The sequence below is a fragment of the Arthrobacter gandavensis genome, from assembly GCF_039528575.1.
Classification (GTDB): Bacteria; Actinomycetota; Actinomycetes; order Actinomycetales; family Micrococcaceae; genus Arthrobacter_B; species Arthrobacter_B citreus_B.
Window position 1 is genome coordinate 1,018,576 of record NZ_BAAALV010000002.1, and the last position, 57,671, is coordinate 1,076,246.

Sequence of the window (57,671 nt, forward strand, 5' to 3'; positions counted from 1 at the left end):
GAAGCGGGGGTTTTTGCGTTCGGTGGGTTATTGGCGCGCTAGGAGAGCGGGTCGGTGATGTCCGTGACGGTTGCGTCCAGGACCGCGAGGAGGGCGTCCCCGTCCACGAAGAGGCTGGCTCCGTGCTCGCCGGCTCCCATCGATACACGCCGGCCCCGAATGCCCGGAGCAGCAAAGACGGGCCACGCCACAGTACTGCCCAGCGGAGTGATGGTTCCGCGGGCGTAGCCGGTGGCCTCAAAGGCTTCCTCGGCAGGCGGAAGCATCAGTTTGTTGGCGCCCGCGGCCGCCCTGAGCTTGGGCCAGGAAATCTGGGCGTCTCCGGGAACCAGGACAAACAGGTACTCCCCGGCCCGGCGCCGGACAACGAGTGACTTCACGATGTCCGCCGCGGTGATGCCAAGCATCGCGGCTGCTTCGGCCAGGCTGGCGGCGGCAGGCCTGTCGATGACCTCAACGTCCAGCCCGAGGCGGTCCGCAGCCGCCAGCACCCGGTCACGGCCGGTTGGGGAAGACTCCAAACCTAGAGCCTGTACAGCAGCAGGGCTTCACCCTGGCCGCCGCCTCCGCAGAGCCCGACGGCGGCACGCCCGGAACCTCGCCGGTTCAGTTCGTGCGCCGCGTGCAGTGCCAGCCGTGCGCCGGAGGCACCGATCGGGTGGCCGAGGGCTATCGCCCCGCCGTGGATGTTGCAGTCCTCCAAATCGACGCCGAGTTCCTGCAGCGACTGCACGGCCACCGAGCCGAAGGCCTCGTTGATCTCGACGAAGTCGAGGTCCGCCGCGGTCCAGCCGGCCCGCTTGAGCGCCTGGGAAATGGCATTGGAAGGCTGTGAGTGCAGGCTGTTGTCCGGGCCCGCGACCTGACCGGGCATCCCGACGGCGGCGAGGACGGGCAGCCCCTGTTCCTCGGCGAAGGCGCGTGTGGTCAGGACCAGGGCGCTGGCGCCGTCGGACAGGGGAGAAGAGTTGCCCGCCGTGATGGTGCCTTCCGGATCGAACGCCGGCCGCAGCCCGGCGAGGGTGTCCACAGTCGTGGAGGGCCGGATACCTTCATCGGCTGTGAGCACCAGTGGATCGCCCTTGCGCTGGGGAACGGTGACCGGGGCGATCTCGACGTCGAAAATTCCGGCTTCGGCGGCTGCGGCAGCACGCTGGTGGGAGGCAGCCGCCACCTCATCCTGGGCGGTGCGGCTGATGCCCAGGGCGGTATTGCCCCGTTCCGTGGAGACGCCCATGGATTCGTTATCGAAGGCGTCCGTCAGGCCGTCGTGAGCGACCGAATCAAGGACGGACATACTGCCGTAGTTCCAGCCCTGGCGCGAACCGGGCAGCACATGCGGGCCGCGTGTCATGGATTCCTGGCCGCCGGCCACCACCACGGTTGCTTCGCCTCCGCGGATCAGGCGTGCCGCGTCGATGACCGCGGCGAGTCCGGAGAGGCAGACCTTGTTGACGGTCACGGTGGGTACATCCCAGCCAAGGCCTGCCTTGATGGCGGACTGCCGGGCCGGGTTCTGGCCGCAGCCGGCCTGTACGACGTGGCCCATGATCACGCTGTCCACCTGTGAGGCGTCCACACCGGAACGCTCCAGGGCGCCGGCTATGGCGAAGGCGCCAAGTTCGACGGCGGTGAAGGAAGACAGCTGGCCGTTCAGCCGTCCCTGGGGGGTCCGCGCCCCGCCGACTATGACAACCTCGGGCGCCGCCTCAGTTCCTGCGAATGCCTCAGTTCCTGGAAATGCCTCAGTGCTCATGCCGCTAATCCACTTTCATAGAAGGTGATCCGTTGGTCCTGCGGATTTTGCCTTTAGGCTACCCGCTTGCCGTGGCGTGGGACACATCCGGCCCCCGGCAGGCTTCCGGTTTTGCCTCCGCCGGGGAGCGGGCGCGGAATCCGCGGAAAGAAATCGCGCGGATCCGCCTGACTTGGGGTACTCTATGTGGGTAGCCAAGCGTCATATCGGTTCGCTGGCACCGCCCGCAGCTCCCCGACAGGAAGCCGCAGCGCAGGAACTTTGAAGTTTCCCGCTGCAGGATCCCGGGTTGAGCTGGCAGGGGTTTCGATTACCGGGTAGACTTCTGTGTCCCCAATGCCCTATAGTAGATATTTGCTTCCCTCTCTTAACCTTCAGCCTTCATATAGCGGTGGGCTGTGTCACGGGCCAGGCGGCGTCCGAAGTGTTCACGCAGGCGTTTTACGCCCAGCAAAGGACAATCACGGCGCCCGGGACCGCCAGGACGCACGCGGACCAGGTCCGTCAGTGCAGAGTGGGAGCGCGAAACACGCCTGAAGGTCTGTGGAAGGATCCCTCTTGGTCGCCTCGAGCACCTCTAATAATGCAACCGCTACCACTCCGGAGAACGCAGCTTCCCGGATTTCATTCGCAAAGATTCACGAACCGCTGGATGTTCCCAATCTTCTTGCCCTGCAGACGGACAGCTTTGACTGGCTCGTAGGCAATGAGCGCTGGAAGGAACGCCTGCGGAAGGCCCAGGAAGAGGGCGACGCAGGTTTCGCCACCACCTCGGGCCTCGCGGATATCTTCGAAGAAATTTCCCCGATCGAAGACTTCCAGGGCACCATGTCCCTGAGCTTCTCGGAGCCGGAATTCGCTGATCCGAAGTACACCATGGCCGAGTGCAAGGACCGGGACGCAACGTACTCGGCACCGCTGTATGTCAAGGCCGAGTTCATGAACAACAACACGGGCGAAATCAAGCAGCAGACCGTGTTCATGGGCGACTTCCCGCTGATGACAGACAAGGGCACCTTCGTCATCAACGGCACGGAGCGCGTCGTCGTCTCCCAGCTGGTCCGTTCCCCGGGCGCCTACTTTGAGCGCGCCGCCGACAAGACCAGCGACAAGGACATCTACACCGCGAAGATCATTCCTTCCCGCGGTGCATGGTTCGAACTGGAAATCGACAAGCGCGACCAGGTGGGCGTCCGCCTGGACCGCAAGCGCAAGCAGTCCGTAACCATCCTGCTCAAGGCCCTTGGCTGGACCGAAGGCCAGATCCTGGAAACGTTCGGCGAGTACGACTCGATCCGCGCCACCCTGGAGAAGGACCCCACGGAGACCCAGGAAGATGCCCTGCTGGACATCTACCGCAAGCTCCGTCCGGGAGAGCCGCCCACGGTCGAGGCTGCCAAGACGCTGCTGGAGAACCTGTACTTCAACCCGAAGCGCTACGACCTGGCAAAGGTTGGCCGTTACAAGATCAACCGCAAGCTCGGCGTCGAGAAGCCCATCGGCGACTCCGACGCCTCGGTCCTGAACATCGATGACATCGTCGCGATGATCAAGTTCCTCGTGGCACTGCACGCCGGCGAGAAGACCATCCCGGGCAAGCGCGACGGCCAGGACGTGGACATCCGCGTTGAGGTCGACGACATCGACCACTTCGGCAACCGCCGTATCCGCGCTGTCGGCGAACTGATCGAAAACCAGATCCGCACCGGTCTTTCCCGCATGGAGCGTGTTGTCCGCGAACGGATGACCACCCAGGACGTCGAAGCGATCACGCCGCAGACCCTGATCAACATCCGTCCGGTCGTCGCTGCGATCAAGGAGTTCTTCGGAACCTCCCAGCTTTCGCAGTTCATGGACCAGAACAACCCGCTGGCCGGCCTGACCCACAAGCGCCGCCTTTCCGCGCTGGGCCCGGGCGGTCTGTCCCGTGACCGTGCAGGCATGGAAGTCCGAGACGTCCACCCCTCGCACTACGGACGTATGTGCCCCATCGAAACCCCTGAAGGCCCGAACATCGGCCTGATCGGTTCGCTGGCTTCCTACGCCCGGATCAACGCCTTCGGCTTCATCGAGACCCCGTACCGCAAGGTTGTGGACGGCGTCGTCACCGACCAGGTTGATTACCTGACCGCCGATGACGAAGTTGAGCGCACGATCGCACAGGCAAACGCCCCGCTGCGCGAAGACATGCACTTCGAAGAGGACCTCGTCCTCGTCCGTGCCCGCGGTGGATCCGGCGAGCCCGTGCTCGTTGAGCCCGAAGGCGTGGAGTACATGGACGTTTCCCCGCGCCAGATGGTGTCGGTCGCAACGGCCCTGATTCCGTTCCTCGAGCATGACGATGCCAACCGTGCCCTCATGGGTGCGAACATGCAGCGCCAGGCCGTGCCGCTGCTCCGTTCCGAGCGTCCCGTCGTGGGCACCGGCATGGAGAAGTACGCAGCCATCGACGCCGGTGACTCCGTCACCGCCGCCAAGGCCGGCGTCGTCACCGAGGTATCGGCTGACCTTGTCACCGTCATGAATGACGACGGCACCGAGACCAGCTACCCGATCATGAAGTTCGCGCGCTCGAACCAGGGCAACGCCTACAACCAGCGCGTGATCGTCTCCGAAGGCACCCGCGTTGAGGTCAACGACGTCATCGCCGACGGCCCCTCCACGGACCAGGGCGAACTGGCGCTGGGCAAGAACCTGCTCGTTGCGTTCATGTCCTGGGAAGGCCACAACTACGAAGATGCCATCATCCTCTCGCAGCGCATGGTCTCCGACGATGTCCTGACCTCGATCCACATCGAGGAGCATGAGGTTGACGCCCGCGACACCAAGCTTGGCGCCGAGGAAATCACCCGCGACATCCCGAACGTGTCCGAGGAAGTCCTCTCCCAGCTCGACGAGCGCGGCATCATCCACATCGGTGCCGAGGTTGAAGCAGGAGACATCCTGGTTGGCCGCGTCACTCCGAAGGGCGAAACTGAACTCACCCCCGAAGAGCGCCTGCTGCGCGCCATCTTCGGCGAGAAGAGCCGCGAAGTCCGCGACACCTCCCTGAAGGTTCCCCACGGCGAGTCCGGAACCGTCATCGGCGTGCGCATCTTCGACCGCGACAACGACGACGAGCTGCCCCCGGGCGTGAACCAGCTGGTCCGTGTCTACGTGGCACACAAGCGCAAGATCACGGACGGCGACAAGCTGGCCGGCCGCCACGGCAACAAGGGCGTCATCTCCAAGATCCTCCCGATCGAAGACATGCCGTTCCTGGAAGACGGCACCCCCGTCGACATCGTCCTGAACCCGCTGGGTGTTCCGGGCCGAATGAACGTCGGACAGGTCCTGGAAATCCACCTAGGCTGGGCTGCCAAGCAGGGCTGGAAGATCGAAGGCGAGCCGGACTGGGTCAAGGACCTGCCCGCGCTGCCCCGTGAAACCGGTCCCACCACCGTTGCCACCCCGGTGTTCGACGGCGCCAGCGAGGACGAAATCACCAACCTCCTGGACTCCACGAACGTCACCCGCGACGGCGACCGCCTGATCGGTGCTTCCGGAAAGGCCCGTCTGTTCGACGGCCGCTCCGGCCAGCCGTTCCCGGATCCGATCTCCGTTGGCTACATGTACATCCTGAAGCTGCACCACCTTGTCGATGACAAGATCCACGCACGCTCCACGGGTCCGTACTCCATGATCACGCAGCAGCCGCTGGGTGGTAAGGCACAGTTCGGCGGCCAGCGCTTCGGTGAAATGGAAGTCTGGGCCCTGGAAGCCTACGGTGCCGCTTACACCCTGCAGGAACTGCTCACCATCAAGTCCGATGACATCCACGGCCGCGTCAAGGTCTACGAAGCCATCGTGAAGGGTGAGAACATCCCGGAGCCCGGCGTTCCGGAATCGTTCAAGGTGCTCATCAAGGAAATGCAGTCGCTGTGCCTGAACGTGGAAGTCCTTTCCACTGAAGGCAACACGATTGAAATGCGTGACTCGGATGAAGAAGTCTTCCGGGCCGCGGAAGAGCTGGGTATTGATCTGTCCCGCGCAGAGCCGAGCTCAGTAGAAGAGGTTTAGGTTTTCCATCCCGGCTGGCGCCGGGAGGCCCGGAACGGCGGCAACGAAATTCCGCAGCTCGCAGAGCTCGCTCGAAATATTAAAGCCGCCTAACCCGGACCACCCGGCGCCGTTGGGGTAGTCACCTTAGTTCTTCCCGTACCCGAGACATTCAGATTTAGAGAACAAGAGAGAACAGGGACCCATGTCCAACGATTCCACGTTCGGCCTCATGCGAATCGGCCTTGCCACTGCGGACGAAATCCGCAACTGGTCTTACGGCGAGGTCAAAAAGCCGGAAACCATCAACTACCGAACCCTGAAGCCGGAGAAGGACGGTCTTTTCTGCGAAAAGATCTTCGGTCCTTCCCGTGACTGGGAGTGCTACTGCGGCAAGTACAAGCGCGTACGCTTCAAGGGCATCATCTGTGAGCGCTGCGGCGTCGAAGTTACCCGCGCCAAGGTTCGCCGTGAACGGATGGGCCACATTGAGCTCGCCGCTCCGGTAACCCACATCTGGTACTTCAAGGGTGTTCCCTCCCGCCTGGGCTACCTCCTTGACCTGGCTCCGAAGGACCTCGAAAAGGTCATCTACTTCGCTGCCTACATGATCACCTCGGTCGACGAGGAGAACCGCCACGCCGAACTGCCGAACCTGCAGGCCGAGCACGACCTGGAGCGCAAGCACCTGGTTGACCAGCGCGACTCCGACATCGCCGCGATCGCCAAGGACCTCGAAGACGAGCTGGCTCGCCTCGAAGGCGAAGGCGCCAAGGCAGCGGACAAGAAGAAGGCCCGCGACTCCGCCGACCGCCAGATGGCCAAGGTACGCCGCGACGCCGACAACAACATCGAGCGCCTCGAGCAGGTCTGGGAACGCTTCAAGAACCTCAAGGTCGGCGACCTCGAGGGCGACGAAGGCCTCTACCGCGAACTGCGCGACCGCTACGGCCTGTACTTCGAAGGCTCCATGGGCGCCGAAGCCATCAAGAAGCGTCTTGAGGACTTCGACATGCAGCAGGAGTCTGAGAACCTGCGCGAAATCATCCAGAACGGCAAGGGCCAGCGCAAGACGCGTGCCCTGAAGCGCCTGAAGGTTGTCAACGCGTTCCTCACGACGTCCAACAGCCCCATGGGCATGGTCCTGGACGCCGTCCCGGTCATCCCGCCGGAACTGCGCCCGATGGTCCAGCTCGACGGCGGCCGTTTCGCGACGTCCGACCTCAACGACCTGTACCGCCGCGTCATCAACCGCAACAACCGCCTGAAGCGCCTGCTGGATCTCGGTGCCCCCGAGATCATCGTGAACAACGAAAAGCGCATGCTGCAGGAAGCCGTTGACTCCCTGTTCGACAACGGCCGCCGCGGCCGTCCGGTCACCGGACCGGGCAACCGCCCGCTGAAGTCGCTCTCTGACATGCTCAAGGGCAAGCAGGGACGTTTCCGCCAGAACCTTCTGGGTAAGCGTGTTGACTACTCCGGCCGTTCGGTCATCGTCGTCGGTCCGCAGCTGAAGCTGCACCAGTGCGGCCTGCCCAAGCAGATGGCCCTGGAGCTCTTCAAGCCGTTCGTGATGAAGCGCCTGGTTGACCTCAACCACGCACAGAACATCAAGAGCGCCAAGCGCATGGTCGAGCGTTTCCGCCCGCAGGTCTGGGACGTACTGGAAGAGATCATCACCGAACACCCGGTGCTGCTCAACCGTGCACCTACCCTGCACCGCCTCGGCATCCAGGCCTTCGAACCGCAGCTGGTTGAGGGCAAGGCCCTGCAGCTGCACCCGCTGGTCTGCGGCGCCTTCAACGCTGACTTCGACGGCGACCAGATGGCAGTCCACCTGCCGCTGAGCCCCGAAGCACAGGCTGAAGCACGCATCCTGATGCTGTCCTCCAACAACATCCTGAAGCCGTCGGACGGCCGTCCGGTGACCCTGCCTTCGCAGGATATGATCATCGGCCTGCACCACCTGACCACCAAGCGCGAAGGCGCAGCAGGCGAAGGCCGTGTGTTCTCCTCGATGGCTGAAGCCATCATGGCGAACGACCTTGGCGAGCTGCACCTGAACGCTCCGGTCAAGATCCGCGTCGAGGGCTTCGTTCCCAGCGACGAGCAGCCGGCTCCGGAAGGCTGGGAAGAGGGCACTCCTGCACTCATCCCGACCACCCTCGGCCAGGTGCTGTTCAACCAGACCCTGCCGGCGGATTACCCGTGGGTTGAGGCTGTTGCAGACAAGGGCCAGCTCTCCAAGATCGTCAACGATCTTGCCGAGCGGTACCCGAAGGTCGTCACGGCTGCAACGCTGGACAACCTGAAGGACTCCGGTTTCTACTGGGCCACCCGCTCAGGCGTCACCGTTGCCATCTCCGACATCGCTGCTCCGATCGACAAGCCGGCCATTATGGAGGTTTACGAAGCACGCGCTGCCAAGGTTGAAAGCCAGTACGGCAAGGGCCTGATCGCTGAAGACGAGCGCCGCCAGGAGCTCATCGACATCTGGAACCAGGCAACCAATGAGGTTGCCAAGGCTATGCGTGACAACATGCCGATCCAGAACAACATCAACCGGATGGTTTCCTCCGGTGCTCGAGGCAACTGGCTGCAGGTCCGGCAGATCGCCGGTATCCGCGGCCTGGTGGCCAACCCGAAGGGCGAGATCATCCCGCGCCCGATCAAGTCCTCCTACCGTGAGGGCCTGTCGGTTCTGGAATACTTCATCGCCACGCACGGTGCCCGTAAGGGTCTGGCCGATACCGCTCTGCGTACCGCCAACTCGGGTTACCTGACCCGTCGTCTGGTGGACGTTTCGCAGGACGTCATTGTCCGCGAAGAGGACTGCGGCACCGAGCGCGGCCTGAACGTTACGATCGCTGTTCCGGATCACAACGGTGAACTGGTGCTGCACGAAGAGGTCGAGAACTCGGCGTACGCCCGTACGCTGGCTACCGACGTCTCCGATGCGGAAGGCAACGTCCTGGCCAAGGGCGGCGACGACGTCGGCGATGTGCTGATCGAGAAGCTGTTCAAGGCCGGCGTCACCGACATCAAGGTCCGCTCCGTGCTGACCTGTGAGTCGGCTGTCGGAACCTGTGCCCTTTGCTACGGCCGTTCGCTGGCCACCGGCAAGACCGTTGACATTGGCGAGGCTGTTGGCATCATCGCCGCACAGTCCATCGGTGAGCCCGGTACCCAGCTGACCATGCGTACCTTCCACACCGGTGGTGTTGCATCGGCAGAAGATATCACCCAGGGTCTGCCCCGTATCCAGGAGCTCTTCGAAGCACGTACCCCCAAGGGCGTTGCTCCGATCTCCGAGACGGCTGGCCGGGTCACCATCGAAGAGACCGACCGCCAGATGCGTCTGGTTGTCACTCCGGATGACGGCTCCGAGGAAATCGCCTACCCGGTCCTGCGCCGTGCCCGCCTCCTGGTTGCCGACGGCGACCACGTCGAGGTTGGCCAGCAGCTGGTTGCAGGTGCAGTGGATCCCAAGCAGATCCTCCGCATCCTCGGCCCGCGCAAGGCACAGGAGTTCCTGGTGGACGAAGTGCAGCGCGTGTACCGCAGCCAGGGTGTGGGCATCCACGACAAGCACGTGGAAGTCATCGTCCGGCAGATGCTGCGCCGCGTGACCGTGATCGAATCCGGCGATTCCGACCTGCTCCCGGGTGAGCTGGCTGAGCGCCGCCGGTTCGAGAGCGAGAACCGCCGCGTGGTCTCCGAAGGACGCCGTCCGGCTGCTGGCCGTCCGGAGCTGATGGGTATCACCAAGGCATCCCTGGCGACCGAGTCCTGGCTGTCCGCTGCTTCCTTCCAGGAAACCACCCGCGTCCTGACGCAGGCGGCCATGGAAGGCAAGAGCGATCCGCTGCTCGGCCTGAAGGAAAACGTCATCATCGGTAAGCTGATCCCGGCCGGAACGGGCCTGCCCCGTTACACCGAGGTCACGGTTGAACCGACTGAGGAAGCAAAGGCCAATCTCTTCACCGGCCCGAGCGCCTTCAGCGACTTCGACTACGCCGGAGTTGACGGTGGCCTGAGCCCCGAGTTCCACGCCATCCCGCTGGATGACTACGACATGGGCAGCGAGTTCCGCTAAAGCTGAAAAGCCAAAGCCGGACCACGCACCGAAGGGAAGGACCCCGCCGAAAGGCGGGGTCCTTCCCCGTTTAACGGACCGGCCCGTTTAACGGACCGGCCCGTTTAACGGACCGGCCCCGCAGGCTGTCACACCCGTTGGCGCAGCGCGGCCGGAACGGGTGGAAGCGGAGGCAGCGCCGTCGTATGCCAAAGTACTGATATGGCCAATTCCCCTTCCGGAGACTCCATGGCGGAGCGCATCGTGCGTGTGATTTCGGCATTCGACGCTGAGCACGCTGCCATGCCCGTGGCGGTCCTGGCCCGCCGGGCAGGGCTGCCGCTCTCTACAGCGCACCGGCTGGCGGGGGAGCTGGTGTCCCTGGCGCTGCTGCAGCGCACGGATAAGGGTGAGCTCCGTCTGGGACTGCGGCTTTGGGAGCTGGCGAGCCGCAGCTCTGCGGCACTGGACCTGCGCCAGGTGGCTATGCCGTTCATGGAGGACATCCAGGCGGTGATCCGCCAACACACCCAGTTGTCCGTCCTGCAGGAGGATGAGGTGCTCTTCATTGAACGGCTCTCCAGCCGCGGCTCGGTGTCCAACTTCGCGAAAGTTGCAGGCAGGCTCCCGCTGCACATTTCCTCCTCCGGGATGGTGCTGATGGCGCACTCGCCCCGGCACGTCCAGGAGGAGTTCCTCAGCCGGCACCGCAATGACCCGCCGCCCTTTCCTGCTGCCGACGTACTCCGGCGGCAGTGGGCGGAGATCCGGCGGGCAGGGTGCGCAACACTGCCCGGGGTTGTCGATCCGGACACAACGGGGATAGCCGTCCCGGTCTTTGGACCGCAGGGTTCAGCGGTGGCCGCCCTGGGCGTGGTGGTTCCGCGCGGGAAAGAGAACACCTCCGCTACCGTGCCTGCGCTGATGACCGCTGCGCGGGGTATCTCACGCGGACTGGGCACCGATTCGGCAGAAGCCGGCCCGCGGAATGAAGGGCCCACTGCCTAGCACCCACGCCGAGAGGACAGTTACGGCCCGTTTGAGCCTTCATAAGAGCCGTAACTGGCCTTTTGGAGGACACGTCTTCTCATTGAATGGGAATGGGGTCGCGTCCGGCATGTGCCGGTCCTCACACTGGGAGTAAGGCCTTCAGGCCCGTTCCTCCCGCCTGTCCCCAAAAGGAGTCCTGCATTGGCTGCAGCCCGCACCGTCCTCAAGACCAAAGTCGGCATTGTTGGAGGTGGTCCCGCTGGGCTGATGCTCTCCCACATGCTGGCCAAGTCAGGCATCGAAAGCATCGTCGTGGAAAAGCGCGACCATGAAACCATCCGCACCACGCACCGCGCCGGAATCCTGGAACACGGCAGCGTCCGGATGCTCACTGAAGGCGGAGTCAGTGACCGGGTGCTGACCGACGGCTACAAGCATGACGGAATCGACCTGCGTTTCGGCGGCGAAAGCCACCGGATCGACTTCGAGGAACTGGTGGGGGAGTCTGTCTGGCTTTATCCGCAGAATGAGGTCTTTGTGGACCTGGCCGCTGCCCGTGAGCGGGACAACGGCGACGTCCGTTACGCAGTATCCAATACCGAAGTGCTCGACCAGACGACGCCGGTCCCCAAGATCCGCTTTACCGATGCCGAAGGCACGGACTTCGAAATTCACTGCGACATCCTGGTTGGCGCGGACGGCTCCCAAGGCATCTGCAAGCGCTCCATTCCCAAGGAACTGCGCACCGACAACTTCATCGAGTACCCGTTCGCCTGGTTCGGCATCCTCACCGAAGCTCCGCCGAGCGCGCCTGAACTGATCTATGCCAACTCTGACCACGGATTCGCCCTGATCAGCCAGCGCAACGACAACGTGCAGCGCATGTACTTCCAGTCCGACCCCAACGAGGACGCCGATGCATGGAGCGATGAGCAGATCTGGGATGAACTCCAGCGCCGCGTCGACGGTCCGGACGGCTTCCAGCTCAAGCGCGGGCCGATCTTCGAAAAGACCGTCCTGAAGTTCCGCTCCTACGTCTGCGAGTCGCTGCGTTACGGCAACATGTTCCTGGCCGGCGACGCCGGACACACGGTTCCGCCCACCGGCGCCAAGGGCCTGAACCTGGCTCTGGCGGATGTGAAGGTGTTGTTCGAAGCGATCGATTCCTTCTATGCCACGAAGTCTCCCGACCTGCTGGACGGTTACAGCGATAAGGCGCTCAAGCGGGTATGGCGGGCGCAGAACTTCTCCTACTGGATGACGTCCATGCTTCACACCCGCCCCGACGCCACGGATTTCGAGCGCAAGCGTGCCCTGGGAGAACTCAACGGCGTGGTCTCCTCCCGCCACGGCCAGGCTTACCTTGCCGAGGCCTACACCGGCTGGCCGGAACACTAGCCCCCGGACCGGTGAAAGCCGGCATATGTTCACAATGTGAACGTCTGTACTAAGAGTGAACACGAGGTGTACTGTGGGTTCCATCCACGGGATGCCTACCCACCGCGGGACGCGACGAGGCGTTCTGCCCTGACAGGAAGAAGGACCATGGACAAGAACACCATGGACACGGACAGCGGCTCCGCCCTTGCGGAAGACCTGTTCGCGGACAGCCACGTCGTCGAGCGCCTGGACGCCGCCGAGGCATCGCAGGACCAGATTTCCGAAGAGATCCGGACCATTCATGAGGCATACCGGAAGGGTGTGGAGAACGGTGCCGCTGAGGAGACCCAGCCGCGCGTGGACTTCCGTCCGTACCGCAGTTCGCTGCTTCGCCACCCCACCAAGAACCTGCACCACACCGACCCGGAGACCATCGAGCTCTGGTCGCCCGCGTTCGGCCACCAGGATGTGCACCCGCTGGAATCCAACCTGACCATCCAGCACAACGGCGAGCCCCTGGGCGAGCGCATCATCGTCCGCGGACGGGTGCTCGACGGCGACGGGCGTCCGGTCCGCAACCAGCTGATCGAGGTATGGCAGGCGAACTCCGCCGGCCGGTACATCCACAAGCGCGACCAGCACCCGGCTCCGATTGACCCGAACTTTACCGGCGTCGGCCGTGCCATCACCGGTGATGACGGCTCCTACGAGTTCACCACGATCAAGCCCGGCCCCTATCCGTGGAAGAACCACTTCAACGCCTGGCGTCCGGCCCACATCCACTTCTCCCTCTTCGGGACGGACTTCACCCAGCGCATGATCACCCAGATGTACTTCCCGGGTGATCCGCTCTTCGCCCTGGATCCGATCTACCAGTCCATTACGGACCAGAAGGCCCGGGACCGCCTCGTTGCTGCCTATGATCACAGCATCACCTCGCACGAGTGGGCCACCGGCTACAACTGGGACATTGTGCTGACCGGCAGCAACCGCACCTGGATGGAAGAAGAGGACGCAGAGTAATGAGCGAAAAACTCACCGCCACCCCCGGCCAGACCATTGGTCCGTTCTACGGCTACGCGCTTCCCTTCGAGAAGGGCGGGGAACTGCTCGCGCCTGGACTTCCCGGAGCCATCCGGCTGCAGGGCACCGTCCGCGACGGTGCCGGAGAGCCGATTCCCGACGCACTGCTGGAAATCTGGCAGGCCGACTCAGAGGGCAATATCCCGCAGCGGACCGGATCACTGGTCCGTGACGGCTACACCTTCACCGGCTGGGGCCGCACCGCAGTGGACAACACCGGCAACTACACGTTCACCACGGTGAACCCCGGTCCCACGGAAGAAGGCTCCGCACCGTTCATCTCCGTAGTGATCTTTGCCCGCGGCCTGCTGAATAAGCTCCACACCCGGATGTACCTGCCGGAAGACCAGGAAGCCCTGGCCAAGGATCCGCTGCTTTCCTCGCTTCCCGAGGACCGCCGCCGGACCCTGATCGCCACCCGCGAAGCAGATGGCGGCCTGCGCTGGGACATCACACTGCAGGGCGAAGACGAGACCGTCTTCCTCGCCTACCCGGGAGCGTAACCCCTTGGCCTTCGCGGAAACTGCCGACTACGGACTCCTGTCGCCGGCATGGGCCGGCACCCGTGCTGCCGCACTGACCTCGGACGAGGCGCTGCTGCAGGCCATGCTCGACGTCGAACTCGAGTGGCTGCGGGTGCTCGCTTCCGCGGGCCTGGTCAAGTCTGGGATTCCCGACGCCGTTGCACCTGCCTGCCAGGCAAGCCGCTATGACATAGCGGACCTGGCGGCCCGGGCGCAGGGCGGCGGGAATCCCGTCATTCCGCTGCTTGCAGATCTGCGGGCGATTGTCCGGGAAGAGGCCCCGGCAGCCGTTGGCCCCATCCATAAAGCTGCGACCAGCCAGGACATCCTGGATTCGGCGCTGATGCTGATGGCATCACGGGCGCTGGAAACCATCCTGGCCGATGCTTACCGTGCACAGGCAGCGTTGGCGGACCTGGCCCGCGAACACGCCGAAACCCTCAGCGTGGCACGCACCCTCACCCAGCATTCCCTTCCCTCCACCTTTGGGCTGAAGGCAGCCCAGTGGCTGCACGGCGTTGGCCAGGCGACTGCCGCCCTGGAAGCCGCCGCCGCGGCGCTGCCGCTGCAGTGGGGTGGTGCCTCCGGCACGATGGCCGCGCTCACTGCGGCCGCCGAATCCTCCTCTGCCTCCCCGCTTGAACTGTCCGCGGACCTTGCGGCCCGCCTTGGGCTCGCAGACCCGGTGGCTCCCTGGCAGACCAACCGCCTGCCGGTTACCGCCCTGGGCGGCGCCCTGGCAGACCTGCTGGCCGCAGCGGGCAAGGTTTCCAACGATGTCCTGCTGCTGAGCCGGCCCGAAATCGGCGAGGTCAGCGAACCGCGCGAGGAAGGCCGCGGCGGTTCTTCGGCCATGCCGCAGAAGCAGAACCCCGTCCTTTCCGTCCTGATCCGCAGTGCAGCCCTGGCCGCGCCCGGATACACCGCCATGCTCCAGGCCGCTGCTGGTGCCGCTGACGACGAACGCCCCGGCGGATCCTGGCACGTTGAATGGCAGGCACTGCGACAGCTGCTGCGGCTCGCAGGGGGAGCGGCCGCAAAACTGGCTGAGCTGTCCGGCGGACTGCATGTCAATACCAGTGCCGTTGCCCGGAACCTCGCCCTGGCCGGCCCGCTGGTTGTCAGCGAGAAGGTCATGGCACGGGTAGCTCCGCTCCTGGATGCAGGCACCCCGGGCCAGGGAAAGAAGAAAATCCAGGCACTCGTATCGCGGTCACTGGCAGGCGAGGACTTTGCCGCCCTCCTGCGCGAAGCGGTACCGGCGCAGGTGCTCAGCGACTCGGAAATCGCCGACCTGCTTGATCCGGCAAACTACATCGGCCAATCCAGCGCACTGATTGAACGAATCATCTCGGCTTACCCCGGAAGGAACAACGCGTGAGCGTCCCCCAGATCAAGGCAACCCAGCTCTCCAACGCCGGTCCCTCGGCGCCCGTGATGATCGCCGGGCCGTCACTGGGCACCTCCGGCACCGCACTGTGGGCCAGCACAGCGGCCCTGCTCGACGGCTTCACGGTTATTGCCTGGGATCTCCCGGGACACGGCAACAGCCCGGCGGCCACTGACGGATTCTCCATCGGGGAACTGGCTGCTGCCGTCCACCAGCTGGTCGAGGACGCCGCAGCGGCAGGGGACATTTCGCGGCAGGCGCAGATCCACTATGCGGGTGTCTCCCTGGGCGGTGCCGTGGGACTGCAGCTGGGACTGGATTTCCCCACCGCCTTCACCTCACTGGCCATCCTCTGTTCCGGCGCCAAAATCGGCGACGCCGAAGGCTGGGAAGCGCGGGCTGAAACCGTCCGGAACCAAGGCACTCCGGCAGTACTCATTTCCTCTGCCCAGCGCTGGTTCGCCGAAGGATTCATCGAGCGGGAGAAAGGCGCATCCGCGGCACTGCTCCATTCCCTGCAGGACGCCGACCGGTTCTCCTACGCCTTCTGCTGCCAGGCCCTGGCGGGTTTCGACGTCCGCAGCCGACTGGCCGAAATCAAGGTTCCCGTCCTGGCCGTGGCCGGGGCCGAAGACGTGGTCACCCCTGCCTCCTTCGCCGAACTGATTGCCGCCGGCGTACCCGGCGGCCGCTCCGCCGTCGTGCCCGATGCCGCGCACCTGGTGCCGGCAGAGCAGCCGGCAGTTACCGCGGAGCTGCTTGGCAGCTTCTTCCGCGCTGCCAAGTAAGAGTTGTGCAGCAAAGCAGCAAAGCAGCGAAGCAGAAAAATGGGTGCACACCGCACCTTGAAGCCCAGAGAACAGGCAAGACAGTGAACGAATCCTCCACCGGCAAAACCCAGCAGGAAATCTACGACGAGGGCATGGCAGTGCGCCGCGAGGTACTGGGCGACGCCCACGTGGACCGTGCCAACGAAGCCAAGGACGGCTTCACCACCGACTTCCAGGACATGATTACGCGCTACGCCTGGGGGACCATCTGGACCCGCCCGGGGCTGGACCGGAAGATGCGCAGCGCTATCACGCTGACCGCCCTGATTGCGCACGGACACATGGAAGAACTGGCTATGCACGTCCGTGCTGCACTGCGGAACGGACTGACCCGGGACGAGATCAAGGAAATCCTCCTGCAGTCTGCGATCTACTGCAGCGTGCCTTCGGCGAATTCGGCGTTCAAGGTTGCCCAGCACGTCTTCGCTGAACTGGACGCGGCGGAAAACTAAGGCTGGCACAAAACGCCAATCTCGGATAAATTCGCATCTTGTACGCATGTTCGCAGATTGAACACTAGTGGCGCTCGTCCTGCGCCGACGGTCCGCGAACACGGGTGCAGCAACCAGCCAAAGGAGCCACGGTGAACCAGGCCTACATTTACGACGCAGTCCGAACCCCGTTCGGACGTTTCGGGGGAGCCCTTGCAGGGGTCCGGCCCGACGACCTCGCCGCACAGGTGATCCGGGCCTCCGTCGCCCGCGCACCGGAACTCGACCCTGAACGTATTGACGAAGTCATCTTCGGCAACGCCAACGGTGCGGGCGAGGAGAACCGCAACGTGGCCCGCATGGCCACGCTGCTGGCAGGCCTGCCGGTGTCCATCCCCGGCACCACCGTGAACCGGCTCTGCGGGTCTTCCCTCGACGCCGCCATGATCGCCTCCCGGCAGATCAACACCGGCGAAGCGGACCTGATGCTGGTAGGCGGAGCCGAATCCATGAGCCGCGCCCCCTGGGTGCTGCCCAAGAACGAAAAGCCGTTCCCCGCCGGTGACCAGACACTGGCCTCCACCACGCTGGGCTGGCGCCTGGTCAACCCCCGGATGCCCAGGGAGTGGACTGTCTCCCTGGGTGAAGCCACCGAACAGCTGCGCGAGAAGTACGGGATCAGCCGTGAGCGCCAGGACGAGTTCGCTGCCAGGTCCCACGAGCAGGCCGCCCGCGCCTGGGACGAGGGACGCTACGACAACCTCACCGTAGCGGTCGACGGCGCCGAGCTGGCGCGCGACGAAAGCATCCGTGCAGGTTCCACCGTGGAGAAGCTCGCCACCCTGAAGACCGTCTTCCGTCCGGTCTCCGATTCCCCAGCCGGCGGCACCGTCACTGCCGGCAACGCCTCACCGCTGAACGACGGCGCCTCCGCAGCCTGGCTGGGCAGCGAAGCCGCGGCCGGGATCCTTGGCCTGGAGCCCCTGGCCCGCATCGCCGGACGCGGAGCAGCCGCCAACGAACCGCAGTACTTCGGCTACGCGCCGGTGGAAGCCGCCAACACCGCCCTCAAGCGTGCCGGGATCTCCTGGAACGACGTTGGTGCCGTTGAACTCAATGAAGCCTTCGCCGCACAGTCCCTGGCCTGTCTTGACGCGTGGGACATCGATCCCGCGATCGTCAACGCCTGGGGCGGCGCCGTATCCATCGGACACCCGCTGGGCGCCTCAGGCACCCGGATCCTGGGCACCCTGGCCCGCCGGCTCGAAGCCACCGGTGAACGGTGGGGCGTGGCCGCCATCTGCATCGGCGTCGGGCAGGGACTCGCCGTCGTACTCGAAAACACCAAAGCCTAGCTCCTGAGGAGAACCGTGCTGAACATTCTGCAGGACGTCGACGAAGCCGTCGCGCCGATCCATGACGGAGCCACCGTGATGATCGGAGGCTTCGGCAAGGCCGGGCAGCCGGTCGAGCTGATCGAGGCACTTCTGCGCCAGGGCGCAAAGGACCTCACAGTTGTGAACAACAACGCAGGCAACGGTGAACAAGGGCTCGCCGCACTGATTGGTGCCGGACGCGTCAGGAAGATCATCTGCTCCTTCCCGCGCCAGTCCGACTCACAGATTTTCGATGCGAAGTTCCGGGCCGGGGAGATTGAACTCGAGCTGGTTCCGCAGGGCAACCTGGCCGAGCGCATCCGCGCCGCCGGTGCCGGGATTGGCGGCTTCTTCACGCCCACCGCCTACGGCACCCCGCTGGCCGAGGGCAAGGAAACCCGCATGATCGACGGCCGCGGCTACGTCTTCGAAACTCCGCTGCACGCAGACTTCGCACTGGTGAAGGCACTCAAGGCCGACCGCGCCGGGAACCTGGTCTACCGCAAGACCGCCCGGAACTTCGGTCCCATCATGGCAGCGGCCGCGAAGAACGCGATCGTCCAGGTACGCGACATCGTGGAAGTGGGAGGGATCAATCCGGAGATCGTCGTGACCCCCGGCATCTACGTCAACACCCTGGTGCAGGTAACCCGCGAGAAAGAACCGGCAGCAGCATGAGCGAGAAGGCAGCGAATACCACCATGAGCGAAAAACTGGACCGCAACTCCCTGGCTGAACTCGTCGCCCGGGACATCGCGCCCGGCTCCTTCGTCAACCTGGGCATCGGACAGCCGACGCTGGTCTCCAACTACCTCAAGCCCGAGCAGCACGTCACGCTGCACACTGAAAACGGCATGCTGGGCATGGGTCCCGAGGCCCGGGGTGATGAGATCGACGGCGACCTGATCAACGCCGGCAAGATCCCCGTCACCGAGCTTCCGGGAGCATCGTACTTCCACCATGCCGACTCCTTTGCCATCATGCGCGGCGGGCACCTGGACGTCTGCGTGCTGGGAGCTTTCCAGGTTTCTGCAACTGGCGACCTGGCCAACTGGCACACCGGCGCACCTGACGCGATCCCCGCCGTCGGGGGAGCCATGGACCTGGCGACCGGTGCCAAGGACGTCTACGTGATGATGTCCCTGTTCACCCGCGAAGGCGTCAGCAAGCTGGTGAAGGAGTGCTCCTACCCGTTGACGGGCGTTGGCTGCGTCACTCGCGTTTACACTAATGAGGCGGTCTTTCTCCTGAAGGAGGACGGCGTCCACGTTCGCGAGACCTACGGGATCAGCTTCGAGGAGCTTGCCGCGAAGGTGGACGTGCCGTTGATCGGCCCGTCAGCCGGTACCGACTAAGACCATCAGCGGGGGAGACATGAGCGAAACCATCGCGGCCAGTGACCAGTTTGTCCAGTCACTGGCCCGCGGCCTGTCCGTGATCCGGGCGTTCGACGCCGAACACGTACAGATGACCCTCAGCGACGTCTCCCGGCGGACCGGCCTAACGCGGGCCACGGCCCGGCGGTTCCTGCTGACCCTGGTAGAGCTTGGCTACGTGCGAACCGACGGCCGGAGCTTTGAACTCACGGCGTTGGTCCTGCAGCTTGGCTACTCCTACCTGGCCGGGCAGTCACTCCCGCAGCTGGCCCAGCCCCTGCTGGAGGATCTTTCCCGCGAAATCCACGAATCGACGTCGGCCTCTATCCTGGACGGCAATGAAATCGTCTATGTTGCCAGGATCCATACCCGCCGGCTGATGACGGTGGGGATCACCGTGGGAACCCGTTTCCCTGCCTACGCCACCTCTATGGGGCGGGTGCTGCTTGCCGGACTCGACGACGCTGCCCTGGACGCGTATCTCGCCGAAGTGGAACTGGTTCCCCTGACCGAGCGCACCATTACCGATGATGCGGCCCTGCGCCGTGAAGTGGGCCGGGTCCGCGAACAGGGCTGGGCCGTGGTGGACCAGGAGCTTGAACGGGGACTGCGTTCAGTGGCGGTGCCCATCTTCAGCCCCGGCGGCGAAGTGATCGCGGCGCTGAATACCTCGATGCAGGCGACCCTGGGCCTGGACGGGCCTACACTGGAGGAGGCGGCGGCGCAGGTGCTGCCCCAGCTGCAGGAGGCGTCACGGAAGATCACCCAGGCGCTGGCAGCCCGTAGCTGAGACCGGCTCCCGCGGGGCCCGGCAGCCCCGGATTAAGTCTGCCGGGATGTCTGCTAGACTGTTAATAATTGTTTGTGTGGCAGTGGATGAAGGCCGCTCGCATGTTTCCTGGATTCCGTCTCCGGGGCGCGGGTGGGGGCCTGTTTCCGGGTTGCAGGGTTCTTGTGCAACGAATGCCACACTTTTGCACGCCTACGGTCGCTTCGGATCACGGAACGTCTCGGGGGTACTGCGGCAACAACTTTGAAAAGCCTCGCTCCGTGACCTGCGTCAAGCCGGCCGGAGCAAGCGCAACCAGAGAATTTTTCTCGAGATAAAACGGAGAACTGATAAGTGCCTACGATTCAGCAGCTGGTCCGCAAGGGCCGCTCACCCAAGGTCTCCAAGACCAAGGCTCCTGCCCTTAAGGGCAGCCCGATGCGCCGTGGTGTGTGCACCCGTGTTTACACCACCACCCCGAAGAAGCCGAACTCGGCTCTGCGCAAGGTAGCCCGTGTTCGCCTCAACGGCGGCGTGGAAGTTACTGCCTACATCCCCGGTGTGGGTCACAACCTGCAGGAACACTCCATCGTGCTGGTCCGCGGTGGTCGTGTGAAGGACCTGCCCGGTGTCCGTTACAAGATCGTTCGCGGCGCACTGGACACCCAGGGTGTCAAGAACCGCAAGCAGGCTCGCAGCCGCTACGGCGCGAAGATGGAGAAGAAGTAATATGCCCCGCAAGGGTCCGGCCCCCAAGCGGCCGCTCGCAGTCGATCCCGTCTACGGCTCCCCGCTGGTCACGCAGCTGATCAACAAGGTTCTCGTTGACGGCAAGAAGTCCACCGCAGAGCGCATCGTCTACGGCGCACTTGCCGGTGCTCAGGAAAAGACCGGACAGGATCCGGTTGCAGCCCTGAAGAAGGCCATGGACAACATCAAGCCGAGCCTTGAGGTCAAGTCCCGCCGCGTCGGCGGCGCCACCTACCAGGTTCCGGTTGAGGTTAAGCCGGGCCGCGCAACCGCCCTGGCGCTGCGCTGGCTGGTTGGCTACTCCAAGGCCCGCCGCGAGAAGACGATGACCGAACGTCTGCGCAACGAGATCCTGGACGCCTCAAACGGTCTTGGTGCTGCTGTGAAGCGTCGCGAAGACACCCACAAGATGGCCGAGTCCAACAAGGCCTTCGCCCACTACCGCTGGTAATTAGCACCACGAATATCTTTTCAGCCCAGGCCCTGCGGCCCGCTTCGGCGGGCCTCAGGGCCGAAGGCCGAATAGGTGACCGGCGGGGCCAGAACCAAAACTAGGGAGTAACCGTGGCACTGGACGTGCTTACCGACCTCAACAAGGTCCGCAACATCGGCATCATGGCGCACATTGATGCCGGCAAGACCACCACCACCGAGCGCATCCTGTTCTACACCGGTGTCAACCACAAGATTGGCGAAACGCACGACGGCGCTTCGACCATGGACTGGATGGCACAGGAGCAGGAGCGGGGTATCACCATTACCTCCGCAGCTACCACGTGCTACTGGGACAACAACCAGATCAACATCATCGACACGCCGGGTCACGTTGACTTCACTGTCGAGGTTGAGCGGTCCCTGCGCGTGCTTGACGGCGCCGTAGCCGTATTCGACGGCAAGGAAGGCGTGGAGCCGCAGTCTGAGACTGTCTGGCGCCAGGCTGACAAGTACAACGTTCCGCGTATCTGCTTCGTCAACAAGATGGACAAGCTGGGCGCCGACTTCTACTTCACCGTCGACACCATCATCAACCGCCTTGGCGCCAAGCCGCTGGTCCTCCAGCTGCCGATCGGTGCTGAAAGCGAATTCGAGGGCGTTGTTGACCTCCTCGAAATGCGTGCACTGACCTGGCGCGGCGACGCCAAGGGCGACGTGACCATGGGCGCCAAGTACGAAGTTGAGCCGATCCCCGCAGACCTGCAGGAAAAGGCCGAAGAGTACCGCGCCAAGCTCGTTGAAACCGTTGCCGAAGCCAGCGAAGAGCTGATGGAAAAGTACCTCGAAGGTGAAGAACTCACCGTTGAGGAACTGAAGGCCGGTATCCGCAAGCTGACCGTCAACTCCGAGGTCTACCCGGTGCTGTGCGGTTCCGCGTTCAAGAACCGCGGCGTTCAGCCGATGCTTGACGCCGTCGTCGCCTTCCTGCCGTCCCCGCTCGATGTCCCGAACATCAAGGGCCACGACATCCGCGACGAAGAGGTCATCCTCGAACGCGCCGCTGACGCAGAAGCTCCGTTCTCCGCACTGGCCTTCAAGGTTGTGACGCACCCGTTCTTCGGCCGTCTGACCTACATCCGCGTTTACTCCGGCAAGGCTGCTTCCGGCGCCCAGGTCATGAACTCGACCAAGCAGAAGAAGGAGCGCATCGGAAAGCTCTTCCAGATGCACGCCAACAAGGAAAACCCGGTTGACGAGATCACCACGGGTCACATTTACGCGGCCATCGGCCTGAAGGACACCACCACGGGCGATACCCTGTGCGACCTTCAGAACCCGATCGTCCTGGAATCGATGAGCTTCCCGGAGCCCGTCATTTCCGTGGCAATCGAGCCGAAGACCAAGGGTGACCAGGAGAAGCTCTCCACGGCTATCCAGAAGCTCTCCGAAGAGGACCCGACCTTCCAGGTCTCCCTCGACGAAGACACCGGCCAGACCATCATCGCCGGCATGGGCGAGCTCCACCTGGACATCCTGGTGGACCGCATGCGCCGCGAGTTCAAGGTCGAAGCCAACGTGGGCAAGCCCCAGGTTGCTTACCGCGAAACGATCCGCCGCACGGTCGAGCGCTACGACTACACGCACAAGAAGCAGACGGGTGGCTCCGGCCAGTTCGCAAAGATCCAGATCGCCATCGAGCCGCTGGATACTGCAGAAGGTGCGCTGTACGAGTTCGACAACAAGGTCACCGGTGGCCGTGTTCCGCGCGAGTACATCCCCTCCGTTGACCAGGGCATCCAGAGCGCCCTCAACGACGGCATCCTCGCCGGCTACCCGGTGGTGGGCATCAAGGCAACGCTGGTTGACGGCGCTTACCACGATGTTGACTCCTCCGAAATGGCGTTCAAGATCGCCGGCCGCCAGGCTTTCAAGGAAGCTGCGAAGATGGCCAGCCCGGTTCTTCTCGAACCGATCATGGATGTCGAAGTCCGCACCCCTGAGGAATACATGGGTGAAGTCATCGGTGACATCAACTCGCGCCGCGGGCAGATGCAGTCGATGGAAGACGCCAGCGGCGTGAAGGTCATTCGTGCCCTCGTTCCGCTGTCCGGCATGTTCGGGTACATCGGCGACCTGCGGTCCAAGACCCAGGGCCGCGCCGTTTACTCGATGCAGTTCAACAGCTACGCAGAGGTCCCGAAGGCAGTAGCCGACGAGATCATCCAGAAGACGCGCGGCGAGTAAGACCCCGCCGGCGTTCCGGTAATCCGGAACGCCGGCCATGTGCGGCCCGTCCCAGGGGGAGACCCGGACGGACGGGCCGCACGGCCAGACTGGGCGGAACCTGCGGGGACCGCGGCACAAGGCAATTTCATCAAATAAACAGCCCCAAGTAGACTTGTATCGGATCAGTTGCGAGAAGCGCGGCTGGTGATTGAGTCTTCTAACCTTTCTAGGAGGAACCCGTGGCGAAGGCAAAGTTCGAGCGGACTAAGCCGCACGTCAACATCGGCACCATTGGTCACGTTGACCATGGAAAGACCACGTTGACCGCTGCCATTTCAAAGGTGCTTGCTGACAAGTACCCTGACCTGAACGAGCAGCGCGACTTCGCTGCTATTGACTCCGCGCCGGAAGAGCGTCAGCGCGGTATCACCATCAACATCTCGCACATTGAGTACCAGACCGAGAAGCGTCACTACGCACACGTTGACGCCCCGGGCCACGCTGACTACATCAAGAACATGATCACCGGCGCTGCTCAGATGGACGGTGCAATCCTCGTGGTTGCCGCCACTGACGGCCCGATGGCTCAGACCCGCGAGCACGTTCTGCTTGCCCGCCAGGTTGGTGTTCCCTACCTGCTGGTCGCGCTGAACAAGTCCGACATGGTTGAGGACGAGGAACTCCTCGACCTCGTGGAAATGGAAGTTCGCGAACTGCTGAGCTCCCAGGAGTTCGACGGCGACAACGCTCCCGTCGTTCGCGTTTCCGGCCTGAAGGCACTGGAAGGCGACCCCAAGTGGGTTGCGTCCGTCGAAGAACTCATGGAAGCCGTTGACAACAACGTTCCGGACCCCGTTCGCGACAAGGACAAGCCGTTCCTGATGCCGATCGAGGACGTCTTCACCATCACCGGCCGTGGCACCGTTGTTACGGGCCGCGCCGAGCGCGGTACCCTCGCTATCAACTCCGAGGTCGAGATCGTTGGCATCCGCCCGATCCAGAAGACCACGGTTACCGGTATCGAGATGTTCCACAAGCAGCTCGACGAAGCATGGGCCGGCGAGAACTGTGGCCTGCTGCTCCGCGGCATCAAGCGCGAAGACGTAGAGCGTGGCCAGGTTGTCGTCAAGCCGGGTTCCATCACCCCGCACACCGACTTCGAGGCCAACGTCTACATCCTGTCCAAGGATGAAGGCGGCCGCCACAACCCGTTCTACTCGAACTACCGCCCGCAGTTCTACTTCCGCACCACCGACGTCACGGGTGTTATCACCCTGCCCGAGGGTACGGAAATGGTTATGCCCGGTGACAACACCGAAATGACCGTTGAACTGATCCAGCCGATCGCAATGGAAGAAGGCCTCGGCTTCGCTATCCGCGAAGGAGGCCGCACCGTTGGATCCGGCCGTGTCACCAAGATCATCAAGTAATTTGATGTTCTGACGCCGGGCCTTTTGGTTCAGCTTTGAAGGGCCCCGCTGCTACGGCAGCGGGGCCCTTCTGCGTTCCCGGGGCGCCGCTTGCCAGGAGGGCGGCGATGTCCGTGCCTGCCTCCAGGCCCTGGGCGAACGCCAGCGCAGCGTTGAGGCCGGCCGCCGAATGCGCCCCGCCGATGACCGTGTGGGGGAGGCCTGCGGCAGTGAGTCCCCGCTGCAGCACCGTGTTCTCCACCTGGCCGGCAGCGATGACGACCGCGTCCGCCGCGATCAGCTCAGCCGACCCGTCCGGTCCTTCTATGAGCAGGCCTTCGGGAACCAGTTCCCGGTAGCTGACCCCCGTGCGCAGGACGGCACCGGAATTGCGCAGAGCCTGGAGTACGGCCCAGCGGGTGGATGGCCCAATGCCTTCCCCAATGCGCGGACCCCGGCGCAGCAGGGTGATTTCCCGGAAGCCCGGCTGCTGCGGGCCGGAGGCCAGATGCTCGCGACTGAACCGGCGGACGGCACCGGACTCGGGCTCAGGCGGCGTGAACGTCCCTTGCTGCAGCAGCAGGTGTGCAAGGTCCACTGCTATGCCGCCGCCCCCGATGACGGCGATGCGGCGCGGCAGTCCTGCCGGGTCCGCGAAGGCCTGATGGTAGTCCAGCACCGTCACACCGGAGCCTGGCAGCTGCACTGTCCGTGGCCGGACACCGGTGGCGTCCACGACGTGGCTGAAGCCCGCCAGGGAATTCGCCGATGCCTTCACTCCGGTATGGACGTGCACTCCCAGCCTTGGGAGTTCGCTGGAAAAATAGCGGATGGTCTGGGCGAAGTCGGACTTCCCCGGCACAACCCGGGCCAGGCGGAACTGGCCGCCGATTTCAGCTTCGGCTTCGAAGAGATGCACCAGGGCGCCGGAGGCGGCCAGCGTCGCGGCAGCCTGCATTCCGGCCGGTCCGGCACCGACCACGGCAACCGGGGTTCCCGGAGGGCCAACGGCCCCGGGGATGCCGGCGGGGAAAACGGTTTCCCGCCCTGCCCGTGGATTCACCAGGCAGGACACCGGCTCGGTACCCAGGGACCGGTCGATGCAGGCCTCGTTGCAGGCAATGCAGGTATTCACCAGGTCGCTGCGGCCTGCCTTCGTCTTGGCGAGGATCCGCGGGTCAGCCAGGAAAGGCCGTGCCATGGACACGAAGTCAACGTTTCCGGCGGCGATCGCAGCGTCGGCCTGTGCCACAGAGTTGATGCGGTTTGAACCGATCACGGGAACCTGGATGCCGCGGCTGCGGAGGTCTGCACGGATCCGGGAAGCAATGGGCAGCCAGGTACCGTGGGGCACGAGTGCCTGGACCGTCGGGAGCCGGGATTCGTGCCAGCCGATGCCGATGTTCAGTGCATCCGCCCCGGCATCCGCGAGGGCCGCGGCCAAGGCACTGTATTCCTCCTGGGGCGCTTCGCCCTGCACGAGGTCTGCTCCGGACATACGGAAAATGACCGGAAAGTCCCTGCCTGCCGCAGACCGGACGGCGGCGAGGACAGCCAGGGGGAAGGCCTGCCGGCGGGCAGCGTCCCCGCCCCAAGCGTCGTGGCGCCGGTTAGTCAACGGGGAAGCGAACTGGTTGAGCAGATACCCCTCGGATCCCATGATTTCAACCGCGTCGAACCCCAAATCCCGGGCCTGCCGAGCAGCCGCGGCGAAGTCCCGGAGGGTCAGCCCAATCTGTTCCTCGTCGAGGGCGAGGGGCAGCGCCCTGGAATAGCCGGACCACACGGCCGAAGGTGCCAGCGGCTGCAGGCCGTAGGTCTCCCTGAAGGCATAGCGCCCGGCGTGGAACAGCTGCAGCGCCAGCATCCCGCCGGCGTCGTGCACTGCCCTCAGTGCCGCCTGCGCGGCCCTCGTGAAAGCCGGCTCACCGCAGACCAGGTAGGTCCGGCCGCCGGACCCCTCCCGGTTCACGGCGGCGCCACCGGTGACGATCAGGGCGGCTCCGCCCGCTGCCCGCTCGGCGTAGAACGCCGCCAGCGCTGCCGGGTCAGCTTCGAAGTTCAGGTGCATGCTGCCCATGATGATGCGGTGCGGCAGCGCCAGCGGACCGATGCTGCCTGCGGCGAACGCGTGCGGATGCCGGCGCACTCCCGGCCGCGGGTCCGAATGCACGCGGTGTCCTATCCCGCTGCCCCGCCGAGAATGGCTTTGGCTATGACGGACTTCTGGATCTCATTGGTGCCCTCTTCGAAGCGCTGGGCACGGGCGTCGCGGTAGACCCGTTCAATGGGCTGGGACTGCCAGTAGCCAATGCCGCCGTGCACCTGCAGGGCCTTGTCGGTGACCCTGCCCAGCATGTCCACGGCGGTCAGCTTCGCCATGGATGAGAGCGCCGGGGCGTCCGGTTCGGCATTCTGCCACGCGGCCGCCGCCGTGAGGGTGAGGGCCTTGGCTGCGGCGATGTCCGCAGCGTTTTCGGCCAGGCTAAAGGCAATGGCCTGCCGGGAGGAGAGCGGTTTGCCGAACGTGGTGCGCCGGGCAGCGTAGTGAAGCGCCAGCTCCTGCGCCCGCTGGGCCAGGCCCACACAGCTCATGGCCACCGAAACGCGGCTGGGGGTCAGGAAGCCGCCGAGGGCGACTGCCAGTCCTTCGCCTTCGGCGCCCAACCGGTTGGCTACCGGAACGGGTGCGTTCGTGAACGTTAGGGACGCGTGGTCGGTGCCGCGTACTCCCATGGTCCGGGACGTATCCTCCACCTCGGCCCCCGGGGTATTGCGGTCCACCAGCAGGGCGACCGTCCCTTCCCTGCCCGTAGTCCCTTCCAGCCGGGCGAAGAGCAGCCAATAGTCACAGCGGACTCCAAAGGTGATCAGGTGCTTGGCTCCGGAGAGGAAATACATGTCTCCGTCGCGCCGGACGGAAGACGTGATGTCCACGCCGCTGCCGTTGGCGGGCTCGGTCAGGGTGAAGGCCACCACCGATTCCCCGGCGACGGCGGGCACAACGAATCTTTGCCGCTGGGCCTCATCCGCAAAAGGATTCATGGCCCGCCAGGTTCCATTGACCACGTGCACGATCATCCGCACCGACGCATGGGAGCGGGAGAACACTTCCATGAGGCCCATCCACTGCAGGAAGCTCAGCCCGGCCCCGCCGATCTCCCGCGGTGCCGCGAGGGAGAGGAATCCTTCGGTCCGCAGCTGTTTCCACAGTTCATCCGGCACGGTGCCCGTCGACTCGATTTCATCCGCCCATGCCTCACCCGGCCCTTGAACCCAATCAGTGACGCGGGTAAGCAGCGCCTGGTACTGCTCTTCGGGGATCGAGCTGCCGCGTCCGTCAGCTCCCGCTGTTCCGGAATTGACGCTGCTGGTCTTCACGCCTCGCTCCTGTCTGTGCCGGCCGGGACATTCGGGGCAAATTGCAGTGCCCTGTCCCGAAGGACGAACTTCTGGACCTTGCCTACCGGGTTTCTGGGGATGGCTTCCAGCAGCTCCAGCCGCTCCGGCCAATAGTGCTTGGCGACCTGGCAGCTGTCCAGGTACCGGGAGATTTCTGCCAGGGTGGGGCTGGCACCCGGGACCGGAACCACAAAGGCACAGGCACGCTCGCCAAGGCGCGGATCGGGCATGGCCGCCAGGGCGACGTCGTCGATGGCCGGATGGCGGTACAGGAGCTGTTCGATTTCGGCGACCGGGATCTTCTCCCCGCCTCGGTTGATGACATCACGCACCCTTCCGGTGATGCGCAGGTACCCGGCATCGTCCAGCGTGGCCAGGTCTCCGGTGCGGTACCAGCCGTCGTCGGTGAAGGCTTCCTTGGTCAGGTCCGGCCGGTCAAGGTAGCCCTCGAACATGGTGGGGCTGAGCAGCTCAAAGTTGCCTTCGGCCCCTGCAGGCAGCCGCTGGCCGTCGTCGCTGACGATCCGGGCCTTCACCCCGGGAAGCAGCTGACCGTCAGTACCCCAGACCAGCGCAGTGTCGCAACCGGGGGAGGACACTGCACCCAGGCAGGTCTCCGTGGTGCCAAAGGCGCCGCAGACCCATGCGCCAAGCACCCGGGTGGCCTGCTCCGCGAGATGCCGGGGAACGCCGGCGCCGGTGTTCACGAAGATCCGCAGGCTCTCAGGGGCAGGCGCCCCGGCTTCCACAGCCTTCACGAGATCGGCCAGGAAAGGGGTGGCTGCCTGCACAAAGCTTCCCTTCCAGCCCTGCAGCAGGTTCAGGGCCCGGACCGGATCCCAGACCGGCTGCAGGATCTGCGGAACCCCCAGTACAAAGGAAAGCCACATGCCGTACAGGAAACCGGTCTGGTGCGCCAGCGGGGAGGGGATGAACACAGTGTCGCCTGCGTGCAGGCCCAGATGCTGTGCCTGCAGCGCGGCGGCACGCGAAAGGGTTGAATGCCGGTGAAGCACCGCCTTGGGCTCGCCGGTGGTACCGGAGGTTAACAGCAACTGGGCTGCGGCATCGGCGGCCGGTGCCGCAGCATCGATCCTCTCCCGGTCAACGATCGTCTCGCCCAGCTCCTGCTCCCAGCCGTGCCAGGTGACGCTTTGGTTCCCCTGGAACGCCGGGGCAGCGCCGCCGATCACCAGGACATGCCGGACATCGAGGTCATACCCAGGGTCCGTCCCGGTGCCGGCAGAGAGTATCCCGGCCAGTTCCTGTGCGTAACGGCGGCCGCGGAATTCTTCAGGGACTACGACGACGGCGGCGCGGGAACGGTGCAGGGCAAACGCCACTTCCCGCTCCCGGAAGATGGGCATGATCGGCGAAGCGACGGCGCCGATGCGCAGCACCGCGGTGCTCAGGAGCACGAACTCAGCCCAGTTGGGCAGCTGGAACGCGACCCGTTCCCCGGGACGCACCCCCAGATCCAACAGCAGGGCCGCCACCTTGTCTGCGCCGGCGTCGAGCTGGGCCCAGGTCAGGTGCCCGGAGTCCTGCGGACGTCCATCCACCACGGCTGTTTGACCCGGACGCTCACGGGCCCACCGGCGCACCCAGTCCGAGGCGGGAACCCGTGATGCTGCCTCAGGCGATGCTGCGGTGCTCCGCGCAGCCCGGGAACGGGAACTCCTGGCCGGGCTGCGCCGGGGCACCGGACCGTCCTCCACCTGCATCCGCAGGCCAAATGAATTCATGGCATCCAGGAACTCCGGATAGGAGATGCGATAGGCATGGGGATAGCTGAGGGTGCTGCGTCCCACGGCTCCGGAGGCAGCGACGGCGAGGGACATCAATACCCGGTGGTCGTTGAAGGAAGAGAGATTTGCTGCCGTGAGGGTCTCCGCGCCCCGTACCACCAGGTCGCTTCCCGCGGTCCTGATGCCCGCGCCCATGGAGTTCAGCTGGGCCATTGCGGCCACCCGGTCAGATTCCTTCAGCCGAACATGGCCGACATTCCGGAAGACACTCTCCCCGTCAGCGCAGGCGGCCATGACGGAGAGGACCGGAAGCATGTCCGGAACCAGCCTGCAGTCGATGTCCGTGCTCTGCAGCCGCAGCCCGTCGTGCCGGATCCGTACCCCGTCCCGGCCGGCGTCGTAATCCATGGGCAGTCCCATGGCAGCAGCAATGTCCAGGAAATGCGCTTCGGGATGGTCTGCCCCGCGGGCAGTGACGGACCGGAGCCCGCGCAGCAGGAGATCGGACGGATGCAGTGCGGCGGCGGCCAGGCCGAAGGCAGCCGAACCGATGTCCTCCGGCATCCGCAGCTGCGCGGGTACCGCCTCCTGGTTGGGTGGTATGTCAAAGCGGTGCCAGTCGTCCCCGACGTCGACCTGAAGGCCGAAACTGCGCATCATCCGGACGGTCAGTTCCAGGTAGGTGCGTTCATTCAGGGTCCCGTCCACCACTACGGAAGTGGGCTGTTCTGCGAACGGAGCGAGCAGCAGCAGACCGGAAATCCACTGGGACAGCGTCCCGGCAATGTGGACTTCGCCGCCGGCGGGCCGGCGGGCCCGCACGCGGATCGGGGGGCAGCCGGTGGGGGAGTCGACGTCGAGCCCCATCTGGGACAGGGCGGCGAGCAGGGGACCGATGGGGCGGCGCTGGAAATACTTTTGGCCCGTCACGGTGACGTCCCTGGTGCCCAGCGCTGCCAGTCCCACCATGAAGTACAGGGTGGTGCCGGAACTGCCCGCAGATACTTCGTTCCGGACCGGCCGGTACGGTCCGCCGTGCACTACGTACGTGCCGCCGTCGATGTCGATCCGGGTTCCAAGCTGGCGGAGCATGGCCACTGTGTAGCGAACGTGGCGGGCATCGGTAAGGCCAGTGATCCTGCTGATTCCAGGGGCTAGCGAGGCGAGAATCAAGGCCCGGTGGGCGTGGTATTTCGAGTTGGGCACCTGTGCTTCACCATAGATGCGCTGCTGGGTTCCCAGGACCGAAAGATACATGGCATTCAAGCCCTTCCGCCGGCTGTCCTTCTCTGGCGGCCACCCCGGGGCCGACGTTACCAGTTGCCCGGAGGGGCCGGAACAGGCCGGAGACGCAGCGGCCCCGAAGCGGCGGCATTGGCCGCCAAGGGACGGACTTTTGAACATGAGGGCATGCCGCCGAGCACCTTCGGCGAAGGCCATCTAGGATGGGCGGGTCTAGTTGTCTAGGGGGAAAGCAGCAGGTCATGGGGGAGTTCATCTTTTTTCTCGTCGTCGCGGGGGCGGGATTCGCGGTGGGACGGCTGACCTCCAGACGGAGGCGAGTTCCCGGCGGAAATGCCTCCGGCGCCTACGGATACGGCAGGACTCTGCCCCATCCCGCGCAGATCTTCGAGGAGGGCTATGCGGCCGGCCGGCGTGATGCCGCCCCCGGTGCGGAACCTTCCGTTACTCCCCACATTTCAGTTACTCCGCACGCTTCCCTTACCCGGCAGGGGACTCCTGCATCGCAGGCGGCGCCTGGACCGGAGACCCGGTTGCCCCCGCTGCTGCTGCCGCCCGTCCCGCCGGCGCCGCGGACTTCCCCCGTTGCCCCGGCTTCCGCGGTGCCTGAGTCCTATGTGCCTCGGCCCGCGGTGCCTGAGTCCTATGTGCCTCGGCCCGCGGTGCCTGAGTCCTATGTGCCTCGGCCCGCGGTGCCTGAGTCCTATGCGCCTCGGCCAGCTGCGCCTCAGTCGCCTAACCCGCCCCTCTCTGCGCCGTCGTCCGGCCCGCCGCAGCGGATGCCTGCCGGTCCCGGCGCACCGGGTCCCGGCAACCCCGTGCTGAGCGAACCGGTTTCCCGGGTTCCCCATGCACCGGTCATCCCGCCTCAGCGCCCGCCGCTGACGGAAGCGGAGCTGACCGAGCAGAAACGACGCAGGGACCTGCGCAACATCAACATCACACTGTATTCGGGCAGCCTCCTGCTGGTGGCGGCAGCTGCCTTGTTCATTGGGATATCCATCCCGGAGCAGGCACGGTTCGCGGGCGTGGCAGCACTGGCGGCGCTCTTCTACGCATCCGGGCTGGTGATTCACTCACGGAAAAAGGCCCTCCGGCCGGCGGCAGTTGCGTTTACCGGCACCGGGCTGGCACTCATTCCAGTCGTCGGCCTGGCGTTCTACAACCTGATCCTTCCGGACCCCGTACTGGCATGGCTCATCACCTCCGTGGCGGGAACGGCAGCCTTTGCCTACGCTGCCGCCCGGCTGGAAAGCCGCGTTGTGTCCTATCTGGCGCTGACGTTCCTGCTCTCCACAGCCCTGGCATCGGGTGCCACGCTGCGCTCCGGGATCGTGTGGTACTTCATCTGCACGGTCCTGCTGGCCACCCTGATCAGCTTGGCCGCCATTCGGAAACCGGGCTGGCTGCTCAATATCTATCTGGAAGCCTTCGTCACCTCACATCGGTTCCTGGTGCCGGCGACCGCCGCAGCCGCCGTCCTGACGGCCCCGGACCTGGGGGCAGGTCCACTTGCCCTTCTCTTCCTGGCCTTTGCCGCCTACTACGGCGTTCTGCTGTGGCAGGGGCCGCAGAACCAGACGCTGCTCCACAGCTACGGCTTGCGGTCGGCCGCTACGGCAGGCTTCGCCATACTCACTTTCCGCCTGACGGACAGCTGGCAGGCAACCCTGCTGGCCGCCGCAGTCCTGCTCGGCGCGCAGACCGGTCTGCTGTTCATAGGCCGGGAGCGGTATCTGCAGTCAGCGGCGGGAGCTGACCTGCCCGGTACGGCACGCAGCAGCCAGCCACCCGGGGACGTGGCAGGGGGAAGCAGGCAGAAGGAAAGGGCCGGGCAGATTTACCTGGCGGACCTCCTGGGCATCCTGGCATTGCAGTTCTTCACCGGAACGGCAGCCGCAGCGGTTTACGCCCTGGACTCACAGGCCGGTTCGGGGGAGAGCACACTGTTCGCCCTATCTGCAGCGGCAATCCAGCTGACCCTGTGCGCCTCGGCATGGCGGCTGTCACGGCGGGCCGAATTCCTGGCTCCTGCAGGTGTGCTGATTCCTGCTGCTGCCAGCCTGCTCACACCCGCGGCCCAGCTGTGGCCGGTACTGCTGAACCTCGGTATCCTCACGGGCTTCTTTGTCCTGCGCGCAGTGCACTCCCAAGGCCGACGGCGGGCTGGTTTCGTCCTGGCCGCCCGGGCCTCGGCCGCCGTCGTGCTTCCGCTGGCAGCCTTCCTGGTGCTTCGCAACCAGGCGCCGGACACGGCAGGGAGCTGGAGCGCGGCGGTTGCCTTCCTGGCAGCTGCGGGCAGCCAGCTCTGGTCCGTAGTGGCAGCAGCATCCGGCAGGAAGGAGCTGTTCGCGCGCGCAGTGCCCGCCGTGTCCGCTGCCGCCGCGCTCATGCTTGCCGCGGTGGTGCGCTTCGAAGACTTCCCCTCCGATGCACCGGCAGCAGCTGCGCTGTGGCTCATTGTGCTGCTCAATGCGGCCTATTCGCTGCTCCCCATGCGCAGTAACGGCCGGCTGGCCGCGGTGTACGCTCCCGCCGGTTTCTTCGCAGCCGCTGTCCTGGGTGCAGGGCTGCTCGGTGTGCGCGGGTATGGGCTGCTTACAGCTGCCGCCCTGGTTTACAGCCTGCTTCAGTCCCTGAAACCGGTAGTGCCGGGGCTGCGCGTCTGCCACTTCGCCGCAGCGCAGGTGCTGACGACGGTGCTGGCCGCCCTTGTGGCCCAGGACCTCGGCCTTGGCACGGACGGTGTGTTCATAGTGGTCGCCGCGGTCCTTGCGGCCCAGCACCTGGCCCGGACCCTGCTGGGAAGCCGGCTGGAAGAGTATGGGCCCATCCATGCCTTCCGCTGGGGCACCCTCCTGGCGCTGGCGGCAGTGCCGCCGGCGTACTACGCGGTGCTTTCGTTTGATGCCCGCGCGGAGACAGGAACCGTCCTGCTGCTGACAGCAGCCGGAAGTGCGGTGCTGGCCCAGCTCGCAGCTGCCCTGCGTCCCCGTGCGGCCGGAGGGTTCCGCGGCGCACCGGCCGCGGCTGCCTCGCTGGTGCTTCTGCTGGGCATGGGCCTGCGTACCGCGGAGACACCGGCCGCAGCCCAGACACTCTCGGTGCTCTGGGTGGCTTTTGCGGCCAATCTGCTTACGGCTGTCCTGCACCGGCACACCCGTCTCGCCTTCCTGGCGCCTGCAGGATTCGCCGCCGCGCTGCTGCTCGGAGCCGGGGTCCTTGGCATCCGGGGCTATGAGCTGCTCTTCGCCGCTGCGCTCGCCTACTGCCTGGTGCTGGTCCGGGACCGTTCGACCGGGTTCCGGGGCATCTACCTCGCAGGCGCACAGGCTACCGGGACGGTCCTCGCAGCGCTGCTGGCGGCCGATGCTGCAGGGAACTCCGTCAGCGTTTTCTTCGCCGCACTCAGCCTGGGACTGGCAGCCGGCCAGATCCTGCGGACCGTCTTCCATGACCGGCTGGTGGTCCTGGGTGCAGTCGAACCCCTGCGGTGGGGAGGGCTATCCGCGCTTGCACTGGTGTCTGCTTCCTGCCTGCTGTTCGAGGACTTGCTTGATTCGGCAGCGGTGCTCACTGCCGTACTCAGTGCCGCGGCGGTGTTTGTGGTGAGCCAGCTGGATGCGGCGCGGAGGAACGGCCTGGGCAGGCCTGTGCCGCACTCTTCGGGACTGATCCTGGCTGCGGCAGCGGCTGCAGCACTCGCCGTGCCTGCGGTGCGGGTGATTGATGGGCCTTACGCCCCCTGGGCACTTGGCGTGTTGTGGGTGGGGCTTGGTGCCAACCTGGTTTGTTCGCTTCTGCTTGGCGCGGGGCGCTGGGAGCTCCTGGCCGCGGCGGGTTTTACCGGCGCCGCCTTGACCGGGGCAGGACTGCTGGGACTGAGGGGCTACGAGCTGCTCGTCCTGGCAGCCCTGGTCTGCGGATTGTTCCTGTCCGGGCGTCGGAGAGCGCACCGGGGACAATACCTGCTGGCGGCGCAGCTGCTGGCTGGCGTGCTGGCACTGCTGGTGGCAAGGGACGCCGGCGCGGACATCCACGCAGTGGCGGCGGCCGGTGCCGCAGCGCTTGCAGCAGCACAGCTGGCCCGGACCGTCCTGGAGCCGAGGCCCGCAGCGGTTTGGGCACGGGCGGCATTCTGGACGAGCGTGGGCATCCTGGCCGTGGCACCTGCAGCGTACGCGGCCCTGCATGCGGGAACGGCCCATCGGGACGTCGTTGCCCTGCTGCTCGTTCTCCTGATGGCGGTCAGCGCGGCAGAGTTCGCCCGCGGCCGGGGCGTTCCAATGCTGTTTCCGGGGCTGTATGCCGTGGGGATCCTTCCGCTCGCCGTCTCTGACGCCGTCAGGCTGGCGCCGGGTCCCGTGCTCGCGGAGCCGATCATGCCGGCGGCAGCCGCGGGACTGGTTCTGGCTGCCCTGGGCGCGGGAGCCCTTGCGGGGCATATCAGGGTGCGCAGCGATGCCCGGCTGGCAACGTCCCTCCTTGCCGCCTCGGTGGCCTATTCCCTTGCCGTGCTGCCAGCGGCCTCGGCCGCTGGCGGTAACCTGCTGCTGGCAGCGCTGACCCCCGCCCTGCTCAGTGCTGCCGCGCTGGCCGTATCCCATACCCGCAGCATCCCGTGGCTTGCGGCCGGTATGCCGCCGCTGCTGCTGGTGGCAGCGCTGCTTACTGCTGCGGGCTTCGAGCAGGAACTGCTTAGCCGGCCGTACCCTCCGGGATACGGACTGCTCTGGCCGGTCTGGGGGACAGCGTTGGCGCTGCAGGCAATCCGGCTGGTCCTGTCCCTGGGAGGAAACGTCTCCAGGCTGCGTGTGCGCATCATGGGAGCCGGATCCTCCTTCGTCCTCATTTTGGGTGCGGTTCCGGCGATGGCGGAATACAACGCGTCAGCGGTAGCCGGGGCGCTGACCCTCACCGCGGCCCTCGCGCTTGCGGTCAGGGAAGTGCCAGGACCACTGCGAGAGTCCGCCCTCGAGGCAGCCTGCGTTCCTGCAGCGCTGGCCGTGGAACGGATTGCCTGGTTCGCGGCCGGGGGTGTGGATCCCTTCTGGTCGGTACAGTACTGGGCCGTGGTTCTGGCCGGGCTCGCAGCCTGGGAATACGTTCGGCGCCGCCGTCACCGGGGAACGTTCCTGCTGGCGGGGTCGGCAGTGATCCTCTCCTGCAGCGGACTGGGCACGGTTGCTTCCGGCGGGACGGGGGAGCAGCTGTGGGCACTTGTAGCCCACGCCGGACTCCTGGCATTTGGTTTGCTGGCCAGCAGGAAACTGTTCACGATCTGGGGAGCGGCGGGCGTGGCGCTCGCCGTGCTGTGGTACCTGCGCGGATACACCTTCCTGCTGCTTGCCCTGCTGGCAGCGGGACTGATCGCATTGGCGGTATGGCGCCTGACACGTGTGCGGACGGCACCGGAACAGCCGGCCGAAGAGGTTCTGGAAGAGCGCTGAGCCCAGGCCACAGCTGCACCTTTCTCCGCTGCCGGGGCAGCGGAGGCGGAATCCCGGGTGGTTTGGGAGAGACCTGACAGGGTGCCGTGCGTTCCGATAGTCTCGGGGGATGGAACTACTGATCTTCCTGATCGTTGCCGCAGCCGTTGTTGGCGGGCTGGCCTGGGGCCGCCGGCACTTCTCCCATGAGATTGACCGGGCCAAGCGCATCCGCCGGTCCAACCGGAACGGGCGCTGACCGCCCGAAGCGGGCCATTGTCCGCACCGGTCCGGCAGGACGGGATTTCAGCGCCGAACCATGCTGGGCTAGACTGGGAAGAAATGACGCGCCATGAACCGGGAAATTAAGGTTCATGGTGACTCCATATGCTAGGAGCCACAGGCATCCGCTGGGCGCTGATTAGCGTTCTGGCCGCTAATCTGGCAGACTAGAGAAGTTGTTCAAGCGCTTTTGTGCCCGCACGCGCTTCAGCAGGCCGCTAACACGGCACTGTGTGCGTGATGAGATTGCGTCCCGGTCAGGATAATGCCTGGCGCAGGGTCGGATCCTTCAGGGGAAAAGCCCATATATAACCCGCCCCCATTCTTGAACGGGTGTTGCCAGTTTCGAATCTGCGACACGCCCGAGCGCGGGGGTCGGAGCCTCGGCAGGTTGAGGAACCCGGAGCTTCCGGATTCAGCTTGTTGGAGGAGCGCCGGGGCCACCATGGCCGCCAGGGGCAAAAACTGTACAGAGAGCAATACTCGAAGAAAGAGGCACGACGCCATGGCGGGACAAAAAATCCGCATCCGGCTGAAGTCGTATGACCACGAGGTCATCGACGTATCAGCACGGAAGATCGTTGAGACGGTCACGCGTGCAGGCGCAACGGTAGTAGGCCCCGTGCCGCTGCCCACGGAAAAGAACGTGTACTGCGTTATCCGTTCGCCGCACAAGTACAAGGACAGCCGCGAGCACTTTGAAATGCGCACGCACAAGCGTCTGATCGACATCATTGACCCCACGCCTAAGGCCGTTGACTCGCTGATGCGTCTTGACCTGCCTGCAGACGTGAACATCGAAATCAAGCTGTAGGGGGGAGCAGATACTTATGTCTTCTTCACTTACCCGCCAGGTTAAGGGCCTCCTGGGCACCAAGCTGGGCATGACCCAGGTCTGGGACGAGAACAACAAGCTCATCCCCGTCACCGTGGTCCAGGCTGATTCCAACGTCATCACCCAGCTGCGCAATGCGGAGAAGGACGGCTACACCGCCGTTCAGATCGGCTACGGCCAGATCGATCCCCGCAAGGTCACCAAGCCGCTGGCCGGCCACTTCGAGAAGGCCGGCGTTACGCCTCGCCGCCACGTTGTTGAGCTGCGCACCGCTGACGCTGACACCTACGAGCTCGGCCAGGAACTCTCCGTTGAGATGTTCGAAGCCGGCCAGAAGGTCGACGTCGTCGGTACCTCCAAGGGCAAGGGCTTCGCCGGTGTCATGAAGCGTCACGGCTTCCACGGCGTTGGCGCTTCCCACGGTGCCCACAAGAACCACCGCAAGCCCGGCTCCATCGGTGGCGCATCCACCCCCGGCCGCGTCTTCAAGGGTCTCCGGATGGCCGGCCGCATGGGCGCCGTCCGCCACACCACGATGAACCTCACCGTCCACGCTGTGGATACCGAGAAGTCGCTGCTGCTGATCAAGGGTGCCGTTCCCGGCGCCCGCGGCCAGGTCGTCCTCGTACGCACCGCCGTGAAGGGAGCTTAGTCTCATGGCTAACAAAGCAACTGTTGAATTCCCCGCAGCAATCTTCGACGTTCAGACGAACGTTCCGCTGCTGCACCAGGTAGTTGTGGCCCAGCTTGCTGCTGCCCGCCAGGGCACGCACAAGACGAAGACCCGCGCCGAGGTTTCCGGTGCAGGCCGCAAGCCGTTCAAGCAGAAGGGCACCGGCCGCGCCCGTCAGGGTTCAATCCGTGCTCCTCACATGACCGGTGGCGGCGTTGTCCACGGACCGACGCCCCGCGACTACAGCCAGCGCACCCCCAAGAAGATGATTGCCGCCGCACTGCGCGGAGCTCTCTCTGACCGGGCACGCAACGGCCGCATCCACGTGCTGGAAACCCTGGTTGCCGGCGAAACGCCGTCCACCAAGGCTGCACGCGAAGCGCTGCGTTCACTTACCGACCGCAAGAACATGCTCGTTGTCATCGAGCGCGCCAACGATGTTGCTGCACTCTCCGTGCGCAACCTCACCGATGTTCACGTGATCTACGTAGATCAGCTGAACACCTACGACGTGCTCGTTGCTGACGACGTGGTCTTCACCCAGGCCGCCTACGACGAGTTCGTCGGCAAGAACACTGTCAAGGAGGACGCCAAGTGAGCGCGACCACCGCAAAGGACCCTCGCGACGTGGTGCTTGCACCCGTCGTCTCGGAAAAGAGCTACGGCCTGATCGACGAAGGTAAGTACACCTTCCTGGTCGACCCCCGCTCGAACAAGACCGAGATCAAGCTGGCCGTGGAGAAGATTTTCTCCGTCAAGGTCGACTCGATCAACACCATCAACCGTGCCGGTAAGCGCAAGCGCACCAAATTCGGATGGGGACAGCGCAAGAGCACCAAGCGTGCGATTGTCACCCTGAAGGAAGGCACAATCGACATCTTCGGCGGTCCGCTCAGCTAGGGCGGAGACCACTTTAACGAGGAATAAATAATGGGAATCCGTAAATACAAGCCGACTACCCCGGGCCGCCGCGGCTCGAGCGTAGCCGACTTCACCGAAATCACGCGGTCGACGCCGGAAAAGTCGCTGGTACGTCCGCTGCCCAAAAAGGGCGGCCGTAACAACACCGGCAAGATCACGACCAGGCACAAGGGTGGCGGACACAAGCGCCAGTACCGCCTGATCGACTTCCGCCGGCACGACAAGGACGGCGTCAACGCTCGCGTTGCCGAGATCGAATACGATCCGAACCGCACCGCCCGCATTGCGCTGCTGCACTACGTTGATGGCACCAAGCGTTACATCATTGCGCCGAACAAGCTCAAGCAGGGCGACTTCGTCGAGGCCGGCGCCGGGGCTGACATCAAGCCCGGCAACAACCTGCCGCTGCGCAACATCCCCGTGGGTACCGTTATCCACGCCGTTGAACTGCGCCCGGGCGGCGGTGCCAAGATGGCCCGCTCCGCCGGTGCATCGGTTCAGCTGGTTGCAAAGGAAGGCCGCTTCGCCCAGCTGCGTCTGCCTTCCGGCGAAATCCGCAACGTCGACGTCCGCTGCCGCGCCACCATTGGCGAGGTCGGCAACGCCGAGCAGTCCAACATCAACTGGGGCAAGGCCGGCCGCATGCGCTGGAAGGGCGTCCGCCCGACCGTCCGTGGTGTCGCCATGAACCCGGTTGACCACCCGCATGGTGGTGGCGAAGGCAAGACCAGTGGCGGACGCCACCCGGTCAACCCGAACGGTAAGCCCGAGGGCCGTACCCGCCGCCCCAACAAAGAGAGCGACAAGCTTATTGTGCGTCGCCGTCGTTCCGGCAAGAACAAGCGATAGGAGCCTGGAAACATGCCACGCAGCCTGAAGAAAGGCCCCTTCGTCGACCAGCACCTCTTCCTTAAGGTGCAGGCCGAAAACGAGAAGGGCACCAAGAACGTCATCAAGACGTGGTCCCGCCGCTCGATGATCATCCCCGACATGCTCGGGCACACGATCGCCGTGCACGACGGACGCAAGCACATTCCGGTGTTTGTCACCGAGTCGATGGTCGGGCACAAGCTCGGCGAATTCGCTCTGACGCGTACATTCCGCGGCCATGTGAAGGACGACCGCAAGGGCAAGCGCCGCTAGGCGCTGCTCTTTCGGCAGAAGACGAGAGAAGGAAAGCAATGGAAGCCAAGGCAATTGCGCGTCATATCCGCGTAACGCCTATGAAGGCCCGGCGCGTCGTCAACCTTGTTCGTGGCAAGCAAGCGAATGAGGCATTGGCAATTCTGAAGTTTGCCCCCCAGGCAGCTTCGGAGCCGGTATTCAAGGTAGTTCAGTCGGCAATGGCCAACGCACGTGTCCTCGCGGACCGTGACGGCGTGGCCTTCGACGAAGGTGACCTCTACATCAGCGAAGCATTCGTTGACGAAGGACCCACCATGAAGCGGTTCCAGCCGCGGGCCCAGGGCCGCGCCTACCGCATCAACAAGCGGACCAGCCACGTCACCGTGGTTGTCGCAACCCCCGAGAACGAGGAGGACCGTTAAGTGGGACAGAAGGTAAACCCGCACGGGTTCCGACTCGGCATCACCACTGACCACGTTTCGCACTGGTTTGCTGACAGCAACAAGCCGGGCCAGCGTTACAAGGACTTCGTCCGCGAGGACATCAAGATCCGTCAGCTGATGTCCACCGGCATGGACCGCGCCGGCATCGCCAAGGTTGAGATCGAGCGCACCCGCGACCGTGTCCGTGTGGATATCCACACCGCACGTCCGGGCATCGTGATCGGCCGCCGCGGCGCCGAAGCAGACCGCATCCGCGGCGAGCTCGAAAAGCTCACCGGCAAGCAGGTCCAGCTGAACATCCTCGAGGTCAAGAACCCCGAGATGGAAGCACAGCTGGTTGCCCAGGGTGTTGCAGAGCAGCTCTCTTCCCGCGTGGCTTTCCGCCGTGCGATGAAGAAGGCAATCCAGTCCGCACAGCGTGCAGGCGCCAAGGGTATTCGTATCCAGTGCTCCGGCCGCCTGGGCGGCGCTGAAATGAGCCGCTCGGAGTTCTACCGCGAAGGCCGTGTGCCCCTGCACACCCTCCGCGCGAACATCGACTACGGCTTCTTCGAAGCCAAGACCACCTTCGGCCGCATTGGTGTGAAGGTTTGGATCTACAAGGGCGACGTCACTTCCAAGGAACTGGCTGCACAGCAGGCTGCTGCACCGTCCCGCGGACGTTCCAACGACCGTCCGGGCCGCGGCCCGGCCGACCGTGGGGACCGTCGTCGTCGTAACGACCGCGGCGACAAGGCCGCCGCGCCTGCTGCAGAGGCTCCGGCCGCTGAGGCAGCTGCCCCCGCAGCAGAAGGAGGACAGGCTTAAATGCTTATCCCACGTCGAGTCAAGTACCGCAAGCAGCACCACCCGGGTCGTTCCGGCGCTGCAACCGGTGGCACCGCTGTCAGCTTCGGTGAATGGGGTATCCAGGCTCTCACGCCTGCATACGTAACCAACCGCCAGATTGAAGCTGCACGTATTGCCATGACGCGCCACATCAAGCGCGGCGGCAAGGTCTGGATCAACATCTACCCGGACCGTCCGCTGACGAAGAAGCCGGCCGAAACCCGCATGGGTTCCGGTAAGGGTTCGCCGGAGTGGTGGGTTGCAAACGTCAAGCCGGGGCGGGTTCTGTTCGAACTCTCCGGTGTTTCCGAAGAGGTAGCTCGCGAGGCACTGCGCCTGGCGATCCATAAGCTGCCGTTGAAGGCACGCATTGTGCGTCGCGAGGGTGGTGAATAGCAATGGCTATCGGTTCAAAGGAACTTGCAACTGATCAGCTGGACGGGTTCGACAACGAGCGTCTCGTTGAAGAACTGCGCAAGGCTAAGGAGGAGCTGTTCAACCTCCGCTTCCAGTCCGCCACCGGGCAGCTGGAGAACAACGGACGGCTCCGTGCCGTAAAGCGCGACATCGCCCGCATCTACACGGTGCTGCGTGAGCGTGAACTGGGAATTCGTCCCGAGGCAGTTGCTCCCGTTGAGGAAGCAGCCCCCGAGAAGAAGAAGTCCAAGAAGAAGGCTGCGGAGTCCGAAGCTGCGGTTGCCGAGGATGATGCCAAATGAGCGAAAACAAGAATGAGGCAGCAGTGACAACTGACGCAAACGGAGCCGATGCCCGCGGGTACCGGAAGACCGCTCGCGGCTACGTGGTCTCCGACAAGATGGACAAGACCATCGTCGTCGAGGTCGAAGACCGCGTGAAGCACGCACTGTACGGCAAGGTTCTTCGCCGCACCGAGAAGCGCAAGGCCCATGACGAGCAGAACGCTGCCGGCATTGGTGACCTGGTGCTGATCGCCGAGACCCGCCCGCTGTCCGCTACCAAGCGGTGGCGCCTGGTCGAGATCATCGAAAAGGCCAAGTAGCCAAAGGCCGTAAGGCATTAGCTGCAAAGCACATAACAGGCCGGAGCGTGTGCCGGGGGAGAGGCTGCAAAGCAGCTCCTTCGGCACACAGGCGCCGTCCACAGCGTCAGGGCCCCGGCGGCGGAATCATTCGATTTCGTTTCCGGGGCCCTTTCGCGGTAAACTTGAAATCTTGTCTGTGTGGTGCGGAAGCATGTCCTCTTTCGGACGCCCTTCCTCACCGCCGAATAAGGCAAAAGCCCGATAATCTTGTTCAGCATGGTGCTGCGGCTTGCGCTGCAGAGCGGCCCGGAGGGGCCGGTGCTGAGTACCAGTATTACGGGGTCCACCCATATCCGTTCCGCAAGGCTCAGGAAGACTGAGAACCGGCGCGACGACAGGAGTAATAAGTGATTCAGCAGGAGTCGCGACTGAAGGTCGCCGACAACACGGGTGCCAAGGAAATCTTGACCATCCGCGTTCTCGGTGGATCCGGCCGTCGCTACGCAGGCATTGGCGACACCATTGTTGCCACCGTCAAGGATGCAATTCCCGGCGGCAACGTCAAGAAGGGCGATGTGGTCAAGGCCGTCATCGTCCGTACCAAGAAGGAACGCCGCCGCCAGGACGGTTCCTACATCAAGTTCGATGAGAACGCTGCAGTGATCTTGAAGAATGACGGTGACCCCCGCGGTACCCGTATCTTCGGCCCGGTCGGCCGCGAACTTCGCGACAAGAAGTTCATGAAGATCATTTCGCTGGCTCCGGAGGTGCTGTAGATCATGGCAAAGATCAAGAAGGGTGACCTGGTTCAGGTCATCACCGGTGCCAAGGCTGAGCGCGGCGGAGACCGCGGCAAGCAGGGCAAGGTTCTGAAGGTTTTCCCGGAGACCAACCGCGTGCTCGTTGAGGGCATCAACCGCGTCACCAAGCACACCAAGGTTGGCCAGTCCTCCCGTGGTTCCAAGACCGGAGGCATCGAGGTTGTCGAGGCCCCGATCCACGTTTCCAACGTGGCCGTCGTGGATCCCGAGACGAAGAAGCCCACCCGTGTTGGCTACCGCACCGAAATCGTCGAAAAAGACGGCCGGACCCGCACTGTGCGCATCCGCGTCGCCAAGGGCTCTGGGAAGGACCTCTAATGACTGAGACTGTCACCAAGATCGTTCCCCGTCTGAAGACCCGCTACGCAGCGGAAATCAAGAAGACTCTGCAGGACGAATTCAACTACGCAAACGTCAACCAGGTTCCGCGCCTCGTCAAGGTCGTTGTGAACATGGGTGTTGGAGATGCCGCCAAGGACTCCAAGCTCATTGACGGTGCTGTACGCGACCTGACGGCCATCACCGGCCAGAAGCCGCAGATCACCAAGGCACGCAAGTCGATCGCACAGTTCAAGCTGCGCGAAGGCATGCCGATCGGTGCGCACGCTACGCTGCGCGGTGACCGCATGTGGGAATTCGTGGACCGCCTGGTCACCCTGGCGCTTCCGCGTATCCGCGACTTCCGCGGCCTGAGCGGCAAGCAGTTCGACGGCAACGGCAACTACACGTTCGGTCTGACCGAGCAGTCGATGTTCCACGAAATCGATCAGGACAAGATCGACCGCGTACGCGGCATGGACATCACCGTGGTTACCACCGCAAAGACCGATGACGAGGGACGCGCGCTGCTGAAGGCGCTCGGCTTCCCGTTCAAATCCGAAGATTAATTACTACGTAAAAGGTCTGTTGCTTAACGCAGGGCACGCTCGGCGCCGAGCAGCAGAAACCGTTACGAGGGAGGGCTAGAGCCCACATGACAATGACAGATCCTGTCGCAGACATGCTTACGCGTCTGCGCAATGCAAACTCGGCATACCACGACACCGTGTCCATGCCGTACAGCAAGCTGAAGGCACGCGTTGCCGACATCCTGAAGGCCGAAGGCTACATCGCCGGCTGGAAGGAAGAAGAGGCACAGGTTGGCAAGACGCTGACCCTGGACCTCAAGTTCGGTCCGAACCGCGAGCGTTCGATCGCCGGCGTACGCCGCATCTCCAAGCCGGGCCTGCGTGTATACGCAAAGTCCACCAACCTGCCGCGCGTTCTCGGTGGGCTGGGTATCGCCATCCTGTCGACGTCGTCAGGTCTGCTGACCGACCGCCAGGCCGCCAAGAAGGGTGTGGGTGGGGAAGTCCTCGCCTACGTCTGGTAGCAGGGAAGGGAAAGAATAATGTCACGTATTGGACGTCTGCCCATCTCTGTCCCCGCCGGTGTCGACGTTGCCATTGATGGCAACACCGTCACGGTCAAGGGTTCCAAGGGCGAGCTGAGCCACGTTGTGCCCAGCCCGATCTCGGTTTCCATGGACGAGAACACCATCACCGTCGCCCGCCCCAATGACGAGCGCGAATCCCGTTCCCTCCACGGCCTGACCCGCACCCTGATCTCCAACATGATCACCGGTGTGACCGAAGGCTACAAGAAGGACCTGGAAATCGTTGGCACCGGTTACCGTGTGCAGGCCAAGGGCTCGGACCTCGAGTTCGCCCTGGGCTACAGCCACCCGGTATCCGTGAAGGCTCCGGAGGGCATCACGCTCACCGTTACGGGCCCGACGAAGCTCACCGTTTCCGGCATTGACAAGCAGCAGGTGGGCGAGGTTTCCGCCAACATCCGCAAGCTGCGCAAGCCTGACCCCTACAAGGGCAAGGGCATTCGTTACGCCGGCGAGATTGTCCGCCGCAAGGTCGGAAAGGCTGGTAAGTAATCATGGCCATCAGCATCAATAAGAAGCGCAATTCCAAGAGCAAGTCCGCTTCCCGGAGCCGCCGCCAGCTGCGGATCCGCAAGCGCATTGCCGGCACCGCGGCCCGTCCGCGCCTGGTCGTCAACCGCTCTGCCCGCCACGTATTCGTCCAGGTTGTCGATGACAGCCGCGGCGTAACCGTTGCATCCGCGTCCACCATGGAAGCAGACCTGCGTTCCATGGAGGGCGACAAGACTGCCAAGTCCAAGCGCGTCGGCGAGCTCGTTGCCGAACGCGCCAAGGCTGCCGGCGTCGAAGCCGTGGTGTTTGACCGCGGCGGCAACCGCTACCACGGCCGCATCGCGGCTGTCGCAGACGGCGCACGCGAAGGTGGGCTGGCACTGTGACCGAGGCAAACAAGGAAAAGGAAAATCAGGTGACTGAAGCTACATCTGCTGAGGCAACTGAGACCAAGGAAACCGCTGCCGCAGGCAACGACGACCGCCGCGGCGGCCGCCGGGGCGAGCAGCGCTCTGACCGTGGAGGCCGTGACCGCGGCGGACGCGGCGGACGCGACGGCGGACGCAATGATGACAAGGACAAGTTCATTGAACGCGTCGTGACCATCAACCGCGTCGCCAAGGTGGTCAAGGGTGGTCGTCGCTTCAGCTTCACCGCCCTGGTTGTTGTCGGTGACGGCAACGGCATGGTCGGCGTTGGCTACGGCAAGGCAAAGGAAGTTCCCTCGGCTATCGCCAAGGCAGTCGAGGAAGCGAAGAAGTCCTTCTTCCGCGTTCCCCGCATTGCCGGCACCGTCCCGCACCTGGTGCAGGGCGAGGCAGCCGCAGGCGTCGTCCTGCTCCGTCCGGCTTCCCCGGGTACCGGCGTTATCGCCGGTGGTCCGGTGCGTGCCATCCTCGAGTGCGCCGGTATCCACGACGTGCTTTCCAAGTCGCTGGGTTCCTCCAACGCGATCAACATCGTGCATGCCACGGTTGACGCGCTGAAGCGCCTCGAAGAGCCCCAGGCCGTGGCTGCCCGCCGTGGTCTGCCGCTGGACGAAGTTGCTCCTGCAGCGATGATCCGCAACATGCAGAAGGCTGGTGCATGATGACTACTCCGAAGCGCGTTGCCGTCAGCTCGGCACAGCTGGAAATCACCCAGATTAAGTCCACCATCGGTGGTAAGCAGAATCAGCGCGACACGCTGCGTTCACTCGGCCTGAAGCACATCGGCGACACCGTCGTCCGCAGTGCAGATGCCGTGACCGTTGGCATGATCAACACGGTTCCGCACCTCGTGAAGGTTGAGGAGGCGAAGTAACATGGCCGAAGATAACAAAGCTCTGAAGGTCCACCACCTGCGTCCTGCTCCGGGTGCCAAGACGGCTAAGACCCGTGTTGGCCGCGGTGAAGGTTCCAAGGGTAAGACCGCTGGCCGCGGTACCAAGGGTACTGCCGCCCGCTACCAGGTCAAGGCCGGTTTCGCAGGCGGGCAGCTGCCGCTGCACATGCGCCTGCCGAAGCTGCGCGGCTTCAAGAACCCGTTCAAGGTCGAGTTCCAGGTTGTAAACCTGGACAAGATCTCCGAACTGTTCCCCGAAGGAGGCGAGGTCACCGTAGAGGCCCTCGTTGCCAAGGGTGCCGTGCGCAAGAACCAGCCCGTCAAGGTGCTCGGCACCGGCGACATCACCGTCAAGGTTGATGTTAAGGCGGATGCGTTCTCTGCAAGCGCCGCTGAAAAGATCGCTGCAGCAGGCGGATCGACCACGGCGCTCTAAGCACCGTGTTCTTCCGCGCACTCACCGAGCTGCCGGCCCCGGGTTTCCCCGGTGTCGGCAGCTGGTTGTGCGCCTGCCAGCATGACACTAAGCTCCCGGAAGGCCCTCAAATGGCCGGCCGGGGGCTTGGTGCCTTTAACGCTCCCGCCGCTGTTATGTTCAATAACGCAACAGCGGCCCTGAGCGGATAGACTCAGGTTTTGTTCGAGTCCCGCCGGGACTCATTTCCACACTTTTCTTCAGGAGGACGCTTGCTTAGCGCTATTGGCCGGGCTTTCCGGACGCCAGACCTGCGACGCAAGCTGTTGTTTACGCTGGGAATCATCACTATCTTCCGCATGGGTGCTTTTATCCCGGCCCCGGGTGTTGACTACGGCAATGTGCAGCAGTGCTTGGCTCTTGGTGCCACCTCGGGTGGCCTTTACGAGTTCGTAAACCTCTTCAGCGGCGGCGCCCTGCTGCAGGTCTCAGTCTTCGCCCTCGGCATCATGCCGTACATCACCGCCAGCATCATCGTGCAGCTGCTGCGCGTGGTGATCCCGCACTTCCAGGCACTCTACGAGGAAGGGCAGCAGGGCCAGTCCACGCTCACGCAGTACACCCGCTACCTGACCATCGCCCTGGGCCTGCTCAACGCAACCACCGTCGTATCCCTGGCACGCTCCGGTGCACTGTTCAACAACATGTGCTCCGTGCCGATCATCCCGGACGACAACATCATCACCATCCTGCTGCTGATCATCACCCTGACGGCCGGCACCGGCCTGATCATGTGGATGGGCGAGCTGGTGACGGAAAAGGGCGTCGGCAACGGCATGTCCCTGCTGATTTTCACCTCGATCGTCGCGAGCTTCCCCAGCGCCCTCGGCGCCATCCTGACCGCGCAGGGCTGGACCATCTTCCTCGGCGTGATCGCCATTGGCATTGTCACCGTTGCGCTCGTGATCTTCGTGGAGCAGTCCCAGCGCCGCGTTCCCGTGCAGTACGCCAAGCGCATGGTTGGCCGCCGCACGGTCGGCGGGACGAACACCTACATTCCGATCAAGGTCAACATGGCCGGCGTGATCCCTGTGATCTTCGCGTCCTCCATGCTCTACCTGCCGTCGCTGCTGGCCCAGTTCAACACCCCGTCGGATGGATCCGCTCCGCCGGAATGGGTTGTCTGGATCAACAACTACCTGACGTCAGGCGACCACCCGCTGTACATGGCCGTGTACTTCCTGATGATCGTGTTCTTCACGTACTTCTACGTGTCGATCACGTTCAATCCCGAAGAGGTCTCGGAAAACATGAAGAAGTACGGCGGGTTCATTCCCGGCATCCGTGCCGGGCGCCCCACCGCCGAATACCTGCAGTACGTGCTCTCCCGCATCACCCTGCCCGGCGCCATGTATTTGGGCATTGTTGCCCTTATTCCGCTGATTGCCCTGGTGCTGGTCGGGGCAAACCAGAACTTCCCGTTCGGCGGAACCTCGATCCTCATCATGGTTGGTGTGGGACTCGAGACGGTCAAACAAATTGACGCGCAGCTCCAGCAGCGTCACTACGAAGGGTTATTGCGATGACACGTCTGCTCATTATTGGGCCTCCAGGTGCCGGCAAGGGAACACAGGCAACACGCATCTCCGAACGCCTCGGTGTCAGCGCTATCTCCACCGGCGATATCTTCCGCCACAACGTGAAGAACATGACCCCGCTGGGCATCGAAGCGAAGAAGTACATCGACGCCGGAAACTTCGTGCCGGACGAGGTCACCAACAACATGGTGCGCTCCCGCCTCCTGGAAGAGGACGTCACTGACGGTTTCCTGCTCGACGGCTACCCGCGCACCGTTGCGCAGGTCGAGGAACTCGATGACATCCTTGCAGCCAGCGGAGACAGCCTCGACGCTGTGCTGCTGCTGACGGCCGACGACGAGGAACTGGTTTCGCGCCTGCTCCGCCGTGCGGAGATCGAAGGCCGCGCTGACGACAACGAGGAAGTCATCCGGCACCGGCTGGAGCTGTACAAGCAGCAGACAGCCGACGTCGTCGCCCGCTACGAAGAGCGCGGAATCGTGACCCGCGTTGACGGCCTCGGAGACATCGACGAAGTCACCGAGCGTGTCATGCAGGCACTCAAGCAAACCAGCTAGAACAGACAGAAGGCGAGACGTTGGCCCAGCCGCGGATCCAGTACAAGACGAACGCCCAGATGCGCACCATGCGCGAGGCAGGCCTGGTGCTTATCAAGGCACTGGACGCGGCGGTCGCCGCCGCCCGGCCCGGCATCACCACGGCGGAGATCGACAAGGTCTTCGCCGCGGTGCTGGCCGAGGCCGGGGCGACCTCCAACTTCCTCGGGTACTACGATTTTCCGGCCACTATCTGCACCTCGGTCAACGAGGAAGTGGTGCACGGCATCCCGGGAAACCGGGTGCTGGCGGACGGGGATATCATCTCGATCGACGGCGGCGCCATCGTGGACGGATGGCACTCCGATTCGGCGCGAACCGTAATTGTCGGCAACGCTGATCCGGAAGACCAGCGGCTCTCCGATGTCACTGAGAACGCCATGTGGCACGGTATCGCAGCTGCTGCCAAGGGACGTTTCGTCGGTGACATCGGTGCAGCCATTGATGACTACGTGAGTTCCGTTCCGGGGAAGCCCCTGGGCATCCTCGAGGACTACGTGGGCCATGGCATCGGATCGGAAATGCACCAGGCCCCGGATGTGCTGAATTACCGGACCAGCCACCGCGGCCCGAAGCTGAAGCCGGGTATGTGCCTGGCAATCGAGCCCATGCTTGTCCGTGGTGGCATCGAGACCGTGACGCTGGAAGATGACTGGACAGTGGTGACTACCGACGGCGCGCGGTCCTGCCAGTGGGAGCACACCGTTGCCATCCATGAGAAGGGAATCTGGGTCCTCACGGCTCCCGACGGCGGTGCCTCGCGGCTTGCGCCGCTGGGCGTCACGCCGGTTCCCGTTCCCTAGGGCAGTGTGCCGGGAGGGCCTGTTCCGCGATCAGCGGGACGGGCCCTTTTGCGTTGCAGGGGAAGGCACCTCCGCGGCCGGCGAGGGCTCCCGTGGAGTTGACCGGCGGTACCACTGAAGGCAGAAAACAATCATCACCGCCAGTTCCACGGCACCGCCGGCGTAGTACATGGCCATTGCGCCGGCCTCGGCTTCACGGGAAGGATTTCCTGCGGGCGGCTGCGCATACAGCGACTTGGCCAGGATGTTATGGGCTGCTGCGGTAAGGACCAGGACGCCGGCCCGCAGCCGCAGGCCGGCGCGGTGGGGATTCGGGTCGCGCCCGATCAGCGCCGCGGTCCACAGGTACCCGGCTGCCACCACATGGAATGTCACCAGCCAGTGCACCGGTGCGTAAGTGCGCATCGCCTCAAAGAGCGGAGTCCGGAACATCAGGTACATGCCGCCGAAGTTCAGGACGGCAGCGGTAACCGGGTGGGCGAGGAAGCGTGCGGGCGGGCTGCGAAGTATTCGCACTGTGCGCCGGGCAGGTCCCTTATCCATCACCCGTAGTGTCAGGGTCAGTGGACGGGACAGGACCAGAAGCAGCGGAGACAGCATTCCGGCGACCACGTGGGACAGCGCCAGCCAGGTGAAGTCGGCGTGCGCCAAGGCGGGCAGCGGTCCCAGGACCGTCACCAGGGCAAGGGCAATCCCCAGGACAAAAAGCACGGTCCGGCGCGCGGGCCAGTGGACAGCCCGAACAGAACGTGCGCCGGACACGTAGGCCACGGCAGCTGCAATGGCCGGGAGCAGGAAGAAGGCCTCTGCCGGAAAAGCGCCCGAGGAGTGGTGCATTAGCGCTGGCGCGCTGCCGCGAAAACCGGGCGCGTGCGGACGAGCAGCCGGATGCCAACGCCGAGCATAAGCACTGCAAGGGTGTTCCAGGCTAGGTCGTAAGGCAAAAGCTCAACGTCGTAGCGGATCTGATGGAGGGTCAGCAGCTTGTGCTGGATAGTGCCGTCGTAGAGCTGGAAGGCACCGGCGCCCAGGAGCACTGCACCGGCCCAGCGGGCAGGAACCAGCACCCGGTGGCGGCGCAGGTCGGCGAAGAGGAAGAGGCCTGCAACTATGGCGAACCAGCCGAATGCGTGGAACAGGCCGTCGGAGAACAGGCCAACAGAAGCAGTGGATTTGTCATAGAAGTGATGCCACTGCAGCAGCTGGTGGAAGACCACCTCGTCGAGGAACGCTGCGACGCCAATACCCACCAGGGTTCCGGACAGCACGTTCCTGCGGGCCGGCTTAAGTACTGCGGTAGTGGGGGAATTCATGGCCCCGACCTTAGCAAATGTGCTTGGGCCAGGCAGCAGGCCCGGGGCACAGCGACTCGGACGGCCAGCAAGAACCGCGCCGTGCGACGGAGTTAGCACTGGGGCCTTGTCACAAAATGAACGCTCGCTTAACGCCTGCTGAAAGCAGTTCCAACGGACGCTGAAGTCTTCTCCGCTTGGTCCGTTTGGGCCCGTTTGATGCCGATCCAATACCTACGCTGAAGGCGTCAACCAGCTCCCGACGAAGGTTTGCACCTGTTATGTCATCCACCACTTTGTCCCCGCCGGGGCAGGCCGGGACCACCGGCCAGGGAACCGGATCTGTTCCGGACAGCCCGCCTCCAGGCCGCAGCCGGACTTCGCACCGGCCTGCTGCCCGGCGCCGGAACAAAACCTCCAACTGGCTACTGTTCGCTTTGCTGGCCGGACCGAACATCGCCCTGCTGCTGGTCTTCACGTACAAGCCGCTGCTGCAGTCCCTGTACTACTCAACACTCCAGTGGAACATCGGGTCGGCGGTTGCCCGGCCGGTGGGGCTGCGGAACTACACCGACTGGCTGAGTGCGCCCGGTACGCCGCAGGTCATTGGCGTCACTGTCGTTTTCACGCTGGCCACTGTGGGCGGAGGCATGGTCATTGGCCTCGCACTCGCCCTGCTCCTGAACAGCAGGCTAAAGCTCAGGGGAGCGGCGCGCACCATCATCGTGGCGCCTTATGTGCTCTCCGGCGTAGCCGTCGGCCTGCTGTGGCTCTTCGTTTTCGACCCGAACTTCGGGGTCACATCCGCGCTTCTGCAGGCTGTGGGCCTGCCCTCGCCGGACTGGTACAACGATCCGGGCTACTCGCTGGCCATGGTCATCATCGTCTACCTCTGGAAAAACGTGGGCTACGTAGCCCTCATTTATCTGGCGGGCTTGCAGGCAATTCCCAGGGACCTGCTCGAGGCCGCGTCCCTGGACGGGGCAGGACGAGTGAGGACCCTGCTGGGTATCACCCTTCCGCTGCTCGGGCCCATCACCTTCTTCCTCTCGGTGACAACACTGCTCAGCTCCCTGCAGTCCTTTGACATCATCCAGGCCATGACCAAGGGCGGGCCCCTCGAAGGCACCACCACCATGATGTACCAGATCTACCAGCAGGGGTTCGTGGCCGGAACCGCCGGATACTCATCCGCCATCGCCACGATCCTGTTCCTGGTGCTCCTGGCCATCACCCTCCTGCAGCTGAAATTCGTTGAACGGAAGGTGCACTACTCGTGAGCACCGTACTGACCCCCGCCCCGCCTGCCAGCGCCCAGCCAGGCCCCGGCACACGGCGGAAGATCTCCGCTGGCGGCTACACAGCCATGGCCGCCGCAGTGGCCGTGATGATCCTGCCGCTGGTCTGGATGATGCTGGCCAGCTTCAAGGAACCGGATGAGATCTATACGGTTCCGATCCAGTGGCTGCCTGCCGGCTGGGACCTGTCCAACTACGCAGCTGCCTTGGAACGTGTGCCCTTCGGCTCCTTCTTTGCCAATTCACTGCTCGTGACGGTCATTGGAGCCGGCCTGAAGATCTTCCTGGGCTTGACCACAGCGTATGCGCTGGTGTTCGTGGACGTGCCGTTCAAGAAGGTGTTCTTCGCCGTCGTGATTTTCGCCCTGCTTATTCCGCAGCAGATCGTGATCATTCCGAACTACACACTGGTGGCCGAACTCGGCTGGCTGAACACCTACCAGGGCATCATCCTGCCCGGACTGGCTAGCGCCTTCGGAACCTTCCTGTTCCGCCAGCACTTCCTTTCACTGCCGCCGTCGGTCATGGAAGCCGCAGTGCTCGACGGCGCCGGCCACTTCCGCAGGCTGTTCCAGTTTGTGGTTCCCATGTCCGCGCCGACGATCGCCGCCGTCGCCCTGGTCTCAGTGGTCAACGAATGGAACGAATACCTCTGGCCCCTGCTGGTGGTGGACCGCGCGGAAATGATGACGCTGCCGGTGGGGCTCACCCTCCTGCAGAACAACGACGGCGTCACCAACTGGGGCGTGCTGATGGCCGGAACGGTACTGGTCACCGTGCCCGTCCTGGCCCTGTTCTTTGTCCTCCAGCGGCGGATCGTCTCCGGTCTGACTGCAGGCGCCGTAACCGGCTGATCCCGTTCCACCCACCCCAAAAAAACATCCCGATCCGCACAGCATTCCGCATCAATCCGAAGGAAATCATGAAGAATCGTCTTGCCCCTGCCCCTGCCGTTGCCGCAGCCGCCCCTGCAGGCCTGTCCCGCCGGAACATCCTTGCCCTGGCCGGCATCCTGGGCGGTTCTGCCGCACTGGCCGCCTGCGGCGGGCCGTCCACCGCCGGCACACCGGGAGCGGCGGAAACAGCGGGCACCGACTGGGCGTCCGTGACCCCCGCAAGGAAAATCACCTGGTGGTCAAACCACCCCGGAGCTTCCAAGCCGATCGAAGAAGAACTCATCCGCCGGTTCACCGCGGAAACCGGAATCGGAGTTGAACTGGTGACCGCCGGCGCCAACTACGACGAGGTTGCCCAGCGCTTCCAGGCCTCAGCCGGCACCAACAACGTGCCCGACCTCGTAGGCGCTTCCGACGTCTGGTGGTTCCGCTACATGATCAACGGCCAGATCCTCCCGGTCGACGACGTGGCGGCGCACCTGGGAATCGACACCGCGGACTACAACACCGGCCTGTACAACGACTACGAGTTCAACGGAAACCACTGGGCCTTCCCCTACGCCCGTTCCACACCGCTTTTCTACTACAACCGCGACCTGTTCAAGGCGGCCGGACTGCCGGACCGTGCCCCGAAGACCTGGGACGAATACAACTCCTGGGCGCCGGCACTCGCAACAGCGAACGGCGGCGCGGTTCCCATGGCACTGGGCTCAGACACTTCCTGGTCCGCCTGGTGGTTCTGCAACATCATGTGGGGTCTGGGCGGCCAGTACTCCCAGGAATGGAACATCACCCTGGATGATCCCAAGACCCTGGAAGCCGGGGAGTTCCTGCGCCGGATGATCCACCAGGACAAGTCCGTAGCCGTCTCCTCTGCGGACTATGTTGCCGACTTCACCGCCGGCGTCAGCACCTGCACCATTGCCTCCACGGGATCACTGAGCGGCATCATGGAAGCTGCCACGTTCGACGTCGGCACGGGCTTCCTGCCCGAAGGGCCTGCAGGCCCGGCATGCCCCACCGGCGGCACCGGCATTGCCATCCCTGCTGATATATCCCCGGAGCAGCAGCTGGCCGCAGCCATGTTCCTGAAATTCATCGGTGAGCCCGAGCAGACGGCGTACTTCTCCGCCAACACCGGCTACATGCCGGTGCGTACTTCCGCCGCGGACGGCGCCGAGATGCAGGCGGTCTACGCCAAGGCACCGCAGTTCCGCACCGCCGTCGACCAGCTGGCGACCACCCGGGTCCAGGACTGGGCTCGTGCCTTCGTTCCCTCCGGCGACCAGCACTTGACCACGGCACTGGAGAAGATCATGCTTCAGGACACACCCGCAGCGGACGCATTTGCCGCCGCAGCGGCAGCCATTGCCAAGTCCTTTGAGCAGAACGTTGAGCCGTACCTGTGACCCTGGTGAATATCGCGCACCGAGGCAACTCCGCGCACACACCTGAAAACACCCTGGCCGCCTTCGCCTCTGCGGCGGCGGCCGGGGCCGGGATGATCGAGACAGACCTGCAGCTCAGTGCTGATGGCACCGTAGTGCTGATCCATGACGAGACCCTGAACCGGACTGCCGGACGGAACGGCCGCGTAGCGGACCTCACGGCGTCCGAGCTGCAGAGTGCAGACGCCGGATCCTGGTTCTCCCAGGACTATGCAGGGGAGCGCGTGCCGGTCCTGGCAGACCTGGTGGACTTCGCCGGCGGGCATCCGGAGCTGGGCTGGCTGCTTGAATTCAAGGGGGAGTGGAACCCGGACCAGGTTGCCGCTGCGGCAGGTACCCTGCGGGAAGCGGGGATAGCCGGGCGCTGCGTGCTCCAGGGTTTCTCGCGGCACACGGTTCGAAGCCTGCACGCGGCCGCGCCGGACATCGACCGCGGGCTGCTTCTGCCGGCCGCACCGGAACCTGCCGGGGAAGGGACGCTCCTGGAATTCCTGGCAGAAACCGCAAGCTCATATTGCAACCCCCACGGCGGGGTGCTGCAGGCATCTCCGCACCTGGTTTCCGTGCTGCAGGCCGCCAACGTCAAAGTCCTTGCCTGGACGCTGAACGAACCGGCCCAGTGGGAGCAGGCGGCCGCCGCGGGTGTGGACGGGGTCATTACCGACCGTCCCCAGGAGCTTGCAGACTGGTCCAGGACGTTCGCCTAAGCTGGAACCCCGTCGTGCCGCGGCCGGAACCGGATGCGGGATTTAACTTATCCGGGGCTGTGCCGTAGAGTTATCTGTTGGTTGTCTCTACATTCGTGCCCTTTTCCAACCGGCTTCCGCCAGCTGGGACGGCGCTTGGGGAGAGACCATCAAACACCAAAAACCGCCGCCTAAGGCAAATAAGGGCGGCACAGACGTTAGCGGAGGATATGGCCAAGAAAGACGGCGTCATAGAGATTGAGGGCTCGGTCAACGAAGCCCTGCCCAATGCGATGTTCCGCGTTGAGCTGGCCAATGGCCACATTGTGCTCGCACACATCTCGGGAAAGATGCGTCAACACTACATTCGCATCCTCCCCGGAGACCGCGTTGTGGTGGAACTTAGCCCGTACGACCTCACCCGAGGCCGTATCGTCTACCGCTACAAGTAACAACCAAGGCTCCGGTCCGCTCCTTCAGGAGGGGGCTGGAGTTCAACCCTGCAACCACGCAAAGGAAAACCATGAAGGTCCAGCCGAGCGTCAAGCAGATCTGCGATAAGTGCAAGGTGATTCGCCGTAACGGCCGAGTCATGGTGATCTGCGAGAACCCGCGCCACAAGCAGCGCCAGGGCTAAATAGCGGCTACTGTTCCGGCCCCCGCGGCCGGAACGCGCTCCCAGCCCACGCGTAGTAATTGAATATGAGCAGTACAGCGTCTGATACGCGTGACGCATACCCCCGGTACGGAGGCCGGGGACCTGGAAACAGGGACGTACTGCTTCAGACCTCCGGTAACACCAAAGGAGAACCGCCAATATGGCACGTCTCGCCGGCGTAGACATTCCCCGCGAAAAGCGGGTTGTCATTGCGCTTACCTACATCTACGGCGTGGGCAAGACCCGTGCAGAGCAGACCCTGGCAGAGACCGGCATCAGCCCGGACACTCGCGTCAAGGACCTCACCGATGCTGAACTCGTTCAGCTGCGTGACTACATCGAGGGCAACTTCAAGGTTGAGGGTGACCTCCGCCGCGAGGTGGCCGCCGACATCCGCCGCAAGGTAGAGATCGGCAGCTACCAGGGCATCCGCCACCGCCGCGGCATGCCTGTCCATGGCCAGCGCACCAAGACCAACGCTCGTACCCGCAAGGGCCCGAAGCGCACCGTTGCCGGTAAGAAGAAGGCCGGCCGCTAAATAACGCGGTCCAGGCCATGACCTGCACAGCCAGGTCACCTAAACCAAACTCTTTGTAGGAGAAGTAATGCCCCCCAAGACTCGTGGAGCGGTACGCAAGCCGCGTCGCAAGGATAAGAAGAATATCGCGCTGGGCCAGGCGCATATCAAGAGCACGTTCAACAACACCATCGTGTCCATCACGGACCCGACCGGTGCTGTTATCTCATGGGCTTCCGCCGGTGAGGTTGGCTTCAAGGGCTCCCGTAAGTCCACCCCGTTCGCCGCGCAGATGGCTGCTGAAGCCGCTGCCAAGCGTGCACAGGAGCACGGCGTCCGCAAGGTCGACGTCTTCGTGAAGGGTCCGGGATCCGGGCGCGAGACCGCGATCCGTTCGCTGCAGGCCACCGGCCTGGAAGTTGGCACCATCCAGGATGTCACCCCGAGCGCACACAACGGCTGCCGTCCCCCGAAGCGCCGCCGCGTCTAATTCGCATTCGTTGCCGGTGCCTGTGCCGCGCTTCGGTCTCCTGTACAGCAGGGGACCGGGCGCGGCACAGGCCCGGGTGCGAGGCTGCTAGCCGTCCAAGACGCGCGCGGGGTGTCCCCGTCGTCGTCGTTTCC

Annotated in this window: 57 protein-coding genes; 50 read left to right on the forward strand and 7 right to left on the reverse strand. The window is 64.3% G+C overall.

Annotation, left to right across the window (positions count from 1 at the left end):
• Window positions 1–38 precede the first annotated feature (38 nt).
• Together ABFX29_RS08075 and ABFX29_RS08080 are read right to left on the reverse strand one after the other, a co-directional pair.
• Entirely contained in the window at window positions 39–521 is a 483-nt protein-coding gene (locus tag ABFX29_RS08075; RefSeq protein ID WP_152226444.1) for an aminoacyl-tRNA deacylase, read from the reverse strand.
• 2 nt (window positions 522–523) lie between these two features.
• Entirely contained in the window at window positions 524–1,756 is a 1,233-nt protein-coding gene (locus ABFX29_RS08080; protein WP_152226446.1) for an acetyl-CoA C-acetyltransferase, read from the reverse strand.
• 558 nt (window positions 1,757–2,314) lie between these two features.
• Here ABFX29_RS08080 and rpoB point away from each other — a divergent pair.
• The 17 genes from rpoB to tuf all read left to right on the forward strand — a co-directional run bounded on the left by rpoB (window position 2,315) and on the right by tuf (window position 24,859).
• On the forward strand, window positions 2,315–5,815 hold the full coding sequence (gene rpoB, locus ABFX29_RS08085) for a DNA-directed RNA polymerase subunit beta (protein WP_152226448.1): 3,501 nt from the start codon (window positions 2,315–2,317) through the stop codon (window positions 5,813–5,815).
• A gap of 184 nt (window positions 5,816–5,999) precedes the next feature.
• Complete coding sequence (locus tag ABFX29_RS08090; RefSeq protein ID WP_152226451.1) at window positions 6,000–9,890, forward strand: DNA-directed RNA polymerase subunit beta'; 3,891 nt, start codon at window positions 6,000–6,002, stop codon at window positions 9,888–9,890.
• Between the two features lie 201 nt (window positions 9,891–10,091).
• Entirely contained in the window at window positions 10,092–10,877 is a 786-nt protein-coding gene (locus ABFX29_RS08095; RefSeq protein WP_152226453.1) for an IclR family transcriptional regulator, read from the forward strand.
• 183 nt (window positions 10,878–11,060) lie between these two features.
• Window positions 11,061–12,257 (forward strand): 4-hydroxybenzoate 3-monooxygenase, encoded by a 1,197-nt coding sequence (locus ABFX29_RS08100; protein WP_152226455.1) that lies wholly within the window; start codon window positions 11,061–11,063, stop codon window positions 12,255–12,257.
• A gap of 147 nt (window positions 12,258–12,404) precedes the next feature.
• A complete protein-coding gene (pcaH, locus tag ABFX29_RS08105; RefSeq protein ID WP_246167270.1) occupies window positions 12,405–13,262 on the forward strand; it encodes a protocatechuate 3,4-dioxygenase subunit beta in 858 nt (285 codons plus the stop codon).
• Window positions 13,262–13,825 (forward strand): protocatechuate 3,4-dioxygenase subunit alpha, encoded by a 564-nt coding sequence (pcaG, locus tag ABFX29_RS08110; RefSeq protein ID WP_152226457.1) that lies wholly within the window; start codon window positions 13,262–13,264, stop codon window positions 13,823–13,825. The genes pcaH and pcaG overlap by 1 nt, the downstream gene beginning before the upstream one ends.
• 4 nt (window positions 13,826–13,829) lie before the next feature.
• Window positions 13,830–15,227, forward strand: coding sequence for a lyase family protein (locus ABFX29_RS08115; protein WP_246167272.1), 1,398 nt, complete (start codon window positions 13,830–13,832; stop codon window positions 15,225–15,227).
• Window positions 15,224–16,024 (forward strand): alpha/beta fold hydrolase, encoded by an 801-nt coding sequence (locus ABFX29_RS08120; protein ID WP_246167274.1) that lies wholly within the window; start codon window positions 15,224–15,226, stop codon window positions 16,022–16,024. Before ABFX29_RS08115 ends, ABFX29_RS08120 begins: the two co-directional genes overlap by 4 nt.
• A gap of 134 nt (window positions 16,025–16,158) precedes the next feature.
• Entirely contained in the window at window positions 16,159–16,518 is a 360-nt protein-coding gene (pcaC, locus tag ABFX29_RS08125) for a 4-carboxymuconolactone decarboxylase (RefSeq protein ID WP_152227303.1), read from the forward strand.
• Between the two features lie 131 nt (window positions 16,519–16,649).
• Window positions 16,650–17,852, forward strand: coding sequence for a thiolase family protein (locus ABFX29_RS08130; protein WP_152226461.1), 1,203 nt, complete (start codon window positions 16,650–16,652; stop codon window positions 17,850–17,852).
• Window positions 17,853–17,867: 15 nt separating this feature from the next.
• Window positions 17,868–18,551, forward strand: a complete 684-nt coding sequence (locus ABFX29_RS08135; RefSeq protein WP_152226464.1) for a 3-oxoacid CoA-transferase subunit A — start codon at window positions 17,868–17,870, stop codon at window positions 18,549–18,551.
• A complete protein-coding gene (locus ABFX29_RS08140) occupies window positions 18,548–19,228 on the forward strand; it encodes a 3-oxoacid CoA-transferase subunit B (RefSeq protein ID WP_152226466.1) in 681 nt (226 codons plus the stop codon). The genes ABFX29_RS08135 and ABFX29_RS08140 overlap by 4 nt, the downstream gene beginning before the upstream one ends.
• A 19-nt stretch (window positions 19,229–19,247) precedes the next feature.
• Window positions 19,248–20,039 (forward strand): IclR family transcriptional regulator domain-containing protein, encoded by a 792-nt coding sequence (locus tag ABFX29_RS08145; RefSeq protein WP_152226468.1) that lies wholly within the window; start codon window positions 19,248–19,250, stop codon window positions 20,037–20,039.
• 333 nt (window positions 20,040–20,372) lie between these two features.
• Window positions 20,373–20,747 (forward strand): 30S ribosomal protein S12, encoded by a 375-nt coding sequence (gene rpsL / locus ABFX29_RS08150; protein WP_055239341.1) that lies wholly within the window; start codon window positions 20,373–20,375, stop codon window positions 20,745–20,747.
• 1 nt (window position 20,748) lies between these two features.
• Window positions 20,749–21,219, forward strand: coding sequence for a 30S ribosomal protein S7 (gene rpsG / locus ABFX29_RS08155; protein WP_055239342.1), 471 nt, complete (start codon window positions 20,749–20,751; stop codon window positions 21,217–21,219).
• A gap of 113 nt (window positions 21,220–21,332) precedes the next feature.
• A complete protein-coding gene (gene fusA, locus ABFX29_RS08160) occupies window positions 21,333–23,447 on the forward strand; it encodes an elongation factor G (protein ID WP_152226470.1) in 2,115 nt (704 codons plus the stop codon).
• 221 nt (window positions 23,448–23,668) lie between these two features.
• Window positions 23,669–24,859: an elongation factor Tu gene (tuf, locus tag ABFX29_RS08165; protein ID WP_055239344.1), complete on the forward strand. Its 1,191-nt coding sequence runs from the start codon at window positions 23,669–23,671 to the stop codon at window positions 24,857–24,859.
• Here tuf and ABFX29_RS08170 read toward each other — a convergent pair.
• The 3 genes from ABFX29_RS08170 to aroA are packed head-to-tail and all read right to left on the reverse strand — an operon-like array spanning window position 24,852 to window position 31,245.
• Window positions 24,852–27,011, reverse strand: a complete 2,160-nt coding sequence (locus ABFX29_RS08170) for an oxidoreductase (RefSeq protein ID WP_211372341.1) — start codon at window positions 27,009–27,011, stop codon at window positions 24,852–24,854. The genes tuf and ABFX29_RS08170 overlap by 8 nt on opposite strands.
• Before the next feature lie 8 nt (window positions 27,012–27,019).
• Window positions 27,020–28,219, reverse strand: a complete 1,200-nt coding sequence (locus tag ABFX29_RS08175) for an acyl-CoA dehydrogenase family protein (RefSeq protein WP_211372342.1) — start codon at window positions 28,217–28,219, stop codon at window positions 27,020–27,022.
• Entirely contained in the window at window positions 28,216–31,245 is a 3,030-nt protein-coding gene (gene aroA / locus ABFX29_RS08180; RefSeq protein WP_152226472.1) for a 3-phosphoshikimate 1-carboxyvinyltransferase, read from the reverse strand. Before aroA ends, ABFX29_RS08175 begins: the two co-directional genes overlap by 4 nt.
• 803 nt (window positions 31,246–32,048) lie before the next feature.
• On the opposite strand from aroA, the gene ABFX29_RS08185 reads away from it, so the two are divergent.
• The 25 genes from ABFX29_RS08185 (at window position 32,049) to map (ending at window position 50,252) form a co-directional block, all read left to right on the forward strand.
• Entirely contained in the window at window positions 32,049–36,680 is a 4,632-nt protein-coding gene (locus ABFX29_RS08185; protein WP_152226474.1) for a hypothetical protein, read from the forward strand.
• Window positions 36,681–36,789: 109 nt separating this feature from the next.
• Window positions 36,790–36,918 (forward strand): hypothetical protein, encoded by a 129-nt coding sequence (locus tag ABFX29_RS08190; protein ID WP_275124619.1) that lies wholly within the window; start codon window positions 36,790–36,792, stop codon window positions 36,916–36,918.
• 528 nt (window positions 36,919–37,446) lie between these two features.
• Entirely contained in the window at window positions 37,447–37,755 is a 309-nt protein-coding gene (gene rpsJ / locus ABFX29_RS08195) for a 30S ribosomal protein S10 (RefSeq protein ID WP_003803825.1), read from the forward strand.
• A gap of 16 nt (window positions 37,756–37,771) precedes the next feature.
• Window positions 37,772–38,428 (forward strand): 50S ribosomal protein L3, encoded by a 657-nt coding sequence (gene rplC, locus ABFX29_RS08200; protein ID WP_055239346.1) that lies wholly within the window; start codon window positions 37,772–37,774, stop codon window positions 38,426–38,428.
• 4 nt (window positions 38,429–38,432) lie between these two features.
• Complete coding sequence (gene rplD / locus ABFX29_RS08205) at window positions 38,433–39,047, forward strand: 50S ribosomal protein L4 (protein ID WP_152226477.1); 615 nt, start codon at window positions 38,433–38,435, stop codon at window positions 39,045–39,047.
• Entirely contained in the window at window positions 39,044–39,349 is a 306-nt protein-coding gene (gene rplW / locus ABFX29_RS08210; protein ID WP_055239348.1) for a 50S ribosomal protein L23, read from the forward strand. The genes rplD and rplW overlap by 4 nt, the downstream gene beginning before the upstream one ends.
• Window positions 39,350–39,379: 30 nt before the next feature.
• The gene (gene rplB, locus ABFX29_RS08215; RefSeq protein ID WP_055239349.1) at window positions 39,380–40,219 is read left to right on the forward strand and encodes a 50S ribosomal protein L2; all 840 of its coding nucleotides are present in this window, start codon (window positions 39,380–39,382) and stop codon (window positions 40,217–40,219) included.
• Between the two features lie 12 nt (window positions 40,220–40,231).
• A complete protein-coding gene (gene rpsS, locus ABFX29_RS08220; RefSeq protein WP_055239350.1) occupies window positions 40,232–40,513 on the forward strand; it encodes a 30S ribosomal protein S19 in 282 nt (93 codons plus the stop codon).
• 38 nt (window positions 40,514–40,551) lie between these two features.
• Window positions 40,552–40,917, forward strand: coding sequence for a 50S ribosomal protein L22 (gene rplV / locus ABFX29_RS08225; RefSeq protein ID WP_055239351.1), 366 nt, complete (start codon window positions 40,552–40,554; stop codon window positions 40,915–40,917).
• On the forward strand, window positions 40,918–41,745 hold the full coding sequence (rpsC, locus tag ABFX29_RS08230) for a 30S ribosomal protein S3 (RefSeq protein WP_055239352.1): 828 nt from the start codon (window positions 40,918–40,920) through the stop codon (window positions 41,743–41,745). It abuts the gene before it with no gap.
• A complete protein-coding gene (rplP, locus tag ABFX29_RS08235; protein WP_055239353.1) occupies window positions 41,746–42,162 on the forward strand; it encodes a 50S ribosomal protein L16 in 417 nt (138 codons plus the stop codon).
• Between the two features lie 2 nt (window positions 42,163–42,164).
• Window positions 42,165–42,485, forward strand: coding sequence for a 50S ribosomal protein L29 (rpmC, locus tag ABFX29_RS08240; protein ID WP_055239354.1), 321 nt, complete (start codon window positions 42,165–42,167; stop codon window positions 42,483–42,485).
• Entirely contained in the window at window positions 42,482–42,787 is a 306-nt protein-coding gene (gene rpsQ / locus ABFX29_RS08245; protein WP_055239355.1) for a 30S ribosomal protein S17, read from the forward strand. The genes rpmC and rpsQ overlap by 4 nt, the downstream gene beginning before the upstream one ends.
• 389 nt (window positions 42,788–43,176) lie before the next feature.
• Window positions 43,177–43,545: a 50S ribosomal protein L14 gene (gene rplN / locus ABFX29_RS08250; protein WP_055239356.1), complete on the forward strand. Its 369-nt coding sequence runs from the start codon at window positions 43,177–43,179 to the stop codon at window positions 43,543–43,545.
• 3 nt (window positions 43,546–43,548) lie between these two features.
• Window positions 43,549–43,908, forward strand: coding sequence for a 50S ribosomal protein L24 (gene rplX, locus ABFX29_RS08255; RefSeq protein ID WP_055239357.1), 360 nt, complete (start codon window positions 43,549–43,551; stop codon window positions 43,906–43,908).
• Window positions 43,908–44,477 (forward strand): 50S ribosomal protein L5, encoded by a 570-nt coding sequence (gene rplE / locus ABFX29_RS08260; RefSeq protein ID WP_066295909.1) that lies wholly within the window; start codon window positions 43,908–43,910, stop codon window positions 44,475–44,477. Before rplX ends, rplE begins: the two co-directional genes overlap by 1 nt.
• An 86-nt stretch (window positions 44,478–44,563) precedes the next feature.
• Complete coding sequence (rpsH, locus tag ABFX29_RS08265) at window positions 44,564–44,962, forward strand: 30S ribosomal protein S8 (protein WP_055239359.1); 399 nt, start codon at window positions 44,564–44,566, stop codon at window positions 44,960–44,962.
• A gap of 18 nt (window positions 44,963–44,980) precedes the next feature.
• On the forward strand, window positions 44,981–45,517 hold the full coding sequence (gene rplF / locus ABFX29_RS08270) for a 50S ribosomal protein L6 (protein ID WP_055239360.1): 537 nt from the start codon (window positions 44,981–44,983) through the stop codon (window positions 45,515–45,517).
• Between the two features lie 2 nt (window positions 45,518–45,519).
• The gene (gene rplR / locus ABFX29_RS08275; protein WP_091602676.1) at window positions 45,520–45,903 is read left to right on the forward strand and encodes a 50S ribosomal protein L18; all 384 of its coding nucleotides are present in this window, start codon (window positions 45,520–45,522) and stop codon (window positions 45,901–45,903) included.
• Window positions 45,904–45,932: 29 nt separating this feature from the next.
• Window positions 45,933–46,607, forward strand: coding sequence for a 30S ribosomal protein S5 (rpsE, locus tag ABFX29_RS08280; RefSeq protein ID WP_176697540.1), 675 nt, complete (start codon window positions 45,933–45,935; stop codon window positions 46,605–46,607).
• Window positions 46,607–46,819, forward strand: a complete 213-nt coding sequence (gene rpmD / locus ABFX29_RS08285) for a 50S ribosomal protein L30 (RefSeq protein ID WP_152227310.1) — start codon at window positions 46,607–46,609, stop codon at window positions 46,817–46,819. Before rpsE ends, rpmD begins: the two co-directional genes overlap by 1 nt.
• 1 nt (window position 46,820) lies before the next feature.
• On the forward strand, window positions 46,821–47,276 hold the full coding sequence (rplO, locus tag ABFX29_RS08290) for a 50S ribosomal protein L15 (protein ID WP_055239363.1): 456 nt from the start codon (window positions 46,821–46,823) through the stop codon (window positions 47,274–47,276).
• Between the two features lie 251 nt (window positions 47,277–47,527).
• The gene (gene secY / locus ABFX29_RS08295; RefSeq protein WP_091602684.1) at window positions 47,528–48,841 is read left to right on the forward strand and encodes a preprotein translocase subunit SecY; all 1,314 of its coding nucleotides are present in this window, start codon (window positions 47,528–47,530) and stop codon (window positions 48,839–48,841) included.
• Entirely contained in the window at window positions 48,838–49,410 is a 573-nt protein-coding gene (locus tag ABFX29_RS08300) for an adenylate kinase (protein ID WP_152226479.1), read from the forward strand. The genes secY and ABFX29_RS08300 overlap by 4 nt, the downstream gene beginning before the upstream one ends.
• A gap of 20 nt (window positions 49,411–49,430) precedes the next feature.
• Entirely contained in the window at window positions 49,431–50,252 is an 822-nt protein-coding gene (gene map / locus ABFX29_RS08305) for a type I methionyl aminopeptidase (RefSeq protein WP_152226481.1), read from the forward strand.
• A 30-nt stretch (window positions 50,253–50,282) separates the two neighbouring features.
• Here map and ABFX29_RS08310 read toward each other — a convergent pair whose 3' ends face one another.
• Window positions 50,283–51,089, reverse strand: coding sequence for a cytochrome c oxidase assembly protein (locus ABFX29_RS08310; RefSeq protein ID WP_152226483.1), 807 nt, complete (start codon window positions 51,087–51,089; stop codon window positions 50,283–50,285).
• Window positions 51,089–51,565, reverse strand: coding sequence for a DUF2243 domain-containing protein (locus tag ABFX29_RS08315; RefSeq protein ID WP_152226485.1), 477 nt, complete (start codon window positions 51,563–51,565; stop codon window positions 51,089–51,091). The genes ABFX29_RS08310 and ABFX29_RS08315 overlap by 1 nt, the downstream gene beginning before the upstream one ends.
• 260 nt (window positions 51,566–51,825) lie before the next feature.
• On the opposite strand from ABFX29_RS08315, the gene ABFX29_RS08320 reads away from it, so the two are divergent.
• The 8 genes from ABFX29_RS08320 to rpsK all read left to right on the forward strand — a co-directional run bounded on the left by ABFX29_RS08320 (window position 51,826) and on the right by rpsK (window position 57,537).
• Window positions 51,826–52,824, forward strand: a complete 999-nt coding sequence (locus ABFX29_RS08320) for a carbohydrate ABC transporter permease (RefSeq protein WP_152226487.1) — start codon at window positions 51,826–51,828, stop codon at window positions 52,822–52,824.
• Window positions 52,821–53,696 (forward strand): carbohydrate ABC transporter permease, encoded by an 876-nt coding sequence (locus ABFX29_RS08325; protein ID WP_387015105.1) that lies wholly within the window; start codon window positions 52,821–52,823, stop codon window positions 53,694–53,696. Before ABFX29_RS08320 ends, ABFX29_RS08325 begins: the two co-directional genes overlap by 4 nt.
• Window positions 53,697–53,764: 68 nt before the next feature.
• Window positions 53,765–55,147 (forward strand): ABC transporter substrate-binding protein, encoded by a 1,383-nt coding sequence (locus ABFX29_RS08330; protein WP_152226489.1) that lies wholly within the window; start codon window positions 53,765–53,767, stop codon window positions 55,145–55,147.
• Complete coding sequence (locus ABFX29_RS08335; RefSeq protein ID WP_152226491.1) at window positions 55,144–55,893, forward strand: glycerophosphodiester phosphodiesterase; 750 nt, start codon at window positions 55,144–55,146, stop codon at window positions 55,891–55,893. The genes ABFX29_RS08330 and ABFX29_RS08335 overlap by 4 nt, the downstream gene beginning before the upstream one ends.
• Window positions 55,894–56,102: 209 nt before the next feature.
• Window positions 56,103–56,324, forward strand: a complete 222-nt coding sequence (infA, locus tag ABFX29_RS08340; RefSeq protein WP_055239372.1) for a translation initiation factor IF-1 — start codon at window positions 56,103–56,105, stop codon at window positions 56,322–56,324.
• A gap of 71 nt (window positions 56,325–56,395) precedes the next feature.
• On the forward strand, window positions 56,396–56,509 hold the full coding sequence (gene rpmJ / locus ABFX29_RS08345) for a 50S ribosomal protein L36 (protein ID WP_012397712.1): 114 nt from the start codon (window positions 56,396–56,398) through the stop codon (window positions 56,507–56,509).
• 181 nt (window positions 56,510–56,690) lie between these two features.
• On the forward strand, window positions 56,691–57,068 hold the full coding sequence (gene rpsM, locus ABFX29_RS08350) for a 30S ribosomal protein S13 (protein ID WP_055239373.1): 378 nt from the start codon (window positions 56,691–56,693) through the stop codon (window positions 57,066–57,068).
• A 67-nt stretch (window positions 57,069–57,135) separates the two neighbouring features.
• Window positions 57,136–57,537: a 30S ribosomal protein S11 gene (gene rpsK, locus ABFX29_RS08355; protein ID WP_055239374.1), complete on the forward strand. Its 402-nt coding sequence runs from the start codon at window positions 57,136–57,138 to the stop codon at window positions 57,535–57,537.
• The last annotated feature ends 134 nt before the right edge of the window (window positions 57,538–57,671 follow it).

Excerpts from the sequence above, each read along its gene's own strand:
- rpmJ (WP_012397712.1), top strand. The coding sequence starts at position 56,396 with ATGAAGGTCCAGCCGAGCGTCAAGCAGATCTGCGATAAGTGCAAGGTG.
- rpsG (WP_055239342.1), top strand. The coding sequence starts at position 20,749 with ATGCCCCGCAAGGGTCCGGCCCCCAAGCGGCCGCTCGCAGTCGATCCC.
- ABFX29_RS08300 (WP_152226479.1), top strand. The coding sequence starts at position 48,838 with ATGACACGTCTGCTCATTATTGGGCCTCCAGGTGCCGGCAAGGGAACA.
- rpsS (WP_055239350.1), top strand. The coding sequence starts at position 40,232 with ATGCCACGCAGCCTGAAGAAAGGCCCCTTCGTCGACCAGCACCTCTTC.
- rplP (WP_055239353.1), top strand. The coding sequence starts at position 41,746 with ATGCTTATCCCACGTCGAGTCAAGTACCGCAAGCAGCACCACCCGGGT.
- rpsM (WP_055239373.1), top strand. The coding sequence starts at position 56,691 with ATGGCACGTCTCGCCGGCGTAGACATTCCCCGCGAAAAGCGGGTTGTC.
- ABFX29_RS08310 (WP_152226483.1), bottom strand. The coding sequence starts at position 51,089 with ATGCACCACTCCTCGGGCGCTTTTCCGGCAGAGGCCTTCTTCCTGCTC.
- rpmD (WP_152227310.1), top strand. The coding sequence starts at position 46,607 with ATGACTACTCCGAAGCGCGTTGCCGTCAGCTCGGCACAGCTGGAAATC.
- pcaG (WP_152226457.1), top strand. The coding sequence starts at position 13,262 with ATGAGCGAAAAACTCACCGCCACCCCCGGCCAGACCATTGGTCCGTTC.
- ABFX29_RS08315 (WP_152226485.1), bottom strand. The coding sequence starts at position 51,565 with ATGAATTCCCCCACTACCGCAGTACTTAAGCCGGCCCGCAGGAACGTG.
- pcaC (WP_152227303.1), top strand. The coding sequence starts at position 16,159 with ATGGCAGTGCGCCGCGAGGTACTGGGCGACGCCCACGTGGACCGTGCC.
- rplO (WP_055239363.1), top strand. The coding sequence starts at position 46,821 with ATGGCCGAAGATAACAAAGCTCTGAAGGTCCACCACCTGCGTCCTGCT.
- ABFX29_RS08095 (WP_152226453.1), top strand. The coding sequence starts at position 10,092 with ATGGCCAATTCCCCTTCCGGAGACTCCATGGCGGAGCGCATCGTGCGT.
- aroA (WP_152226472.1), bottom strand. The coding sequence starts at position 31,245 with ATGTATCTTTCGGTCCTGGGAACCCAGCAGCGCATCTATGGTGAAGCA.
- rplR (WP_091602676.1), top strand. The coding sequence starts at position 45,520 with ATGGCCATCAGCATCAATAAGAAGCGCAATTCCAAGAGCAAGTCCGCT.
- infA (WP_055239372.1), top strand. The coding sequence starts at position 56,103 with ATGGCCAAGAAAGACGGCGTCATAGAGATTGAGGGCTCGGTCAACGAA.
- ABFX29_RS08140 (WP_152226466.1), top strand. The coding sequence starts at position 18,548 with ATGAGCGAGAAGGCAGCGAATACCACCATGAGCGAAAAACTGGACCGC.
- rplC (WP_055239346.1), top strand. The coding sequence starts at position 37,772 with ATGTCTTCTTCACTTACCCGCCAGGTTAAGGGCCTCCTGGGCACCAAG.
- rplB (WP_055239349.1), top strand. The coding sequence starts at position 39,380 with ATGGGAATCCGTAAATACAAGCCGACTACCCCGGGCCGCCGCGGCTCG.
- rpsJ (WP_003803825.1), top strand. The coding sequence starts at position 37,447 with ATGGCGGGACAAAAAATCCGCATCCGGCTGAAGTCGTATGACCACGAG.
- ABFX29_RS08145 (WP_152226468.1), top strand. The coding sequence starts at position 19,248 with ATGAGCGAAACCATCGCGGCCAGTGACCAGTTTGTCCAGTCACTGGCC.
- rplF (WP_055239360.1), top strand. The coding sequence starts at position 44,981 with ATGTCACGTATTGGACGTCTGCCCATCTCTGTCCCCGCCGGTGTCGAC.
- rpsK (WP_055239374.1), top strand. The coding sequence starts at position 57,136 with ATGCCCCCCAAGACTCGTGGAGCGGTACGCAAGCCGCGTCGCAAGGAT.
- rpsH (WP_055239359.1), top strand. The coding sequence starts at position 44,564 with ATGACAATGACAGATCCTGTCGCAGACATGCTTACGCGTCTGCGCAAT.
- pcaH (WP_246167270.1), top strand. The coding sequence starts at position 12,405 with ATGGACAAGAACACCATGGACACGGACAGCGGCTCCGCCCTTGCGGAA.
- ABFX29_RS08090 (WP_152226451.1), top strand. The coding sequence starts at position 6,000 with ATGTCCAACGATTCCACGTTCGGCCTCATGCGAATCGGCCTTGCCACT.
- ABFX29_RS08190 (WP_275124619.1), top strand. The coding sequence starts at position 36,790 with ATGGAACTACTGATCTTCCTGATCGTTGCCGCAGCCGTTGTTGGCGGG.
- rplE (WP_066295909.1), top strand. The coding sequence starts at position 43,908 with ATGACTGAGACTGTCACCAAGATCGTTCCCCGTCTGAAGACCCGCTAC.
- ABFX29_RS08080 (WP_152226446.1), bottom strand. The coding sequence starts at position 1,756 with ATGAGCACTGAGGCATTTCCAGGAACTGAGGCATTCGCAGGAACTGAG.
- rplV (WP_055239351.1), top strand. The coding sequence starts at position 40,552 with ATGGAAGCCAAGGCAATTGCGCGTCATATCCGCGTAACGCCTATGAAG.
- ABFX29_RS08330 (WP_152226489.1), top strand. The coding sequence starts at position 53,765 with ATGAAGAATCGTCTTGCCCCTGCCCCTGCCGTTGCCGCAGCCGCCCCT.
- rpmC (WP_055239354.1), top strand. The coding sequence starts at position 42,165 with ATGGCTATCGGTTCAAAGGAACTTGCAACTGATCAGCTGGACGGGTTC.
- rplD (WP_152226477.1), top strand. The coding sequence starts at position 38,433 with ATGGCTAACAAAGCAACTGTTGAATTCCCCGCAGCAATCTTCGACGTT.
- ABFX29_RS08320 (WP_152226487.1), top strand. The coding sequence starts at position 51,826 with ATGTCATCCACCACTTTGTCCCCGCCGGGGCAGGCCGGGACCACCGGC.
- rpsQ (WP_055239355.1), top strand. The coding sequence starts at position 42,482 with ATGAGCGAAAACAAGAATGAGGCAGCAGTGACAACTGACGCAAACGGA.
- rplX (WP_055239357.1), top strand. The coding sequence starts at position 43,549 with ATGGCAAAGATCAAGAAGGGTGACCTGGTTCAGGTCATCACCGGTGCC.